65 protein-coding genes (1 of these 65 cut by a window edge) are annotated in these 53,126 nt (G+C 62.3%); 30 read left to right on the top strand and 35 right to left on the bottom strand.

Annotated elements, in window-relative coordinates:
* The 6 genes from hisB to ACZ5U1_RS03165 form a co-directional block, all read left to right on the top strand.
* Window positions 1-515, top strand: partial view of an imidazoleglycerol-phosphate dehydratase HisB gene (gene hisB, locus ACZ5U1_RS03190; protein ID WP_196225873.1) — the 3' portion only. Its footprint begins 73 nt before the window's first position; 515 of the gene's 588 nt are visible here — the last part of the coding sequence; its start codon lies beyond the left edge, outside the window; its stop codon occupies window positions 513-515.
* Entirely contained in the window at window positions 512-1,129 is a 618-nt protein-coding gene (gene hisH, locus ACZ5U1_RS03185) for an imidazole glycerol phosphate synthase subunit HisH (protein ID WP_464779338.1), read from the top strand. The genes hisB and hisH overlap by 4 nt, the downstream gene beginning before the upstream one ends.
* Window positions 1,130-1,150: 21 nt before the next feature.
* The gene (hisA, locus tag ACZ5U1_RS03180) at window positions 1,151-1,888 is read left to right on the top strand and encodes a 1-(5-phosphoribosyl)-5-[(5-phosphoribosylamino)methylideneamino]imidazole-4-carboxamide isomerase (RefSeq protein WP_464779337.1); all 738 of its coding nucleotides are present in this window, start codon (window positions 1,151-1,153) and stop codon (window positions 1,886-1,888) included.
* A gap of 97 nt (window positions 1,889-1,985) precedes the next feature.
* Window positions 1,986-2,750: an imidazole glycerol phosphate synthase subunit HisF gene (hisF, locus tag ACZ5U1_RS03175; RefSeq protein ID WP_449473180.1), complete on the top strand. Its 765-nt coding sequence runs from the start codon at window positions 1,986-1,988 to the stop codon at window positions 2,748-2,750.
* Window positions 2,751-2,796: 46 nt separating this feature from the next.
* Window positions 2,797-3,117, top strand: a complete 321-nt coding sequence (locus tag ACZ5U1_RS03170) for a phosphoribosyl-ATP diphosphatase (protein ID WP_464779336.1) — start codon at window positions 2,797-2,799, stop codon at window positions 3,115-3,117.
* Window positions 3,118-3,189: 72 nt separating this feature from the next.
* Window positions 3,190-3,762: a hypothetical protein gene (locus tag ACZ5U1_RS03165; protein WP_464779335.1), complete on the top strand. Its 573-nt coding sequence runs from the start codon at window positions 3,190-3,192 to the stop codon at window positions 3,760-3,762.
* Here the strand turns inward: ACZ5U1_RS03165 and ACZ5U1_RS03160 are convergent.
* On the bottom strand, window positions 3,746-4,663 hold the full coding sequence (locus ACZ5U1_RS03160) for a histone deacetylase family protein (RefSeq protein WP_464779950.1): 918 nt from the start codon (window positions 4,661-4,663) through the stop codon (window positions 3,746-3,748). The two genes, ACZ5U1_RS03165 and ACZ5U1_RS03160, sit on opposite strands and share 17 nt — an antisense overlap.
* 59 nt (window positions 4,664-4,722) lie before the next feature.
* Between ACZ5U1_RS03160 and ACZ5U1_RS03155 the strand changes: the two genes are divergently transcribed.
* The 3 genes from ACZ5U1_RS03155 (at window position 4,723) to ACZ5U1_RS03145 (ending at window position 7,242) form a co-directional block, all read left to right on the top strand.
* On the top strand, window positions 4,723-6,177 hold the full coding sequence (locus tag ACZ5U1_RS03155) for a L,D-transpeptidase family protein (protein WP_464779334.1): 1,455 nt from the start codon (window positions 4,723-4,725) through the stop codon (window positions 6,175-6,177).
* Window positions 6,178-6,183: 6 nt separating this feature from the next.
* Window positions 6,184-6,471, top strand: a complete 288-nt coding sequence (locus ACZ5U1_RS03150) for a hypothetical protein (RefSeq protein ID WP_464779333.1) — start codon at window positions 6,184-6,186, stop codon at window positions 6,469-6,471.
* Between the two features lie 90 nt (window positions 6,472-6,561).
* The gene (locus tag ACZ5U1_RS03145; protein WP_464779332.1) at window positions 6,562-7,242 is read left to right on the top strand and encodes a murein L,D-transpeptidase catalytic domain-containing protein; all 681 of its coding nucleotides are present in this window, start codon (window positions 6,562-6,564) and stop codon (window positions 7,240-7,242) included.
* 153 nt (window positions 7,243-7,395) lie between these two features.
* Here ACZ5U1_RS03145 and ACZ5U1_RS03140 read toward each other — a convergent pair whose 3' ends face one another.
* Genes ACZ5U1_RS03140 through ACZ5U1_RS03115 form a run of 6 tightly spaced genes read right to left on the bottom strand, consistent with a single transcriptional unit; the run spans window position 7,396 to window position 11,489 of the window.
* Complete coding sequence (locus ACZ5U1_RS03140; protein ID WP_464779331.1) at window positions 7,396-8,091, bottom strand: ATP12 family chaperone protein; 696 nt, start codon at window positions 8,089-8,091, stop codon at window positions 7,396-7,398.
* Window positions 8,088-8,342 (bottom strand): hypothetical protein, encoded by a 255-nt coding sequence (locus tag ACZ5U1_RS03135; RefSeq protein WP_464779330.1) that lies wholly within the window; start codon window positions 8,340-8,342, stop codon window positions 8,088-8,090. The genes ACZ5U1_RS03140 and ACZ5U1_RS03135 overlap by 4 nt, the downstream gene beginning before the upstream one ends.
* Window positions 8,339-8,998, bottom strand: a complete 660-nt coding sequence (locus ACZ5U1_RS03130; RefSeq protein ID WP_464779329.1) for an HAD-IA family hydrolase — start codon at window positions 8,996-8,998, stop codon at window positions 8,339-8,341. Before ACZ5U1_RS03130 ends, ACZ5U1_RS03135 begins: the two co-directional genes overlap by 4 nt.
* Window positions 8,995-10,326, bottom strand: coding sequence for an RluA family pseudouridine synthase (locus ACZ5U1_RS03125; RefSeq protein WP_464779328.1), 1,332 nt, complete (start codon window positions 10,324-10,326; stop codon window positions 8,995-8,997). Before ACZ5U1_RS03125 ends, ACZ5U1_RS03130 begins: the two co-directional genes overlap by 4 nt.
* Window positions 10,323-10,706, bottom strand: a complete 384-nt coding sequence (gene crcB / locus ACZ5U1_RS03120) for a fluoride efflux transporter CrcB (protein WP_464779327.1) — start codon at window positions 10,704-10,706, stop codon at window positions 10,323-10,325. The genes ACZ5U1_RS03125 and crcB overlap by 4 nt, the downstream gene beginning before the upstream one ends.
* A gap of 60 nt (window positions 10,707-10,766) precedes the next feature.
* Entirely contained in the window at window positions 10,767-11,489 is a 723-nt protein-coding gene (locus ACZ5U1_RS03115) for a hypothetical protein (RefSeq protein WP_464779326.1), read from the bottom strand.
* 152 nt (window positions 11,490-11,641) lie between these two features.
* Here ACZ5U1_RS03115 and ACZ5U1_RS03110 point away from each other — a divergent pair, with 152 nt between their 5' ends.
* Window positions 11,642-11,863, top strand: coding sequence for a hypothetical protein (locus tag ACZ5U1_RS03110; protein WP_196225858.1), 222 nt, complete (start codon window positions 11,642-11,644; stop codon window positions 11,861-11,863).
* Window positions 11,864-11,904: 41 nt separating this feature from the next.
* A complete protein-coding gene (gene rarD, locus ACZ5U1_RS03105; RefSeq protein WP_464779325.1) occupies window positions 11,905-12,762 on the top strand; it encodes an EamA family transporter RarD in 858 nt (285 codons plus the stop codon).
* A 10-nt stretch (window positions 12,763-12,772) separates the two neighbouring features.
* Here rarD and ACZ5U1_RS03100 read toward each other — a convergent pair whose 3' ends face one another.
* Window positions 12,773-14,104, bottom strand: a complete 1,332-nt coding sequence (locus ACZ5U1_RS03100) for a dihydroorotase (RefSeq protein WP_464779324.1) — start codon at window positions 14,102-14,104, stop codon at window positions 12,773-12,775.
* A gap of 48 nt (window positions 14,105-14,152) precedes the next feature.
* On the opposite strand from ACZ5U1_RS03100, the gene ygfZ reads away from it, so the two are divergent.
* Both ygfZ and ACZ5U1_RS03090 read left to right on the top strand, forming a co-directional pair.
* Complete coding sequence (gene ygfZ, locus ACZ5U1_RS03095) at window positions 14,153-14,890, top strand: CAF17-like 4Fe-4S cluster assembly/insertion protein YgfZ (protein ID WP_464779323.1); 738 nt, start codon at window positions 14,153-14,155, stop codon at window positions 14,888-14,890.
* Complete coding sequence (locus ACZ5U1_RS03090) at window positions 14,887-15,636, top strand: glutaminyl-peptide cyclotransferase (protein ID WP_464779322.1); 750 nt, start codon at window positions 14,887-14,889, stop codon at window positions 15,634-15,636. Before ygfZ ends, ACZ5U1_RS03090 begins: the two co-directional genes overlap by 4 nt.
* Window positions 15,637-15,645: 9 nt before the next feature.
* On the opposite strand, the gene ACZ5U1_RS03085 is transcribed toward ACZ5U1_RS03090, so the two are convergent.
* On the bottom strand, window positions 15,646-15,948 hold the full coding sequence (locus tag ACZ5U1_RS03085; protein ID WP_464779321.1) for a plasmid stabilization protein: 303 nt from the start codon (window positions 15,946-15,948) through the stop codon (window positions 15,646-15,648).
* A 124-nt stretch (window positions 15,949-16,072) separates the two neighbouring features.
* Between ACZ5U1_RS03085 and ACZ5U1_RS03080 the strand changes: the two genes are divergently transcribed.
* The 5 genes from ACZ5U1_RS03080 to ACZ5U1_RS03060 all read left to right on the top strand — a co-directional run bounded on the left by ACZ5U1_RS03080 (window position 16,073) and on the right by ACZ5U1_RS03060 (window position 19,506).
* Complete coding sequence (locus ACZ5U1_RS03080) at window positions 16,073-16,405, top strand: hypothetical protein (protein WP_464779949.1); 333 nt, start codon at window positions 16,073-16,075, stop codon at window positions 16,403-16,405.
* The gene (locus ACZ5U1_RS03075; protein WP_464779320.1) at window positions 16,402-16,647 is read left to right on the top strand and encodes a hypothetical protein; all 246 of its coding nucleotides are present in this window, start codon (window positions 16,402-16,404) and stop codon (window positions 16,645-16,647) included. Before ACZ5U1_RS03080 ends, ACZ5U1_RS03075 begins: the two co-directional genes overlap by 4 nt.
* Window positions 16,648-16,752: 105 nt before the next feature.
* Window positions 16,753-17,682 carry a DUF808 domain-containing protein gene (locus ACZ5U1_RS03070; RefSeq protein WP_464779319.1) on the top strand — a complete coding sequence of 310 codons (930 nt, stop codon included), beginning with the start codon at window positions 16,753-16,755 and terminating at the stop codon, window positions 17,680-17,682.
* Between the two features lie 28 nt (window positions 17,683-17,710).
* Window positions 17,711-19,102 (top strand): MATE family efflux transporter, encoded by a 1,392-nt coding sequence (locus ACZ5U1_RS03065; protein WP_464779318.1) that lies wholly within the window; start codon window positions 17,711-17,713, stop codon window positions 19,100-19,102.
* 83 nt (window positions 19,103-19,185) lie between these two features.
* Window positions 19,186-19,506 (top strand): hypothetical protein, encoded by a 321-nt coding sequence (locus ACZ5U1_RS03060; RefSeq protein WP_196225850.1) that lies wholly within the window; start codon window positions 19,186-19,188, stop codon window positions 19,504-19,506.
* Between the two features lie 34 nt (window positions 19,507-19,540).
* Here ACZ5U1_RS03060 and ACZ5U1_RS03055 read toward each other — a convergent pair whose 3' ends face one another.
* From ACZ5U1_RS03055 to ACZ5U1_RS03045, 3 genes are all read right to left on the bottom strand, one after another.
* The gene (locus ACZ5U1_RS03055) at window positions 19,541-20,311 is read right to left on the bottom strand and encodes an ABC transporter permease (protein ID WP_464779317.1); all 771 of its coding nucleotides are present in this window, start codon (window positions 20,309-20,311) and stop codon (window positions 19,541-19,543) included.
* Window positions 20,308-21,240 (bottom strand): ABC transporter ATP-binding protein, encoded by a 933-nt coding sequence (locus tag ACZ5U1_RS03050; RefSeq protein WP_464779316.1) that lies wholly within the window; start codon window positions 21,238-21,240, stop codon window positions 20,308-20,310. The genes ACZ5U1_RS03055 and ACZ5U1_RS03050 overlap by 4 nt, the downstream gene beginning before the upstream one ends.
* 64 nt (window positions 21,241-21,304) lie before the next feature.
* Window positions 21,305-21,934 carry a class I SAM-dependent methyltransferase gene (locus ACZ5U1_RS03045; RefSeq protein WP_464779315.1) on the bottom strand — a complete coding sequence of 210 codons (630 nt, stop codon included), beginning with the start codon at window positions 21,932-21,934 and terminating at the stop codon, window positions 21,305-21,307.
* Window positions 21,935-22,257: 323 nt separating this feature from the next.
* Here ACZ5U1_RS03045 and ACZ5U1_RS03040 point away from each other — a divergent pair, with 323 nt between their 5' ends.
* Complete coding sequence (locus tag ACZ5U1_RS03040; protein WP_464779314.1) at window positions 22,258-22,560, top strand: glycine zipper 2TM domain-containing protein; 303 nt, start codon at window positions 22,258-22,260, stop codon at window positions 22,558-22,560.
* Window positions 22,561-22,628: 68 nt separating this feature from the next.
* Here ACZ5U1_RS03040 and ACZ5U1_RS03035 read toward each other — a convergent pair whose 3' ends face one another.
* Window positions 22,629-22,913, bottom strand: a complete 285-nt coding sequence (locus tag ACZ5U1_RS03035) for a hypothetical protein (RefSeq protein ID WP_464779313.1) — start codon at window positions 22,911-22,913, stop codon at window positions 22,629-22,631.
* A 134-nt stretch (window positions 22,914-23,047) separates the two neighbouring features.
* On the bottom strand, window positions 23,048-23,455 hold the full coding sequence (locus ACZ5U1_RS03030) for an EVE domain-containing protein (RefSeq protein WP_464779312.1): 408 nt from the start codon (window positions 23,453-23,455) through the stop codon (window positions 23,048-23,050).
* A 123-nt stretch (window positions 23,456-23,578) separates the two neighbouring features.
* Here ACZ5U1_RS03030 and ACZ5U1_RS03025 point away from each other — a divergent pair, with 123 nt between their 5' ends.
* On the top strand, window positions 23,579-24,475 hold the full coding sequence (locus ACZ5U1_RS03025) for an isopenicillin N synthase family dioxygenase (RefSeq protein WP_464779948.1): 897 nt from the start codon (window positions 23,579-23,581) through the stop codon (window positions 24,473-24,475).
* Between the two features lie 12 nt (window positions 24,476-24,487).
* Here the strand turns inward: ACZ5U1_RS03025 and ACZ5U1_RS03020 are convergent, their stop codons facing one another.
* Window positions 24,488-24,871, bottom strand: a complete 384-nt coding sequence (locus ACZ5U1_RS03020; protein WP_196225842.1) for a dihydroneopterin aldolase — start codon at window positions 24,869-24,871, stop codon at window positions 24,488-24,490.
* Window positions 24,872-24,981: 110 nt separating this feature from the next.
* Here ACZ5U1_RS03020 and ACZ5U1_RS03015 point away from each other — a divergent pair, with 110 nt between their 5' ends.
* Genes ACZ5U1_RS03015 through ACZ5U1_RS03000 form a run of 4 tightly spaced genes read left to right on the top strand, consistent with a single transcriptional unit; the run spans window position 24,982 to window position 27,910 of the window.
* Window positions 24,982-25,500 carry a GNAT family N-acetyltransferase gene (locus tag ACZ5U1_RS03015; protein ID WP_464779311.1) on the top strand — a complete coding sequence of 173 codons (519 nt, stop codon included), beginning with the start codon at window positions 24,982-24,984 and terminating at the stop codon, window positions 25,498-25,500.
* A gap of 43 nt (window positions 25,501-25,543) precedes the next feature.
* A complete protein-coding gene (locus tag ACZ5U1_RS03010; RefSeq protein ID WP_464779947.1) occupies window positions 25,544-26,110 on the top strand; it encodes a DUF1285 domain-containing protein in 567 nt (188 codons plus the stop codon).
* Window positions 26,107-26,718 (top strand): CoA pyrophosphatase, encoded by a 612-nt coding sequence (locus ACZ5U1_RS03005; protein WP_464779310.1) that lies wholly within the window; start codon window positions 26,107-26,109, stop codon window positions 26,716-26,718. The genes ACZ5U1_RS03010 and ACZ5U1_RS03005 overlap by 4 nt, the downstream gene beginning before the upstream one ends.
* Window positions 26,699-27,910: a CCA tRNA nucleotidyltransferase gene (locus ACZ5U1_RS03000; RefSeq protein ID WP_464779309.1), complete on the top strand. Its 1,212-nt coding sequence runs from the start codon at window positions 26,699-26,701 to the stop codon at window positions 27,908-27,910. The genes ACZ5U1_RS03005 and ACZ5U1_RS03000 overlap by 20 nt, the downstream gene beginning before the upstream one ends.
* Here ACZ5U1_RS03000 and ACZ5U1_RS02995 read toward each other — a convergent pair.
* A complete protein-coding gene (locus ACZ5U1_RS02995; RefSeq protein ID WP_464779308.1) occupies window positions 27,874-29,625 on the bottom strand; it encodes a putative bifunctional diguanylate cyclase/phosphodiesterase in 1,752 nt (583 codons plus the stop codon). The genes ACZ5U1_RS03000 and ACZ5U1_RS02995 overlap by 37 nt on opposite strands.
* A gap of 84 nt (window positions 29,626-29,709) precedes the next feature.
* Entirely contained in the window at window positions 29,710-31,998 is a 2,289-nt protein-coding gene (gene parC / locus ACZ5U1_RS02990) for a DNA topoisomerase IV subunit A (RefSeq protein WP_464779307.1), read from the bottom strand.
* 115 nt (window positions 31,999-32,113) lie between these two features.
* Here parC and otsB point away from each other — a divergent pair, with 115 nt between their 5' ends.
* The 4 genes from otsB to purC all read left to right on the top strand — a co-directional run bounded on the left by otsB (window position 32,114) and on the right by purC (window position 37,117).
* Window positions 32,114-32,878 (top strand): trehalose-phosphatase, encoded by a 765-nt coding sequence (gene otsB / locus ACZ5U1_RS02985; protein WP_464779306.1) that lies wholly within the window; start codon window positions 32,114-32,116, stop codon window positions 32,876-32,878.
* Window positions 32,879-33,031: 153 nt separating this feature from the next.
* Window positions 33,032-34,756 carry a glycoside hydrolase family 15 protein gene (locus ACZ5U1_RS02980; RefSeq protein WP_464779305.1) on the top strand — a complete coding sequence of 575 codons (1,725 nt, stop codon included), beginning with the start codon at window positions 33,032-33,034 and terminating at the stop codon, window positions 34,754-34,756.
* Window positions 34,753-36,159 carry an alpha,alpha-trehalose-phosphate synthase (UDP-forming) gene (otsA, locus tag ACZ5U1_RS02975; RefSeq protein ID WP_464779304.1) on the top strand — a complete coding sequence of 469 codons (1,407 nt, stop codon included), beginning with the start codon at window positions 34,753-34,755 and terminating at the stop codon, window positions 36,157-36,159. The genes ACZ5U1_RS02980 and otsA overlap by 4 nt, the downstream gene beginning before the upstream one ends.
* A gap of 175 nt (window positions 36,160-36,334) precedes the next feature.
* A complete protein-coding gene (gene purC, locus ACZ5U1_RS02970) occupies window positions 36,335-37,117 on the top strand; it encodes a phosphoribosylaminoimidazolesuccinocarboxamide synthase (protein WP_449473245.1) in 783 nt (260 codons plus the stop codon).
* A gap of 79 nt (window positions 37,118-37,196) precedes the next feature.
* Here purC and ACZ5U1_RS02965 read toward each other — a convergent pair whose 3' ends face one another.
* A complete protein-coding gene (locus ACZ5U1_RS02965; protein ID WP_464779303.1) occupies window positions 37,197-37,949 on the bottom strand; it encodes a sulfite exporter TauE/SafE family protein in 753 nt (250 codons plus the stop codon).
* A gap of 53 nt (window positions 37,950-38,002) precedes the next feature.
* Window positions 38,003-38,152: a hypothetical protein gene (locus ACZ5U1_RS02960; protein WP_176502204.1), complete on the bottom strand. Its 150-nt coding sequence runs from the start codon at window positions 38,150-38,152 to the stop codon at window positions 38,003-38,005.
* 126 nt (window positions 38,153-38,278) lie between these two features.
* Between ACZ5U1_RS02960 and purS the strand changes: the two genes are divergently transcribed.
* A complete protein-coding gene (gene purS / locus ACZ5U1_RS02955) occupies window positions 38,279-38,512 on the top strand; it encodes a phosphoribosylformylglycinamidine synthase subunit PurS (RefSeq protein WP_022683267.1) in 234 nt (77 codons plus the stop codon).
* Between the two features lie 3 nt (window positions 38,513-38,515).
* Complete coding sequence (purQ, locus tag ACZ5U1_RS02950) at window positions 38,516-39,190, top strand: phosphoribosylformylglycinamidine synthase subunit PurQ (RefSeq protein WP_464779302.1); 675 nt, start codon at window positions 38,516-38,518, stop codon at window positions 39,188-39,190.
* A gap of 569 nt (window positions 39,191-39,759) precedes the next feature.
* On the opposite strand, the gene ACZ5U1_RS02945 is transcribed toward purQ, so the two are convergent.
* The 16 genes from ACZ5U1_RS02945 to ACZ5U1_RS02870 all read right to left on the bottom strand — a co-directional run bounded on the left by ACZ5U1_RS02945 (window position 39,760) and on the right by ACZ5U1_RS02870 (window position 53,106).
* Complete coding sequence (locus ACZ5U1_RS02945) at window positions 39,760-39,975, bottom strand: hypothetical protein (protein ID WP_464779301.1); 216 nt, start codon at window positions 39,973-39,975, stop codon at window positions 39,760-39,762.
* 290 nt (window positions 39,976-40,265) lie between these two features.
* On the bottom strand, window positions 40,266-40,787 hold the full coding sequence (locus ACZ5U1_RS02940) for an A24 family peptidase (protein ID WP_464779300.1): 522 nt from the start codon (window positions 40,785-40,787) through the stop codon (window positions 40,266-40,268).
* A complete protein-coding gene (locus ACZ5U1_RS02935; protein ID WP_464779299.1) occupies window positions 40,784-41,611 on the bottom strand; it encodes a tetratricopeptide repeat protein in 828 nt (275 codons plus the stop codon). Before ACZ5U1_RS02935 ends, ACZ5U1_RS02940 begins: the two co-directional genes overlap by 4 nt.
* Window positions 41,608-42,435 carry a tetratricopeptide repeat protein gene (locus ACZ5U1_RS02930; RefSeq protein ID WP_464779298.1) on the bottom strand — a complete coding sequence of 276 codons (828 nt, stop codon included), beginning with the start codon at window positions 42,433-42,435 and terminating at the stop codon, window positions 41,608-41,610. Before ACZ5U1_RS02930 ends, ACZ5U1_RS02935 begins: the two co-directional genes overlap by 4 nt.
* A gap of 25 nt (window positions 42,436-42,460) precedes the next feature.
* Window positions 42,461-43,432, bottom strand: coding sequence for a type II secretion system F family protein (locus ACZ5U1_RS02925; protein ID WP_464779297.1), 972 nt, complete (start codon window positions 43,430-43,432; stop codon window positions 42,461-42,463).
* Window positions 43,433-43,436: 4 nt separating this feature from the next.
* Entirely contained in the window at window positions 43,437-44,441 is a 1,005-nt protein-coding gene (locus ACZ5U1_RS02920) for a type II secretion system F family protein (RefSeq protein WP_464779296.1), read from the bottom strand.
* On the bottom strand, window positions 44,438-45,799 hold the full coding sequence (locus ACZ5U1_RS02915; RefSeq protein WP_464779295.1) for a CpaF family protein: 1,362 nt from the start codon (window positions 45,797-45,799) through the stop codon (window positions 44,438-44,440). The genes ACZ5U1_RS02920 and ACZ5U1_RS02915 overlap by 4 nt, the downstream gene beginning before the upstream one ends.
* A complete protein-coding gene (locus tag ACZ5U1_RS02910; RefSeq protein WP_464779294.1) occupies window positions 45,799-47,010 on the bottom strand; it encodes an AAA family ATPase in 1,212 nt (403 codons plus the stop codon). The genes ACZ5U1_RS02915 and ACZ5U1_RS02910 overlap by 1 nt, the downstream gene beginning before the upstream one ends.
* A 20-nt stretch (window positions 47,011-47,030) precedes the next feature.
* Window positions 47,031-47,663 (bottom strand): TadE/TadG family type IV pilus assembly protein, encoded by a 633-nt coding sequence (locus ACZ5U1_RS02905; RefSeq protein ID WP_464779293.1) that lies wholly within the window; start codon window positions 47,661-47,663, stop codon window positions 47,031-47,033.
* The gene (locus tag ACZ5U1_RS02900; RefSeq protein ID WP_464779292.1) at window positions 47,660-48,163 is read right to left on the bottom strand and encodes a TadE family protein; all 504 of its coding nucleotides are present in this window, start codon (window positions 48,161-48,163) and stop codon (window positions 47,660-47,662) included. Before ACZ5U1_RS02900 ends, ACZ5U1_RS02905 begins: the two co-directional genes overlap by 4 nt.
* A 6-nt stretch (window positions 48,164-48,169) precedes the next feature.
* A complete protein-coding gene (locus ACZ5U1_RS02895; protein WP_464779291.1) occupies window positions 48,170-49,816 on the bottom strand; it encodes a pilus assembly protein TadG-related protein in 1,647 nt (548 codons plus the stop codon).
* Window positions 49,817-49,835: 19 nt separating this feature from the next.
* Window positions 49,836-50,123 carry a hypothetical protein gene (locus ACZ5U1_RS02890; protein WP_464779290.1) on the bottom strand — a complete coding sequence of 96 codons (288 nt, stop codon included), beginning with the start codon at window positions 50,121-50,123 and terminating at the stop codon, window positions 49,836-49,838.
* A gap of 14 nt (window positions 50,124-50,137) precedes the next feature.
* A complete protein-coding gene (locus ACZ5U1_RS02885) occupies window positions 50,138-51,652 on the bottom strand; it encodes a type II and III secretion system protein family protein (RefSeq protein WP_464779289.1) in 1,515 nt (504 codons plus the stop codon).
* The gene (gene cpaB / locus ACZ5U1_RS02880; protein ID WP_464779288.1) at window positions 51,639-52,526 is read right to left on the bottom strand and encodes a Flp pilus assembly protein CpaB; all 888 of its coding nucleotides are present in this window, start codon (window positions 52,524-52,526) and stop codon (window positions 51,639-51,641) included. The genes ACZ5U1_RS02885 and cpaB overlap by 14 nt, the downstream gene beginning before the upstream one ends.
* A gap of 112 nt (window positions 52,527-52,638) precedes the next feature.
* On the bottom strand, window positions 52,639-52,821 hold the full coding sequence (locus ACZ5U1_RS02875; RefSeq protein ID WP_464779287.1) for a Flp family type IVb pilin: 183 nt from the start codon (window positions 52,819-52,821) through the stop codon (window positions 52,639-52,641).
* A gap of 96 nt (window positions 52,822-52,917) precedes the next feature.
* Window positions 52,918-53,106, bottom strand: a complete 189-nt coding sequence (locus tag ACZ5U1_RS02870) for a Flp family type IVb pilin (protein ID WP_464779286.1) — start codon at window positions 53,104-53,106, stop codon at window positions 52,918-52,920.
* Between the last annotated feature and the right edge of the window lie 20 nt (window positions 53,107-53,126).

The following is a 53,126-nucleotide window of genomic DNA, read 5'->3' as shown; positions in this document are numbered from 1 at the left end:
GCATCTATACCGTCTCCACCGGCATAGGCTTTCTCGATCACATGATCGAGCAGCTGTCGCGCCATTCGCTGATCGACATGACGGTCAGCACGGTAGGCGACCTGCATGTCGACCAGCACCACACGACCGAGGATACGGCAATCGCCATCGGCGAGGCCGTGGCAAAGGCCTTGGGCGACAAGCGCGGCATCACCCGTTATGGCAGCGTCTATTCGCCGATGGACGAGACGCTTTCGCGCGTGTCGCTCGACATTTCGGGCCGTCCCTGGCTGGTGTTCAACGCACCCTTTACGGTGCAGCGCCTCGGCGAATGGGACACCGAAATGATCGAACACTGGTTCCACAGCTTCGCGCAGGCTGCCGGGATCACGCTGCACGTCGAAAATCTCTATGGCAGCAACAATCACCACATCGTGGAAAGCTGCTTCAAGGGCCTCGCCCGCGCGCTCCGGCAGGCGGTTGAGATCGACCCGCGCAAGGCGGACGCCATCCCGTCCACTAAGGGGATGTTGTGACTGCGCTAGCCCTCATCGATTACGGCGCAGGCAACCTTCATTCGGTCCATAATGCCCTGCGCAAGGCGGGGGCGGAGGATGCCCTCATCACCGCCAACCCTGAGGTGGTGGCGAAGGCTGACCGCATCGTCCTGCCGGGCGTAGGCGCCTTCCGCGCGTGCATGGATGCACTGTCAGCCATTCCCGGCATGATCGGCGCGATGAACGAGGCGGTGGGCCAGCGCGGTACGCCGTTCCTTGGCGTGTGCGTGGGCATGCAATTGCTCGCTGATGCAGGCGAAGAGTTCGGACGGCATGAAGGATTGGGCTGGGTTCCCGGCACGGTTCGGCGGATCGAGCCGACCGATCCCGCGATCAAGGTGCCGCACATGGGCTGGAACAAGGTCGTGCTGAACGACGCTCCGCCCCTGCTGGAGCCGGGCGAGGCCTATTTCCTGCACAGCTATCATTTCGAAGCTGCCGACCCTGCGCATGTCGCCGCAATCACCGATCATGGCGGCCCGCTGGTCGCTGCCGTCGCCCGCGACACGATCATTGGTTGCCAATTCCATCCGGAAAAGAGCCAGACCTATGGCCTTTCCTTCCTCTCCCGCTTTCTCGAGTGGCGTCCCTGACCCGCTTCAACGGATGTTGATATGTCTTTGATCGTCTTTCCCGCAATCGACCTCAAGGGCGGACAGGTCGTCCGCCTGGCCGAGGGCGACATGAACCGCGCCACCGTCTATGGCGACGATCCCGCCGCGCAGGCGCTTATCTTCGCGGAGGCAGGGGCCGAGCATCTGCATGTCGTCGATCTCGATGGCAGCTTCGCAGGCCATGCGGTCAATGCCGAAGCAGTGGAGCGCATCGTCGAAGCCTTCCCCGGCCATGTGCAACTCGGCGGCGGCATCCGCAATCGCGAGGCGGTGGAGCGGTGGTTCGACCTTGGCGTGTCGCGCATAGTCATCGGCACGGCCGCATTAAAGGACCCAGCTTTCGTCAAGGCGGCGGCGCGCGACTTTCCGGGTGGGATCGTGATTGCCGTCGATGCACGGGACGGTTTCGTCGCGACCGATGGCTGGGCCGAAAAGTCCGACATGCCCGTCGCGGACCTCGCCCGCCGGTTCGAGGATGCGGGCGTCGCCAGCCTGCTCTTCACAGACGTGGGCCGCGACGGCTTGCTCAAGGGCTGCAATATCGACGCGACCGTCGAGTTGGCGCGCGGCACGGACATTCCCGTGATCGCGAGCGGCGGCGTGGCGGGGATCGCGGACATTCGCGTACTCAGCTTGCATGCGGATGAAGGCATCGAAGGCGTCATCACCGGCCGCGCGCTTTATGATGGACGGCTGGACCTGAAAGCCGCGCTGGCGATCGCGAAGGCTGCGGCATGATAGTATCAGCATCCGTTCGTATCGAGCGAAGTCGAGATACGGGTGCAATCGTGGTTCTCGACTGCGCTCGAACCGAACGGCGGGGGGTGCGCCGCTCATGACCGTCTGCACCCGCGTCATCCCGTGTCTAGACGTCGCCAATGGCCGCGTGGTCAAGGGCGTGAACTTTGTCGACCTGCGCGACGCGGGTGACCCAGTGGAACAGGCGCGGGTCTATGACGCGGCGGGCGCGGACGAGCTTTGCTTCCTCGACATCACCGCCACCCATGAAGCGCGTGGCACTATATTGGATGTGGTGCGCCGCACCGCCGAAGTCTGCTTCATGCCCGTCACCGTCGGCGGCGGCGTGCGCAGCCCGGAAGATGCGCGAGCCCTGTTGCTCGCGGGCGCTGACAAGGTCGCGGTGAATAGCGCCGCAGTGGCGCGACCCGAAGTGGTGGCCGACATCGCCGACCGCTTTGGCAGCCAATGCATCGTAGGATCGGTCGACGCCCGGCGCGTCGGCGACAATCGCTGGGAAATCTTCACCCATGGCGGCCGCAAGCCGACCGGCATCGACGCGGTCGAACATGCGGTAAGGCTGGCGCAACTTGGCGCAGGCGAGCTGCTCGTCACATCCATGGACGGCGACGGCACGAAACAGGGCTATGACCTCGCCCTCACCCGCACCATCGCCGATGCGGTTTCCGTTCCCGTTATCGCCAGCGGCGGTGTCGGCACACTCCAGCATCTGGTCGAAGGCGTGATCGAAGGTCATGCCAGCGCGGTGCTAGCGGCCTCCATCTTCCACTTCGGCCAGCATACCGTAGCCGAGGCGCATCAAGCGCTTGCCGCCGCGGGCGTGCCCGTCCGTTCGCGATGAACAACTTTTCATTGACGGACTGGGCGGTGAAGGCTTGATGGACGGCATGCGCTCAACACTCTTCGATCTTGAAAAGACCATCCGGCAACGGCGTGCCGCTGACCCGTCCCAATCCTATGTGGCGAAACTGACCGCACGAGGCCGGGGCAAGATCGCGCAGAAAGTGGGCGAAGAAGCGGTGGAGACGGTCATCGCCGCCATGGCATCCGATCGCGAAGGCGTGATCGGCGAAAGCGCGGATTTGCTGTTCCACCTGATGGTTCTGCTGGCGGACCTCGACATTCCGCTGGACGCCGTGTTCGACGAACTGGACCGCCGAGAAGGCGTATCCGGGATCGCGGAAAAGGCTGCGCGCCCGCGAGATTGATACACAGCCGGAAAGAAATCCTCCCATCGGCGTTTCCTGATCTGCCTCAAGGCAAACAGGGAGGACGACGGCATGGTAAGGACGATCGCGGGCGGCATATTGGGCGGCTTCGCTCTTTTCGTGATCCGCTTCCTTTTCTGGCAGACGCCGCTCAGTGCCTTGGCGTTTCATCGCACGGGTGAAGCTCCCGGCGCGAACCTTCAGGCCGCACTGGCGCAATCTCTGACGCAGACCGGAACCGGGGTCTATATCGTCCCCGATCCGGCGACCGCGCAGGGCACCATCCTGTATGGCAAGGGACCGATCGCGACCATCTTCTACAACAATAGCGGCTTTCCGGTGACGGATAGTGCCGCGCTGATCGGCGGGCTCATCCTCGCCTTGATCACCGGGGTACTCATCGCCCTGGCGCTGAGATTCGCGGCGGCTGACTTCGGCAACCGCGCGCGCATTGCCCTGTTGTCCGCGCTCGCGGCCGTGCTGTGGTTGGACATAGGCCAAGTCGTCTTCAACCACGCGCACTGGGGATATAGTCTCTACCTCGCCTTCAGCGACTTCATCGCGCTGGCCGCCGCCGGACTTATCGCGGCTCGGCTGATCGTGACGGCTCCCGCCGCATCGGTTAACACTACGACGATGCACTAAGCCTCGTTTCCGCCTCTTCCGCCAGCCGGATCATGCAGGCGGCGTGACGTTCCGCCACCGCCATTCTGTCCTCGCCATAACCCCCACCCATGGCGCTGGCGAGCGGGATGCCCCGGCGACGCGCTTCCCGCATGACGGCGCGGTCCCGCGCTTCCAGCCCCGCATCGCTCAGCGCCAATCGCCCCAGCCTATCGTCGGCATGCGGATCAACACCGGCCTGGTACAAAATCAGGTCAGGGCCAAAGCTATCAAGCGTCTGGGGCAGCACTTCCATCAACGCCGCAAGATAATCGGCGTCACCCACCCCGTCGGGAAGCGCCACGTCCAACGACGATCGCATCTTGCGCACGGGGAAATTCTTTTCCGCATGGACGGACAGCGTGAAGACGTCGTCCCGCCCCTCCATCAACTGCGCGGTGCCATCGCCCTGATGCACGTCGAGGTCGAGAATCAACACCCGCCGCGCATCCCCTTCCCCGATCAGGCGATTCGCCGCGATGGCCAGGTCATTGAACACGCAATAGCCCGCCCCGCTGTCGTAAAGCGCATGATGACTGCCCCCGGCCGCGTTGGCGGCATATCCATGAACCATCGCCAGCTTTGCCGCGGCCCAGGTTCCACCGGGAGACAGCATGGACCGCCGCATCACCCGTTCATTCACCGCAAAACCGATCCGCCGCTCCTTTTCGGGCGGCACATTCAGACTGGTAACCTCCTCGACATAGGCCGTGTCATGGACTGCTTCGATCCAGTGGCGTGGCATGATCGCGGGTTCATGGACGGTAAAGGCGGCGCCACTTACCCTAAGTGCTTCCATAACCAGCCCATATTTATCAAAACGAAAGCGGCTGCCGCCTGTGGCAGGGGAAACATAGGCAGGATGGTGAACGACATGGAGCATCATCTTTTTTCCGCGATCATAAGTTTGAACGATGAGGGCTTTGCGCTATCTGGTCCAGCATGAACCGTCCCAATTTGATCCGTTTCAGCCTCAGCTCCCTCATGGGCATTGCCGCAGCACCAGTGCTCGCGCAGCCGCCTGCAGTTGTGCCGACGCTGCCCGCGTCGGCTCCGCCGGTCATCGCGCCGCCCGCCGTGGTGACGCCGCCGCCGGTGCCAATTCCGGCTCCATCGGCCGCGCAACAGGCTTGGCTCAACAATTGGTTGAAGGGCGGCGCTGAACAGGGACTGATGGCCCGCAGCAAGGCGACCGGCGCCCTGAGTGGCGACGCGTTGGTCACCGCCGTTCTGGACAGGGCCAAGGCGCTCAGCACCGGCAGGGTCGATACCGCCGACTTCCTCAATATCTGGGCTTTGCGCCCGGCAGCGGTCGATCCGCGCCCCGGCCTTGCCCGCGCCATTGCCGAAGACCGCCTGCCGCAATGGGCGGCCAGCCTGACGCCGCCCTATTCCGGTTATGACGGCCTGCGCCGGGGTCTTGCCAATTATGAGCAAATCCGTGACGCCGGGGGCTGGCCTGTTCTCGGCGCGAAATCCGCGCCCGACGCGGTGCGCAAACGCCTCGCCATCGAGGACAAGAGCGTTCAGCCCGGCGAGAAGCTGTCCGACGCGCTTCAGCGGGCGCAGCGCCGCTATGGGTTGAATCCCACCGGCCTGCTGGACGCCCGCACGCTCAAGGAACTCAATGTTCCGGTGGAGGACCGCATCGCCGCCATCATGGCGAATATGGAACGCTGGCGCTGGATGCCGCGCCAGTTGCCGGTCAACCGCGTACAGGTGAATATCGCCGCCGCCGTGCTCACCCTCTTCGAAGGCGACCAGCCTGTCACCTCGATGCGGGCGGTCACCGGATCGCCCGACAATGCGACGCCGATGCTGACATCCAGCATCCATTCGATCGTCGTCAATCCGCCATGGAATGTCCCCGCCTCCATCGCGAAGAAGGAATTGTGGCCAAAGGGTCGCGCGGCTCTGCTGCGGCAGGGCTACAAGATCGTCGGCACGCCAGAAACCGGCGAGCGGATCGTCCAGCCAGCGGGTCCCGGCAGCGCGCTCGGACGGTTGAAGTTTGACTTCAACAATCCCTTCGCCGTCTATCTGCACGACACGCCTGCCCGCGCGAAATTCTCAAGCTATGACCGGCTCGCCAGCCATGGCTGCATCCGGCTTGAAAAGCCCGTTCCGCTCGCGGAATTGATGCTGCAAAGCGATCCCAACCTTGCTGGGAAGGTGCAATCACTGATCGACACTGGTAAGACCCAGCGCGTGCAATTGCCCAAGGAAGTCGCCGTCTACCTGCTCTACTGGACCGCCTTTGCCAGCAGCAACGGCACGATGAACTTCCGGTCTGACCCCTATGGCTGGGACAAGCTGCTCGCCCAGAAGATCGAGGCATCCAGCCGTCGGCTCGATCCCACTGCCGCCCCGGCGCCCACCATCGCATCGAAGGACTAAGACCCCATGCGCAAGATTGCCCTCGCCGCCCTCGTTGGCGCGCTCGCCCTCTCCGCCTGCGGGAAGAAGGAAGACGAAACACCCGCAACCAACAATCTGGTCGAGCCGCCGGTGGAAAATGTGATCATCGAGGAACCGGAAGCTCCGCTGCCGCCAGCCAATAATGCCGCCGCGCCGGAACCTGCACCGCCGCCAAGCATTTCCGAGCAGCAGCAGATCCAGGACGACGCCGAAGCTACCGGCATGACCGCACGGCTGGACCAGTCGGCCGAGGGAAGCAATTCGACCAATTGAGCCGAAGGCTGGCCGCCTTCCGACGAACGGCGGCCGCCCATTTGCGCCCTGCTCTTTAAGCGGGCGCAGAGCTTTGCTATATTGCGATTCATGGATCGCCGCAGTTTTACGAAGGCCGCTTTAAGCGGAATCGCCCTTTCATTCCTAGCAGACGGCGCCGGACGCGCCGCCCTGATGGCCACCCCACAGCCTTCCGCGCCGGTGCCGCCGCCCGTAACCCCGCATCCGGTTACGCCCTTGGCGCAGCAACCCTATGCGCGACTGCTGGACCGGGCAAAGGCGGCGCTGGACGAGCATGCGCATATGTTCGAACTGCGTGACCGGATCGCGCTGGCCGATTTCAACGCTCCTTCGCGTGAGTTGCGCTTCCACATCGTCGATCTCGTCGGCGGTCATTCCAGCTCCTATCTGGTGGCTCATGGCCGGGGGTCCGATCCGGGACATTCCGGTTGGCTCCAGACTTTCTCCAACGAGCCAAATTCGCTCGCCAGTTCGGCGGGCGCGTACAAGACCGGACAAATTTACGAAGGGCAGCACGGCCGCGCCATGCGACTGGCAGGCCTCGATTCGCAGAACAACAATGCCGAGATGCGCGCCATCGTGATCCACGGCGCCGACTATGTGAGCGAAGATCATATCGCGTCATGGGGTAAGATCGGCCGCAGCGAAGGCTGCTTCGCCGTCGCCCGCCACATGTTGCCGCAGCTGCTGGGGCTGCTTGGCCCGGGCCGCATGGTTTATGCGAACAAGCTCACGGCGATGGGGGCTTGAAGAGGGGCGCACGCGCTCTAATTAATCAGCTTTTCCTCACCCGTTCGCCCTGAGCCTGTCGAAGGGCTTTATTTCTTTTAAGAAAGTGGAGGGCTTCGACAAGCTCAGCCCGAACGGGATTAAAAGGTGGTGCCGGTTAAATCCAACTCTGGTCTACCGCGCCACCAACTCGCAAAAGCGTCGGGCCATGGCGAACTCTTCCCGCCGTCTGGCTGATCGGGCGGCGGCTTCGGCATCCTCGCCCCACTGTTCGACTTCCCAGGCCTCATCTATTTCCGACGCGGTCCAGATCGCATCTGCATCATGCCCGCCCTCGACGATCGCCAGGCCGCAGACCAGCGAACCCGACAGGGTCACGAGCGTGGACAATCCCGCTAGCGTGAAAGGATCATAGGCTTTCACCGCCGCATCCAGCCGCTCCAAAGTCTCTGGCGGCTGATCGACCGGAATGATGCCTTGGGTCACGCGAAAGGTGACGTCATAACGCCGCCGCGCCCAGTCCAGCAGCGGGTCCCACGCCGCCGCCTCCCGCGACACCAGTTCCGCAGGCCCTTCGGCGCGGTAGCAGAGCAGGTCGCTGGTCCCATAATTAGCGATGCCCGAAGCGAAGCTCTCGCGATTGGGCGCGATCTGGTCGATGGCCCCGTTGGCAAGGCCGGTGAAAGGCATCGAGCGCGGATCGATCATATCACCCTGCCCGCGCCATTCCTCGGCCACAGCCTCCGCCAACCCCACGGTCGACAGGGCCAGCGCCGCGCGCGCGGGCGTTCGCACGGGACGCCCGTCCAGCTGGATTTCATGCCCAGCCTCGCCGGAAATCACCCCGACATCCTTGTAGAAGCGCCTCATTGCGGCGGCCTCCGAAACAGGGCCAGCAGCAGACGCGGCACGATGATGAACTGGAACAGGCCTACAACCACGAAGATCATGCCCATCGCCTTAGCCTTGCTGCCCTGCACCCAGTTGAAGCGCTCCATCAGGATGAGAAAGCCGAACATCACGAGCAGGGCACCCGAAAGGCGGAACATGCCAAGCGCGAAGTGACGCTGGCGCGCGACCTTTTCAGGATCGACGGGAGGGGGAGGAGGAAAGTCGGTCATGCTACGCGGATATGGTTCCTGAGTTCATCGCTGTCCATCGCCACGGCATGCGCGCCAGCCGCAATGAGATCGGCGGGCAGGTGATAGCCCCAGCCGACCCCCAACGCCCTCGTTCCGGCGCTCAGCGCCATGTCGATGTCATAGCTGGTGTCGCCGATCATCACCGTCGTCTCCGGACTCGCGCCCGCTTCCGCCATGGCGGTCAGCAGCATGGACGGATGCGGCTTGGACGGATGCCGGTCGGCAGTCTGAAGCGTCACGAAATGCGCATCGATGCCATGATGCGCCAGGCAGAGGTTCAGCCCCCGATCCGACTTGCCCGTCGCCACGCCCAGCAGCCATCCGTCGGCATCCAGTTCCCGGATCAACTCGGCTATCCCCGGATAGAGCGGATCCGACACCGCATTGTCGCGGCGCATCTGCTGGAAAGCGCGCTTGTAGCTTTCCGACAGATGGTCGTGGAAATCCGCCTCCGCTTCCGGCAGCAGTCGCGCGATCGCCAACGGCAGCGACAGGCCGACCACGGACAGGATCGTAGTCCGGTCAGGCGCAGCCAGCTTCTCGCCTTCAAACGCCAGCGTCATGGCGGCGCAGATGCTGTGCTGGCTATCGACCAGAGTGCCGTCGCAATCGAAAACGGCAAGGCGGTTGCTCATTTCTTGCGGGGACTCCCGCTACCGCCCGATCCGCGCGACCGCCGTTCACCACGACGCTCCTTGCGCACTTGCTTGGCATGGGCGCGCGCCGCCTTCTTCTCATCCTCGCGGGTTGGCGCGCGAGCGATCTCCTCGTCCAGCGGCAGGTCACCCGCGTTGATGTCGAAGCCCAGTGAGATCAGGCTCGCCGCGAAATGCTCGGGCAGGTCGGCGCGCACATCGACGCGGCCACCATCGGGATGATCGACACGGATGCGGCGGGCGTGCAGGTGCATCTTCCGACTGATCGAGCCGGACAGGAACGCTTCCTTGCCGCCATATTTGCCGTCGCCGACAATCGGATGCCCGATAGCCGCCATATGCACGCGCAACTGGTGCGTGCGGCCCGTATGCGGTTGCAGCTCGACCCAGGCAGCGCGGTTTCCCGCGCGTTCGATCACGCGATAGCGCGAACGAGCGGGCAGGCCCTCTTCCTCATCGACATGCATCTTCTCGCCGCCGGTGCCGGGCTGCTTGGCGATGGGCAGTTCGATCATGCCGTCATTGATCGAAGGCACGCCCATGACGATCGCCCAATAGACCTTGCGCGCGGTGCGGCTGGAAAAAGCCTTGGCGAAATAGGCTGCCGACCGCGCCGTGCGGGCGACCAGCAACGCGCCGGAGGTGTCCTTGTCCAACCGATGGACCAGCTTGGGCCGCTGATCCAGCTCATATTCCAAGGCGTCGAGCAGGCCGTCGACATGCTCGTCAGTCTTGGTGCCGCCCTGCGTCGCCAAGCCCGGCGGCTTGTTGATAACGATCGCCTGCGCGTCGCGATGGATCACCATATTCTGTGCGAAACTGATCTGATCTTCGCTCAATTCCGGCCGGACGCGGCGCGGCTTGGCGGTCTCGACAGCTTTCGGTTCGGCGGGAGGAACGCGGATCAGCTGGCCCTCGGCCACGCGATCGCCCGGTGCGGCGCGCGCGCCATCGACCCGCAACTGGCCCGTGCGAGACCAGCGCGACACGCTGTTGAACCCGATGTCGGGCAAATGCCGTTGGAACCAGCGATCCAGCCGGATGCCATCATCATCCGCACCCACGCGGAACTGACGCACGTCCAGCGAAACGCCTTTTCCCGCAGCAGCAGCCTTCGGCGCAGCAGCCTTCGGCGTTGCGGCCTTGGCCGGAGCAGGCTTGGCGGCAGTTTTCGCCGGTGACTTGTGCGCATCAGGCTTGCGCGCCCGCGCAGCCTTTGCGCCACCACGGGCGCGGCCGGGCGCGCCACCGCCGGGCTTGCCCCCGCGCGAGGGACCGGAAGGCTTGCCGGGAGGACGCCCCTTCATGCCACGCTCCGCATCATGCCAAGGCCAAGGACCAGCGCGCCAACAGCGGCGATCACTGACAGGGCGGCATAGCTCATCGCCATGCCCAGCTGCCCGCGCTCGATCATCAGCACGGTCTCCAGACTGAAGGAAGAAAAGGTTGTGAAGCCGCCTAGGAGCCCAACCGCCAGCAACAGGCGCAGGGCTTCACCCGACGCACTGCCGAACCGCGCCAGCCAACCCGCAAGCAGACCCATGGCAAAACCGCCCAGCACGTTCGCGGCAAAGGTGCCCCAGGGCCATTGCAAACCCGGCAGCATGTGACCGGCAAAGCGGCCCAGCTGGTAGCGCGCCAGCGCGCCAACCGCGCCGCCGCCCATGACAAGGAGGATATTGTTCATCCCGCCCGCCCTAGAGGCAAATCGCAGTAAAGAAAATGGCGGCGCGCGCCTTTCTGGCGCTTACCGTCCCTTGTCGGCGATTATATCGACATTCGTCCGCCCGCCCGACGCATCGGTGAAGACGAGCAGGAAAGCGGCGCCGTCGTCCGCGCGCGTGCCGCCGAGCACATGATCCCCGCCCATCACCTTGTATTCGGCGTCAAATCCGGAACGCCGCGCCTGCGTATAATAATAATCCATGACGTTCTGGCGGGGCACCGGCGTCACAAAAGTGGCCGCACGCAGCGTGCAACCATTTTTGTCCGCGCCCGCCGCCTCCGTCAGTTCAGCGCCCGGGTAAACGCCGAAGGGATCGGGCAGTCGGCTGGCCCACTGCATGCCATAGGCCAGCTGCTTGCGGCAGAAGACATTGCCGCCGGGCTTGTCCTGATCCTGCGCGGCGGCGGCCAGCGCAGCCGCCGGTTCCTTACCCTCACCTGCTGTTGGAGCAGGGGTCGCGAGCAGCTTGCCGCCCGCCAGCTTCACCGATTCGGCCAGTGCCTTGGCCGCGTCGCCACTAAGCTTCGGCAGACCCGCGATGGCAGAGCGTCCGGATTGACCCGTCAATTTGGGATCGACCGTGATCTTCCCTCCCAATGCTTCCTGCAAAGCCGGGTCCACCGCATTGTTGGTCAGCTGGGCGTCGAGGGCGTTGAGATCAGCCTCCTTGTCCCCCTTCCCGCAACTCGCCAACGGCATCGCGAGCAGCACGGCAAGGGCATAGACAGAACGGAAAGGCGGCATGGCTTAACTCCTTTGTAAACAAGAGGTGAATGTCAGGAGTTAATTTTTCGTTAGTGATTTTGGTAAATCGCTAAATTTTCCGATGCCATTAAGATGCGAATGGCATCCGCGCCCATCTTGTCTCCGGGCGGAACAAGGCCCATTTCATCACGATGCTAAACGTCCTCTCGGTCCTGATCGGCCTTTTCGCCCTCCTGCTGATGATCCCGGCTTTCCTGCCGCTTCTGGGGATCGCCAATTGGCTGCTGGTGCCGATCGCACTGTTTGGCGCCGTGATCGGGATATTATCTACCCGTAACAGCGGCCGCAACCTGTGCCTCATCGTCGCGGCGATCGGTGCGTTCCGCCTGTTCCTGGGCGGAGGCATTTTCTGAACCCGCATGATCAGCAGCTAAGGACGGGCCTGATCGCTGCGGTGGCGGCCTATGGCCTCTGGGGCCTGCTGCCCATCTTTTTCAAGCTGCTCCACGCCGTGACCCCGGTAGAGGTCGTGGCGCAGCGGGTCATATGGTCGCTCGTCCTGATCGTCGGCGTACTCGCGGCACGGCGGAATCTGGGCGCGCTTGGGGCAGCATTGCGCGACAGGCGGATCGTCCTGCCCCTCACCGCATCCGCGCTGTTCATCGGCTTCAACTGGCTGGTCTATGTATGGTCGGTCAATAACGGCCACGTCATCGCCGCCAGCCTTGGCTATTTCCTCAATCCACTGGTCAATGTCGCGCTCGGCGTCCTGGTGCTGAAGGAAAGACTGCGGCGTGGGCAGGCCATCGCCATCACGATCGCTGCGGTGGGTGTCGCCATCATGGCAGCGACGGCCTTGACCACCCTGTGGATCAGCGTCGGTCTGGCGGTCAGCTTTGCCCTGTACGGCCTTGTCCGCAAATTGACCCCGGTTGCGCCGATGGTCGGGTTGGGCGCGGAAACGCTGCTGCTCGCACCGCTCGCTCTTGCATATCTGCTATGGCTGTGGGGCCATGGTGGCATCAGCCTTGGGCAGGACAGCTATACCAGCAGCCTTCTGATCTTCTCGGGCGCCTTGACGACGGTGCCGCTGATCCTGTTCGCCATGGCTGCGCAGCGCCTGCCGCTTACGACGCTCGGCCTCATCCAGTATCTCGCGCCCACGCTGCAATTCCTGTGCGGCGTGCTACTCTATGGCGAGAAACTGACGCAGGGCCAGTTGATCAGCTTCGCGCTGATCTGGCTGGGCCTCATCCTGTTCGCAACCGACAGCCTCGCCGCCGCCCGCAAGAACAGGCTGGCGGCGGCGTAGGCCGGGGCGTTCAGGCGAACTCGGTCGCCTCGAAGCGCACGGCTTCGCCCACCGCTTCATTCGCCAGCGTATCTTCCCACATGACCCGGTTTCCGCGCACGATCGTCCCCACGGCCTTGCCGGTGAGGTCCATGCCTTCAAAGGGCGACCAGTTGCAGCGCGAGGATAGCCAATCGCTGCCCACCGTCCACCGCTTCTTGAGGTCCACCACTGTAAAGTCGGCATCATAGCCAAGCGCAATCCGCCCCTTGCCGACAAGCCCGAACACCCGCTGCGGCCCAGAAGAGGTCAGTTCGATAAACCGCCGCAGCGATAAACGCCCCTCCGCCACATGGTTGAGCAGCAACGGCACCAGCGTCTGGACGCCCGGCATGCCGCTGGGCGATCCGGGATAGGCTTTCGCTTTCTCCTCGATCGTATGCGGCGCATGGTCGCTGCCCAGCACATCGGGCACGCCCTGATTGAGCCAGTGCCACAGGCCATCCCGGTGTGAAGCCGAGCGGATCGGCGGGTTCATCTGCGCATAGGTGCCAAGCCGGGGGTAGGCATCCTCCGCCGCCAGCGTCAGATGCTGCGGCGTCACTTCGCAGGTGGCGATATCCTTATACCCGGCGATATATTCCAGCTCCGCTGGCGTCGTCACATGCAGGATATGGATGCGCCGACGCGCCTTGCGAGCAAGGCCGATAATCCGCTTCGTCGCGATCATGGCGCTTTCATCATCGCGCCACACAGGATGGGAGGACGGATCGCCATCGACCCGCAAATCCTTGCGCGCATTCATCCGCGCCTCATCCTCGGCATGGATGGCAACACGCCGCGTGCCGCTCGCCAACACACGCGACAGCGCCGCGTCATCATCCACCAGCAGGCTGCCGGTCGATGCGCCCATGAAGATCTTCACGCCCGCCGTGCCGGGAATACGCTCCAATTCCTTCAGCGCTTCGGCATTGTCCGCCGTCGCCCCGACATAAAAGGCATGGTCGCACCACATGCGATGGTGAGCGCGGGCCAGTTTGTCATGCACGCGCTCAGCGCTGTCCGTATTGGGGTTGGTGTTCGGCATCTCGAACACGGAAGTGATCCCGCCCAGCACGGCAGAGCGGCTGCCTGATTCGAGGTCCTCCTTATGCTCAAGGCCCGGTTCACGGAAATGCACCTGGCTGTCGATGCAGCCGGGCAGCACGTCCAGCCCCGTGCAATCGATCACCTCGCCCGCATCGCCCAGCGACGACCCGATCGCCACGACCTTGCCGCCGCGCACGCCGACATCGGTCTGCGCCGCCCCGCCGGGCGTGTGGACGGTGCCGTTTTTCAGGATCAGGTCGAAATTCTGGGACATGATTGCTCGCCGCTTGGATATGGTCGGCGTCTGTCCTACCTAAAGCCGATGACCGGCACCACCCTAACCGACCGCGCGCTACTCAGAATTTCAGGCGAAGAGGCGCGGCCATTCCTGCAAGGCCTGCTCACCCGCGACGTCCTGACGCTCAAGACGGACGAACCACGCTGGACCGGGCTCCTGACACCGCAGGGCAAGGCACTGTACGACTTCATTCTATGGGCCGATGGCGAAGATGTGTTGATCGATTGCGAGGCGGCGCAGGCCGACGCGCTGGCCAAGCGGCTCACCCTCTACCGCCTGCGCCGCAAGGTGACGATTGCCCGGGAGGAAGCACTCGCGGTCCACTGGTCGCTCGCAGCCACTGACAAGCCCGCCGACCCGCGCCTCGCTGAACTCGGCCATCGCTGGCTCGCTCCGCCCGCATCGGGCGACTCCTCCGCCCCCTTCCGCGCGCACCGCCTGTCGCTCGGCGTGTTCGAGGGCGCGGGCGAACTTGGTCAGGACCAAACGCTATGGCTGGAAACCAATGCGGGAGAACTGCGTGGCGTGGACTTCGACAAGGGCTGCTATGTCGGTCAGGAAAACACCGCCCGCATGCATTATCGCAGCAAGGTGAACCGCCGCCTCGTCGCCGTGCCCTTGGCCAAAGCCGACGAGAAGCGCCAACGTACCGCCCTGCCCGACCTCAACCTGTCTATCGAACTGCGCCGCGTCGAAGACATCGATCCCGCGACCCTGCCCCCATGGCTCGCCGCCGTGATCGCGGAGCAAGCCGCCGGATGAAGCGCCTCTTGCTTGCCCTGATCGGGGCTCTCAGCATTGCAGTGCCCGCATGGGCCGATACGCCCTGGACGCTGGTGAAAGCCTATCCTCACGACCCCAAAGCCTTTACCGAGGGCCTCTTCTTCCACGACGGCGCCCTCTACGAAAGCACCGGCCTTGAAGGCCAATCGGAAATCCGCAAAGTCTCGCTTGAGGACGGCAAAGTCCTCGAAAGCCGTACCCTCGCCCCCCAATATTTCGGCGAAGGCATCGTCAACTGGAAAGACCGGCTGATCAGCCTGACCTGGCGCCATCGCCAAGGCTTCGTCTGGAAACTCAACGGCTTCTCGCCCATTTCCCAGTTTCGCTATGAAGGCGAAGGCTGGGGGCTGACCCAGGACGGCCACAACCTGATCATGAGCGACGGCACATCGCAGCTTCGCTTCCTCGACCCCGAAACGCTTGGCGAGACGCGGCGCATCACCGTCACGTTCAACGGCCGTCCGATCGAGCGCCTGAACGAATTGGAATATGTGAAAGGCGAGCTATGGGCGAACATCTGGTACGACACGCGCATAGCCCGGATCGATCCCGCGACCGGCAATGTCATCGACTGGATCGACATAGCACCGCTCATCCGGGAAAGCGGCGTCGCCGATAGCGAAGCTGTGCCCAACGGCATCGCCTATGACCAAAAGCACGACCGCATCTTTGTTACGGGCAAATATTGGCCAAAGCTGTTCGAGATACGCCTGAAAGCCAAGTAACGACGAGCGCTAACTAGCCTTCTTGCGCCGCGTCTCCCAACCCTTCTTCGCCGCCGCAGATCGATCCGCTGCCGACCGCCCAGCCGAAGCGGCGCCACCCTTTCGCCCGCCCTTGCGCGAGGAAACATGCGTATCAGGCTTCCCCCGCCCCGACCCGGACTTGTTTCCGCCACCTGATTCCTTGTTCACCGTGGCCCAGGCCCGCCGCTCCGCCTCCTTGCGGGAAACGCCGCGATCCTCATAGCCTTCCTCGATATGTTCGGCCTTACGCTTTTGCTTGTCGGTATAACTGCCCTTGTCGCCACGCGGCATGATCGGTCTCCTGTCAGCAGCCCCTCACCGCCATCCAACGATCAGTCGGCAATCGCGTTCACAACGCTGCGCTTGCGTCACGAAACTGGCGGAACGGAAGCTGATGGGCGGGCGTTCCCCGGCTATGGAACAGCGCACCCTTATCGAACGGCTGGCCCGCCATCTCGCCGCGCACGAACCCGATCAGTGGCAGGCGCACGTAGCCGACGCGGCCAGCATCCTCGCCATCATGAAAGACCCCGACCCCGCCATGCGCGAGGCAGGTGACGAAGCCCAATGGCGCGCGATGATCAACGCCGCGCTTCGGGAACGGTGGGCCGTCACCACTCACCCGGGGGGCGATCATGCCGAACCCGGCACCGACGAAGAAGGCGAATTTTCCCTTCACCCCCAGGGCGTCACCCAGGACCGTGCCGACTGGGTCCATGTTCATGACAGGCAGGAGAAATCATCATGAAGGGGTTGTTGAAGCTGGCATTTCTCGGCGGGCTGGGCGCTGTGGCATGGCGTAGCTGGAAGGACCGGAAGGCCCCAGCCGAACGTGATGATCGCGCGCCGGTCGGATCGTCGGGAATCATCCGGGATGCCGGCCCCGCAGAACAGCATATCGCGCCCAGCGACTGGGACATGATCGATGAGCAGGTGGACGAATCCTTCCCGGCAAGCGACCCGCCCGGCAACTATCGCGGCGTCGCCTGACCTGCTCTGACCGCCGCAGTTGCCCCTGCCCCGCCCCGCCTCTATGAGACGGGGCCATAAAAGGCCGCGCGTCGGCATCGACCTACAAAAGGGGAAATTCAGCAAATGCCTTCGGGTCTCATCGCGCTGCTCGACGACGTAGCGGGAATAGCCAAGCTCACAGCCACGTCTCTGGACGATGTCGCCGCAGCCGCGGGTAAGGCCGGGTCGAAGGCGGCCGGGGTCGTCATTGACGATGCGGCGGTGACGCCCCGCTACGTCATGGGCCTGACGCCCGATCGTGAGCTTCCGATTATCTGGAAGATCGCGCGCGGGTCGCTGCGTAACAAGCTGCTCTTCCTGCTGCCCGCCGCGCTGCTGCTGAGCGCCTTTGCCCCTTGGCTTCTCCCACCATTGCTGATGCTCGGCGGCGCATTCCTCTGCTTTGAGGCCGTCGAAAAGCTGCTGGAGGCAATTCAGGGCGGGCATGACGTCGCGCAGGAAGCGCTTGCCACCCACAGTTCGCAGGAGTTGGAGGATCAGAAGGTTTCGGGCGCCATCCGCACCGACTTCATCCTTTCGGGTGAGATCATGGCGATCGCGCTCGGCACCGTGGCGGCAGAACCGCTTTGGGAACAGGCGCTGATTCTGGTCGTCGTCGCCATCCTCATCACAGCAGGCGTCTATGGCGTCGTCGGTTTCATCGTGAAGATGGACGACATCGGCCTGCATCTGACCGAACGCCCATCACCAACAGCGCGCAGCGTAGGACGCGGGCTGGTCCATGCCATGCCCATCCTGATGAAGATCCTGTCCGTGGTCGGTACAGCCGCCATGTTGTGGGTCGGCGGCGGCCTGATCGTTCACGGCTTGCACGAGTTTCACTGGGACCTGATCCCCGGCGCCATCCACCATGTTGCGCAAAGCGTTGCGGCCACCGCCCCAGCCATCGGACCTTTCCTGGATTGGACCGTGACCGCGATCGGCGGGGCCATCGTCGGGCTGGTGATCGGCGGGATCATCGTTGCGGTGCTGCACCTGTTCAAAAAGCACTGAAGCACGCGGCACGCCGGACATTCGGCCAATGCAGAACTTAAGAACGCCCCAAACCCATTCCCCCTGGCGTGTAGAGGCCGTCGCCCTGCTCGCCCTTGCGCTGCCGATGATCGCGGGCAACGTCGCCTGGGCAGGGATAGCCGCGACCGACCTATTGCTGATCGGCCGTCTGGGCGCGCAGAGTGTGGCGGCGGGCGCGCTCGCCATCAACCTGTTCCAGGCCCTGCTCATATTCGGCATGGGCCTTGTCACAGCCGCCGCACCACTGATCGCCAATGAGCGTGGCCGCCGCCGCCATTCCGTCCGCGACGTTCGCCGCACGGTCCAACAGACGCTGCGCGCCGCCTTTTTCTTCGTACTGCCCGCCTGGGCACTGCTCTGGCATAGCGAAGCCATTCTCCTCGCCATGGGGCAGCAGCCCGACCTTGCCCGTCAGGCCGGAGTCATGATGCGCGGGCTCCAATGGGCGCTGCTTCCTTTCCTCGCCTTCTCGACACTGCGCAATTTCATGTCGGCTCTGGAGCGGCCGGTCTGGACCGTGGTTATCATGCTGCTTGCCATACCCTTCAACCTCTTCGCGGGCTGGGTTCTGATCTTTGGCAAGCTGGGCATGCCAGCCCTTGGCCTTTTGGGCGCGGGGCTGGCCAGCACTCTCTCCTCCTGTTTCCTTTTCCTCAGCCTTCTGGCGGTGATCCTCATCGACCGGCGCTTCCGCCGCTATCGGGTGATGGGCCGCTTCTGGACCGGCGACAGGGACCGGCATCGCGCCGTCTGGGCGCTGGGCTTGCCCATCGCGATCACTGTGGGTTTTGAAACAACCGTCTTCAACGCCTCGGCCATCCTCATGGGCCTCATCGGCAGCGATTCCCTCGCTGCGCATGCCGTCGCGATTCAAATCGCCGCGCTTCTCTTCATGGTGCCCATGGGAATAGGTCAGGCCGCCACGGTACGAGTCGGCCTCGCTCAGGGACGTGGCGATGCTGCCGAAATCGGACGCGCTGGCTGGCTCGCGCTCCTGCTGGGCTTCGGATTCGCATTCGCCGCCGCCATCCTGCTTATCACCGTGCCCCGCCTGCTGATCGGCGCATTCCTCGACCTCAACGATCCCGCAAACACTCGAACGGCGGCGCTGGCCGTCAGCTTCCTCGCCGTGGCCGCGCTGTTTCAACTGGTGGATGCCACCCAGGCGGTCGCCGCCGGTGTCCTGCGCGGTCTGCACGATACGAAGGTGCCGATGATCTTCGCGCTGATCGGCTACTGGGTCATCGGCGTGGGCGTGGGAACGGTCCTCGCTTTCCCGCTTGGAATGAAGGGCCTGGGCATATGGCTGGGCCTCGCCAGCGGCCTTGGTGCGGCTGCGGTGTTGCTGCTCATACGCTGGACGATGCGGGAACGGCTGGGCCTCGTCAGCTCATCCTGAAAAGCGCCCGGATGCACTTTGCGTCGATATTGCGGCGCACAAAGCAATTGAAGACAGCCTGCGAATCGGTAATGACGAAAATCATGACTGCCCCGACGACCATTTTCGAAGCCATCGCGCTTCAGAAATGCCTGAAGGCGACCTACAATAAATTGGTCGTCAAGCTGGCGCCCCACATCCTTTACACGCGCCATGATGAGATGTTCATCGATGCCGTGACGGTGGAACGCGAAGGCGGTCCGCCGCGCGAACTGAAGCTTGGCACATTCAAGCTGGCGGGCCTCAACGACGTCACCGTGCTCGATGAGACGTTCGAGGCGATGTACGGCCTCTATAATGAGACCGACGACAAATATAAGGGCGTAACCCTCTTCGCCGTCGCGCCTGAGAGCGCAGTCGCCTGAGAACCGAGGGAGCGGTCCCGGCGGGCCGCTCCTTTCATTTCTTCAGCCGATAGCCGGTACGGAATACCCATCCGATGACGGCCAGGCACACCGCCAGCATCGCGGCGATGAACAGCAGGCTGTACTCGATCCCCACATCGCCCCGGCCGAAAAAGGTCCAGCGGAATCCCGACACCAGATAGACGATCGGGTTGAACAGCGTCACCGTGCGCCACGGCTCGGGCAGCATATGCACCGAATAGAAAGCGCCACCCAGAAACGTCATCGGCATGATCAGCAGCAGCGGGATCACCTGCAACTGCTCAAAACTCTGTGCCCAGATGCCCAGAATGAATCCGAACAGGCAGAAGCTGACCGCGATCAGCACCATGAACGCCACCATGGCAACCGGATGCTCGACATGGACATCGACGAACAGATGCGCCGTCACGAATATGATCGTGCCCACGCTCAACGCCTTGGTCGCCGCCGCGCCGACATAGGCGATCACCGTTTCCGTCGCCGATACGGGGGCGGAAAGCAGCTCGTAAATGGTGCCCGCGAATTTGGGCATGTAGATGCCGAAACTCGCGTTGAAGATGCTTTCAGTGAACATCGACATCATGATGAGGCCGGGCACGATGAACGCCGCATAATCGATGCCGTCAATCTGCGTCATCCGCGACCCGATCGCGCCGCCGAACACCACGAAATATAGCGATGTCGTGATCACCGGCACCAGCAACCCGGTCAGCAACGTGCGGCTGAACCGGTGCAGCTCGAATTTGTAGATCGACCAGATCGCCCGATAATTAAAGCCGCTCATGCCGCCTTCTCCTGATGGACCAGGCTGACGAAAATATCCTCCAGGCTGCTCTGCTGCGTGTTGAGGTCCTTATAGCCGATGCCCAGGTCGCCCAGCGTCCGCAGTAATGACGACACGCCGGTGCGTTCGGCGCGCGTATCGAAAATATACTCGATCTCATGGCCATCGGACTTGAGCGACAAATCCCATTGATTGAGTTCCGCCGGAAGCTGATGCAGCGGCTGATTGAGCGCCACGGTCAGGCTCTTCTTGCCGAGCTTTTTCATCAGCGCCGTCTTTTCCTCAACCAGGATCAGCTCTCCATTGTTGATCACGCCCACCCGGTCAGCCATTTCCTCGGCTTCCTCGATATAATGGGTGGTCAGAATGATGGTCACCCCGGTCTGCCGCAGCTCGCCGATCAGCTTCCACATGTCCCGCCGCAGCTCGACGTCCACGCCAGCGGTCGGCTCGTCCAGAAACAGCACACGCGGCTCATGGCTCAGCGCTTTAGCGATCATCACGCGCCGCTTCATGCCGCCGGACAGTTCAAGCATCTTGTTGTTGCGCTTGTCCCAAAGCGACAGGTCGCGCAGCACCTTTTCGATATGGGCATCGTCGCGCGGCTTGCCGAACAGCCCTCGGGAAAAGCGTACAGTGTCGATCACCCGCTCGAACGCGTCGGTATGCAGTTCCTGCGGCACCAGTCCGATCGCGGAGCGCGATCCGCGATAATCGCGCACGATGTCATGCCCCGCGACGGTCACTGTCCCACCGCTGGGCCGTACATTGCCGCAGATGATGGAGATCATCGTCGTCTTGCCCGCGCCATTAGGGCCTAGCAGGGCGAAAATCTCGCCCTCCTCAATCTCCAGATCGATGCCCTTAAGTGCCTGAAAACCCGATGCGTAGCTTTTCGTCAGCCCGGAAACGGTAATGATGGACGCCATGCGCGCAAAAGCCCCTTTTTATCTGCACGCCAAGATAGGGGCGCCGGGTCCAAGCGCAACCGGCCTATTCGCCTTGGCGATGAAAGCGGAACACTGTTGCGGGCGGAAAATTGCGCACCGTCTGTCCCACCCGCGCGACTTCCAGGTCCAGCGCATGCAGCACGTCGCGGCTAACCGGCGGCCGCGTTGAATAGGTGAACTGGATGAAGCTCCCGCCCGGCCGCAGCATGCGAAATGCTTCGGACAGAATGTCGGCATGCACATGGCGGTCCATCGCCAGCAGCGGCAGGCCGCTTATCACCGTCTGATATTGTCCCGGCTCACCAGCTGCCGCCGTCGATACGATCTGCGCTGGCGTTTCCAGCACCGACACATGCGGAAAGTGCCGCCGCAACCCGCGCGCAAAGGCGGGATTGATCTCCACCACCTCCAGCTTCTCGGGCGGCAGGCCAGTTTGAAGGATCGCGCGGGTGAACACGCCCGTCCCGCCGCCCAATTCCATCACCCGGCCATCCAGCGGGTCGATATGCACCACCATCAACCGCGCAAGATAGCGACTGCTCGGCACCACCGAAGCGGTTTGGCGCGGCTTCTTCACCCAGGCGGCCAGGAAATCCAGATATTCCGTCGCCCGCGCCCGGAATTCGCTCCGAGGCATGGCGACTGCCCGGCCACGTTTGGACTTGTCATGCATGAGCGAAAGGTGACCAGGAACATGTCATCGCGACTCCCCTTAGCGAGCCTGAAGCGCGCCGTCGATTGGGTTTAACATGTCTTTAGATGGCAAATTTTTCACTTGTGCGGCACTCGCCGCGATTCCGGCCGTAGCCGACCCAGATGCTCCCCAGAGCAGACATGCAAGATCATCCTGAAGGTGATCGGCTCAACATCCTGCCTCAGATTATAAATGTAAAAATAACCTTATATAATCAACCGTTTACCTTGTTGCCGCAGGTTCATGCAACCTCCTCCAATATTAGCGGGTTCAACAGCAAATCATTGTTTCGGAGGAGAATTATGCGGAAAGCCATTATCGCCCTGTCGGCCCTTTCGATGGCCATCCCCGTGTCCATGGCGGTCCCGACCGATGGGGCCAGCGCCCGGAAGCATCACCACTATCGCGAATGGCGTGGCCGCGACGGACGGACATATTGCCGCAAATCGGACGGAACGACCGGCCTTATCGTCGGCGGCGTAGGCGGTGCACTGCTCGGCCGCGCGATCGACACCCGCGGCGATCGCGCTACCGGCACGATCCTGGGCGCTGCTGGCGGCGCGCTGCTGGGTAAGGAAATCGACAGCAAACGCCGCTGCCGCTAATCTGCGACAAATAAAGGGGCGGCTCCCGACTGGAAGCCGCCCTCTGCACATCCTTAAAGTAACGCCACTTACTCTGAGGAGGCTCCGCGAGCCTCATCGACCTTAAACGCAACCGGTCGGCCGCCAGACACGCCGGACACCTTGCCGTTCTTGATCGCCAGGTTAAACGCAACGGCATCCGGATAGCGGCGGCCTGACACGAGCCGACCCGTCTTTGTATCCTTCACCTGATAGACATAGGTGTAGCCTTCGTGGGTGAAGCGCTGCTTGCCTTCTTCCGCATGGGCGGGGGCAAGGGCAGCGGCGACGGTGCCGACTGCACCGGTAAGAATGAATTTCGACAGCATTCGCATAGGTTTTCTCCTTGTGAATGCCGATCAAACACCTCTGCATTTCTGTTCTGTTGGTGTCGAACCTATGGGCCAGACACATGCGCGCAATCGCAAAAGGCGGATCACCAGTTGCGCCTTGCGCAACCGGCCACGCATCAAGCCTCCGACATCGCCACGATGTGACGGAACTGCGCCTCGGTCAGAGGGCACACCGACAGGCGCGATTGCCGCAGCATCACCATGTCGGCCAGCGCCGGGTCCGCCTTCATCGCCTTCAGCGTGACGGGCTTTTTCAGCTTTTCCTTGGGTGCGACATGCACCGCGATCCACTTGCCGCTTTCGTCGGTGCTGTCGGGCGCGGCTTCCTCGACAATCTCCATGATGCCCACTGCTTCAACGCCGATATTGCTGTGGTAAAAGAAGGACAGGTCGCCCTTGCGCATAGCCTTCATGTGAAGCTGGGCGGCATGGTTGCGAACACCATCCCACTCGGCCTTCCCTTTCCTGACCAGGTCGTCATAGGAAAAGGCATCGGGTTCCGATTTCATGAGCCAATAGTTCATGATCGCCTCCTTGCATCAGCCGCCGGGGCCGATCAAGGATCGGACGGCGCCAATTGACAGAAGGAAAGCCGAAACTTGCCGCACCCACCGCTGGAACAGGTTCCGCTGCTGTCCCTCACAGCCATGGCAAAGCAGGATTTTGCAAAGGCGCTCGGCGATTCATTCCGGCAGTTCGGCTTCGCGATGGTCAAGGACCACGGCATGGACGCCGCCCTGATCGATGATGGCTGGAGGCTCGCCCGCGCCTTCTTTGCCCTGCCAGAAGATGTGAAGCGCCACTACGACGCCAGCAGCAACGGTGGCCAGCGGGGCTATACAGCGTTCGGCCGCGAAATCGCCAAGGGCGCGAGCGAGAATGATCTGAAAGAATTCTGGCACGTCGGCCGCGACTTGCCTGCCGGGCATCCTCTGGGCGCCACCATGCCGCCAAACATATGGCCAGAAGAAATGCCGGGATTTCAATCCACTTTAAGCCGTCTTTATGCAGAGTTCGACCGCATAGGCGCCCAGCTTCTCGCCGCCATCGCCCTCTATCTCGACTTGCCCGAACATTGGTTCAACGACGCCACCGAAAACGGCAATTCGATCCTGCGCCTGCTCCACTACCCGCCTGTTTCGCCCGAGGCCCCCGGCATCCGCGCAGGCGCGCATGAGGACATCAACCTCATCACTCTGCTACTCGGCGCCGAGGAAGGCGGCCTGGAGATGAAGGACCGCCAGGGCAATTGGCTCCCCGTCATACCTCCACCCGGCGCGCTGGCAATCAATGTCGGCGACATGCTCCAGCGCCTGACCAACCACCGTCTGCGATCAACCAGCCACCGGGTGGTCAATCCTCCGCCGGAGCGGCGCGGCGTCGCGCGCTATTCCATGCCCTTCTTCCTGCACCTGCGGCCGGACTTCCTGATCGAATCGCTGCCGCAATGCGTGGATACGGACCACCCGCGCCGCGATCCGCCGATCACCGCGCACGACTACCTGATCGAGCGCCTGCGCGAGATCGGACTGGTGAAGGGCTGAACGCCCGTCAGCTCACTTACGCCACCGGCCCAGAGTAATGCCGATTTCCTCACCCTTCTCGCTCAACGCCAGCTTGATGATCTTCACCTCGACATGCAGCACCTTGTCATCCTGAAGGAAGATGGTGTCGATGATATGGTCCGCCACGGCCTCGATCAGCGTGAAATGCTGCCCTTCCGGCAAGGCGCTCGTGGCGGCATGCTTCAGGTCCATGTAATTTTTCGAACGGGATAACGGCGTATCCAGTTCATAATGATCGGCGACCTTCAACTGCGCGCGGATGGAAATGCGCAGCGGTTGCGGCAAATGGGTTTCTTCCGAATAGATGCCCGTCAGGACATCCACGTCCAGATGATTGACCTCCAGCGTCAGAAAATCGTCAAATCCGCGGTCCATGGCTTTCCTGCTGCTGGCGATGGCCAGAATAGACTTTAATTTTGCGGAACAGGCGTTAATCCCGCCGCTCCGGCGCGGTCCATGCGCCATTGACGGCGGATCGGCAAGACGTGTCTCATATTGTGCCCCTTAACATCGTGGCGGAAGAGGCGATTGAGCAACTGCTCGACGCCGCCTTCGGCCCCGACAGGCACGGCCGCACCGCTTATCTGATCCGCGAAGGCATGCCCTGGGTGCCTGAGCTGTCCTTCGGCATGATGGATGAACATGGGGAGCTGGCCGGTTCGCTCCAAAGCTGGCCGGTGGCGCTCACCCATGCGGACGGAACGCAGACGCCGCTCATCATGGTCGGTCCTGTCGCTGTGTCCCCCACCCTCCAACGCACCGGCCACGGCCGCGCGCTCATGGATGCGGTCGTCAATGCCGCTCGCGCCCACCATAGCGATCCGCTGATGATGATCGGCGATCCCGAATATTATGGCCGCTTCTGGGGCTTTTCCGCTGCATCCACGGGCGGCTGGACCTGCCCCGGCCCCTATGAGGCGCGGCGGCTGCTCGCCCTTTCGGTCGATGGAGCCGCGATCGGTGGCGAAGGAATGCTTGGGCCGCGAATCACCACTCCGATGTGATTTCCCTTTTGCCTTCGGCGCCGCGCGATCCTATCTCGACGGCATGCCGATGGACCCGACACCTGATCTTGCCAGCCTGTCCCTGGCCGACATAGCCCGTCTGGCCGAGGAAAAGCGGCTGCCGCCCGTCGAAAAGTGGAACCCCGACCATTGCGGCGACAGCGAAATGCGCATCGCCCGCGACGGCACATGGTTTCATCAGGGCTCGCCGATCGGTCGCGAGGCTATGGTGCGCCTCTTTTCGACGATCCTGCGGCGTGAAAAGGACGGCTCTTATGTCCTTGTAACACCAGTTGAAAAACTGTCGATCGAGGTGGACGACGCCCCCTTCCTCGCCGTCGAGCTAAAGAGCGAGGGCGAAGGCCGCGACCGCGCCCTCGCCTTTCGTCTCAACACAGGCGACTTGATCCCCGCAGGCCCCGAAAACCCGCTCGTGATCCGGGAAACGGCCGATGGCCCGCATCCCTATCTCCACGTACGTGGCGGGCTTGAGGCACTGGTCAACCGCAGCGTCTATTATGAATTGATGAACCTCGCGCTGGACGAAGCAAGCGACCCGGTCGGCCTCTGGAGCAATGGCGCCTTCTACCCATTGGACGGCTCCGCATGACCTTGGCAGACCGGATCCGCGCCGCGCTTGCCGAGGGACATGCGCGCGAAGTCGGGATCACGCCGTCGGACACACGCGATCCCCGCATCGACGGCGAACTCGTTCTTGCGCCCGCCGCCGTGCTCGTCGCCATCACTGACCGACCGGAACCCGGCCTCATCCTCACCGAACGTGCGGCTTCCCTGCGCAAGCATGCGGGGCAGATCGCTTTTCCGGGCGGTCGCGTCGATCGGGAAGACGCCAGCGAGATCGCCGGAGCGCTGCGGGAGGCGCACGAAGAAATCGGGCTGCCCCCTGACATCGTGGATGTCATCGGCACGACCGACCGCTACCACACCTTCACCGGCTTCGACATCGTGCCCGTGCTGGGCGTCATCCCGCCCGACCTGCCTCTTATGCCGCAAGCGAACGAGGTCGCCGATTGGTTTGAACTGCCCCTCTCTTTTGCGCTCGACCCCGCGAACCGGATCAAACATGCCGTGCAGTTTGAAGGAGTTGAGCGGCACTATTATGAAATAATGTGGAATAACCATCGTATCTGGGGCATCACCGCCGCGATACTCGCCAACCTGTCGCGGAGGCTTGATCTTGACCGCCTATTTGCCTGACGCCGACTGGCGCCACCGGCCCGGCCTTGACGGCCTGCTCGCCGCGCTGGGGGCGGAACAGGGTCTTGCCCGCTATGTCGGCGGCGCGGTGCGCGACGGCCTGCTGGGACTTCCCGTCAATGATCTGGACATCGCCACAGCGCTGGAGCCGCAAGACGTCGTCGAGCGCCTGAAAGCCGCGGGGATCAAGGCCGTGCCCACCGGCATAGACCATGGCACTATCACGGCGGTCATCGCGGGCTGGCCGGTCGAAATCACCACCCTGCGCCGCGACGTCAGCACGGACGGCCGCCGCGCGACCATCGCCTACACCACTGATTGGCGGGAAGATGCTGCCCGTCGCGATTTCACCATCAATGCGCTGTACGCCGATCCCTATACCCATGAAGTGACGGACTTTTTCGGCGGCGTTGATGACCTGGCAGCAGGCCGCGTCCGCTTCATCGGCAGCGCGGCCGAGCGGATCGCGGAGGATCATCTACGAATCCTGCGCTATTTCCGCTTCCTCGCCCGTTTCGGTCGCGACACACCGGATGAGCAAGCTTATGCCGCCTGCCGCACTGCCGCCAACAGCCTGATGGCTCTGTCGCGCGAGCGTATCGCTGATGAGCTAATGAAGCTGCTCGCTCTCCCCGATCCTTTCGCCTCGCTCCAATTGATGATCGAAGGCGGCATCCTCGCTCCCGTTCTTCCGGAGATCGACAAGGACGGACTTGCTCGATTGGGGCAGTTGATCGCGCGTGAAGCCGACGCTGGCATTCCGTACGCAGCACTGCGCCGCCTGGCAGCCCTGCTCCCCCCTGACGCGCGCACCGCTGATGCCGTGGGTGCCCGTCTCAAACTGTCCAACAAGGCACGAAAACGCCTCGTCCTCGCGCTGGAGCCCCATAAGGCTGCCCCATCGCTCAAGGCGCTCGCCTTCACCATCGGCGTCGAAGGTGCAATCGATCGCATCCTGCTCGATCCCATGGCACCCCTCGACAGCATCGCCTCGCTCGAAGGCTGGACCCCGCCGCAACTCCCGATCGGCGGAGGCGCCTTGATCGCGCGCGGCCTTCCGCCCGGCCCCGAAGTCGCCAAGGCTCTGGGCGAGGTGCAGCGTATCTGGGTAGAAGAAGGTTTCCCGGAAGCGAGCCGGGTTGACCAGATCGCGGATCAGACCGTTTCGAAATTCCAGCGCGCGCGCCAATAATCGAACGCGTCATTTTCGGGCATGGGGCGCGCGAAGTAAAAGCCCTGCCCGTGGCTGCACCCCATGGATTGTAGCGCATGAGCCAGTTCCTGCGTCTCAACCCCTTCGGCGGTGACATGCAGGTTCAACGATTCGGCGAGCGACAGGATGGTGCGGACGATCGCCTGCTTGTCCTTGTCGTCCAGCATGTTGGTCACAAAGCTGCGATCGATCTTCAAAATGTCGATCGGCAGGCTGTGCAAGCTGGCAAGGTTGGAATAGCCCGTGCCGAAATCGTCCATGGCGATCGGCATTTGCAGGTCCTTCAACGCGACCAGCAGTTTCCGCGCCTTGTCCGGATCGGCGATGATCGCGCTTTCCGTCAGTTCGACGGTCAGCCGCTTGCCCGACACGCCTGAATAGCGCAACGCTTCCTCGAACATCGACGCCACATCATCCCGCGCCATCTGGATCGGCGACAGGTTCACATTGACCCCGACCGGCATTGCCTGTCCGAATTTCGCGTCCCACCGGCTCAGCGCCTGCGCCGCCTCATAGGCCGCCCAACGGCCGAGAGGCGTGATGAGGCCGCTTTCCTCGGCCACGGCAATGAATTCGCACGGGGAAACATGGCCCAGTTCGGGGTCATTCCACCGGGCGAGCGCTTCAAATCCGGTAATCTCCCCCGTCTGCAACTGGATGAGCGGCTGATATGCCAATGTAAGCTCACCCTGTGTCAACGCGGTGCGCAGGCGGCTCTCAATGGAAAAACGCCGCTGCGCTTCCTTCAGCACGCCGTTGCGGTAGATTTCCACCTTGCCGCTACGCTTGGCGATCTTCACCGCCGCCTGCGCCTTGCGGACCACATCGTCGGGGTCATCGTCCAGGCTGGTCGACAGAGCACATCCGATCGCGCAATCCACACGGATCTGTAGATCACTGAGGCGGATCGGCGAGCTGAGCGCGTCCCTGACCCTCTGAACGATCTGAAGGCAGTCTGACAAACCCTTGTTAAGTCGTGCGAAGATCGCAAAGTCATTGCCGCCGATTCGCGCCAGAACATCGCCCTGCCGCAGGCTCGACTTCAAACGCTTGGCAACCGTGATCAGCAGTTCGTCGCCCGCCATCGGCCCCAGCGATTCGTTAACCCGGCTAAATCGGCTGAGATCGATCGCGATGATCCCGAACTGCGAATTGCTCGGCCATGGAGAATTGCGCAGCCGGTCATCGATCTCTTCGCCAAAACCCGTCCGGTTCGGCAGCGCGGTCAGCCCGTCGGACAACAGCTCGCGACGCAGATTCCGTTCGGTCACGCGATCGCTAGTGCGGTCCAGCGCTGTGAAGAGAATGAGGTGCGCCGCTTCGTCTGTCGAAGGGAGCAGTCCGGCGGTGCAGGAGAAATATTCCGGCCCCAAAGGACCATCACGCCGCAATTCAAACGTGGCGGAGACGCTTTCCGAAAGCGCAACCTCGATGATCCGTTCGCGCCAGTCCTTGCAATAGGGCAACTCGGCGCCGGTATCGCCCCTGTCCAGGAAGCTGTGATAAAAAGTCTTGTTAACAGCAACGATCGACAAGTCGTTGTCTTTAAAGCACAACATGGCTGCGGCGTGGGGCACCGCCTCCAACCAATGCTCCATCTCCGCCAGGCAGCGCAGATGCGTGCGCTCGAACCTCGCGAGGAGGTTGTCGTCCAGCCTTTGATCTGGCCGAATACGCGCTGGCACGGTTTTCATGCCACCGGATTAGATACCAGTGGTAAATTTTCAGGAAATGACCCGATGTAATTTCAAGTAGATATGCGGCTTGTTACGCGATCGTCAAAATCGGTTGTCTCGCGGGAAGCCGACCGGCGGCATCCGCCCGGCCGCCCCACGCGCCACGCGCCACGGCGTCATGTCAGCCTCGGTTCGGGTGCGCCCGCTTCCTCCGCCCATCGCCCAGCTCAGGCCCTCGCTCATACGGAACGTGACGGCATCCGAGAGGCCGCCATCGCGATAACGCTGCATCTGCACGCCCTGCCCGCGCGACATGCGCGGCATTTCGACCAGCGGGAACACCAGCAGCTTGCGATTCTCACCGACCACGGCGACGCTGTCAGCCTCTGCCCCAATGACGTGGACCACCGTCAGGCGAGAGCCCGGCCGCACATTGACCACCTGCTTGCCCTTGCGCGTCTCGGCAATGACATCCGCGACCGCCGCGACAAAGCCCCTGCCGTCCGACGCCGCCAACAACAATTCACTTCCTGTCTTCGCAGGAAACAGCGTCACGATGTCGCCCTGATCATCCATATCGACCAGCGACCGCACCGGATCGCCAAATCCGCGGCCGCCCGGCAACTTGTCCGCCCCCAGCGTAAATATGCGCCCGCTCGCCGTCGCCAGCAGCAGCTTGTCGGTCGTCTGCGCATGGAAAGCGATTTTCGGCCCGTCGCCTTCCTTGAACTTCAACGTGTCCGCCGAAGAAAGGTCGCGATGACCGCTCATCGCCCGTATCCAGCCGCGCTCCGACAGGATCACGGTGATCGGCTCGCGCTCGATCATCGCCTCCAAAGGAATTTCACGCGCGGGCGCCGCTTCCTCCACCAAAGTCCGCCGCCTGCCGATATCGCTCTCTGGCGAATAGCGCTTGCGTAGCTCAACCAGATCCTTCTTCAACCGGTTGCGCTGACGAGTGGGGCTCTCGACCAGCTTGGTCAGCTCATCCCGCTCCTTAAGCAGCTCCGCATGCTCGCGCCGCAGCTCCATCTCCTCCAGCTTGCGCAAGGAACGCAGCCGCATGTTGAGGATGGCTTCGGCCTGCCGGTCGTTCAGCCCAAACTCCTCCATCATCACTGCCTTGGGTTCATCCTCTGTCCGGATGATCTCGATCACCCGGTCGAGGTTCAGATAAGCGATGATATAGCCGTCGAGCAGTTCGACCCGCGCGGCGATCTTGTCCAGCCGATGCTGCGCGCGCCGCACCAGCACGTCAATCTGGTGCTTCAGCCACTCGATCAACACCGGCTTCAGCCCCAGAACGCGCGGCGTCCGGCTCGCGTCTAGCACGTTGAGGTTCAGCGGAAAGCGGTTCTCCAGGTCAGTCAGCCGGAACAGGCTGTCCATCAGCACATCGGAATCGACCGTCCGCGCACGCGGTTCCAGGACAATGCGGATCTCCGCGTCGCTCTCGTCCCGCACATCCGCCAATATCGGCAGCTTCTTGTCGTTGATCAGCGCCGCGATCTGCTCGATCAGCTTCGACTTCTGCACTTGGAAAGGGATTTGCGTGACCACCGCCACCCATGTCCCGCGCCCACCATCTTCCTTGTGCCAGCGCGCGCGCGTACGGAAAGACCCTCGCCCCGTCGCATAAGCCTCGGAAATGATAGCAGCATTGTCCACCAGCACGCCGCCCGTCGGAAAGTCCGGCCCGCGCACGATCTGCATCAGCTCCGCATGTTCAGCATCCGGATTCTCGATCAGCAGGCTCGCCGCATCGATCAACTCGGACACGTTATGCGGCGGAATGCTGGTCGCCATGCCGACCGCGATGCCGCTTGCGCCATTTGCCAGCAGGTTGGGGAAAAGGCCCGGAAAGACCTCCGGCTCTTCATCCTCGCCATTATAGGTAGGCCTGAACTCGACCGTTCCCTCGTCCAGCCCGGCCATCAGGTCGGCCGCCGCCTGCGTCAGCCGCGCCTCGGTATAGCGCATGGCCGCCGCGTTATCGCCGTCGATATTGCCGAAATTCCCCTGCCCATCGACCAGAGGCGTGCGCAGCGAGAAATCCTGCGCCAATCGCACCATGGCATCATAGACCGACGTATCGCCATGCGGGTGATATTTGCCGATCACGTCGCCCACGACGCGCGCACATTTCTTGTAGGACGTCGTGTTACGCGCCGGATTGGCGACCAGCACATCCGGCGACGCCCCGCCCGGCTCCATCTTCAGCAGCCGCATCGCCCACAGCAGACGCCGATGCACCGGCTTCAATCCATCGCGCAGGTCCGGCAGCGACCGCGCCGTGATCGTGGAAAGCGCATAGACGAGGTAGCGCTGGGACAGCGCTTCGTCGAACGGGTGATCCTTGATAGCGTCGAACGGGTCGCGAAAATCGGTCATCGGGATCGGAATAGCAGCGCAACGACAAAACGGAAACGGGGATTACAGCCCCGAAAAATTCACCTCCTTCGCCTCCGGGGCTTGCACATTCGCCGCCAGGCGCCAATTTGCGCCCGTGTCCGATTCCAACCCACCTCCTGTCATCACCCTCCCGCCGCCGCCTGCCTCGCTGCTGACCGGCGCGGCGCTGTTTCTCGACTTTGACGGCACCCTCGCGCCGATCGCCGCCACACCCGACGGCGTGGTCGTGGATGGCGATCTGATCGCCCTGCTCGGCGAACTGCGCGATGTGCTGCAAGGCCGTCTGGCAATCGTCAGCGGCCGGTCGATCGTCACCTTGCGCGATCTCGGCTTCGCCGACTTCCTGCTTGCCGGAACGCACGGACTGGAATTCGCTCAACCCGGCGAACAGGTCGAAGCCGCCCCTCGTCGCCCGGCGGTCGATGATGCCGAAGCGGCCTTCCACAGCTTTGCGGAGGGAAAGCCCGGCATATTGGTCGAACGCAAATCGATCAGCGTCGGCCTGCACTTCCGTGGCGCCCCTCAATGGGGCAAGCAGGCGGGCGAACTCGCCAGCGAGCTCGCCGCCAAACTTGACCTTGCCGTGCAACCGGGCAAGATGCTGTTCGAACTCCGCCCCGGCGGCGCGGACAAGGGCAGCGCGGTCCACACGCTAATGGCCCGCACTCCCATGGCAGGTGGCCGTCCGCTCTTCATCGGCGACGATATCACGGATGAGGAAGGCTTTGCCGCTGCCACCGAACTGGGCGGCGCGGGCATTCTGGTCGGCCCGCTCCGGACGACACTCGCCGCATTCTCTTTGGAACAGGTTGCCGCCGTCAGGCATTATCTTGCGCGGGGGGTCGTCAGGCCCGGCTAAGCCATGGCTTGCACCCCCTCCGTTCGAATGAGCCAGGGGGGCAGACCGATAGTCAGGACCAGTAAAACGCATTCCGCCGGAAACGAACGCACTCTCGATCTCTGGCCCATCGGCAATTGCCAGGCATCCGCGCTGATCGATCGCGCAGGGCGGATGATATGGGCATGCGTGCCCCGCGTGGACGGGGACCCCGTCTTTTCCGCTCTTCTCGACGACAAGAGCTGGGACGCGCCGGATGCGCGCGGTTTCTGGGCGATCGAGCTGGAAAACTGCGTCAGCGTCGAACAACATTATATCCGCAACACGCCCATCCTCGTGACCCGCCTGACCGACGATCATGGCAATGCCATAGAGCTGTACGACTTCTGCCCGCGCCACCGCCATATGGGTCGCATGTACCGCCCGGTCGCATTCGCCCGGATCGTCCGGCCTGTCGCAGGCAGCCCCCGCATCCGCGTGCGGCTTCGCCCGACCACGTCCTGGAATTCGGAAAGCGTGCCGATCAGCTATGGCTCAAACCATATCCGCCTCGTCCTTTCCTACATGGCAATGCGCATGTCGACCAACGCGCCCATCGGCCTCATTTCCCAGGAAAGCTGGTTCCGGCTCGAACATGACATGCACTTCTTCCTCGGGCCGGACGAAAGCTTTTCGGATGCACTTCGCCCCGAAGTTGAGCGGATGCTGGACGACACCATCCACGAATGGCAGGTCTGGGTGCGCGGCCTCGCCATTCCCGCCGAATGGCAGGAAGCGGTCATTCGCTCGGCCATCACGCTCAAGCTTTGCCAGCATGAGGAAACCGGCGCGATCGTCGCGGCGCTGACCACCAGCATCCCGGAACATGCCGACTCGGGGCGCAACTGGGACTATCGCTACTGCTGGATACGCGACGCTTATTATACCGTGGAGGCGCTGAACCGGCTCGGCGCGCTCGACGTGTTGGAAAGCTACCTCGTCTACCTCCGCAACATCGTCGATGGCGCAAAGGGCGGCCACATCCAGCCGCTCTACGACGTGCGCGGCAACGCCACTCTGGAGGAACGCGAGGCGCAGAACCTTCCCGGCTATCGCGGCATGGGGCCGGTTCGCGTGGGGAACGCCGCTTATTCCCAGATTCAGCATGATGCCTACGGCCAGATCGTCCTGTCCTCGGTCCAGGGTTTCATCGACCAGCGCCTGCTCCGCATGGCCGGCATGCCCGATTTCGAAGCGCTCGAAGCCGTCGGCGAACGCGCATGGTCGGTCTATGACCAGCCCGATGCTGGCCTGTGGGAATTGCGCACCCGCGCCCATGTGCACAGCTACAGCGCCGTCATGTGCTGGGCCGCCTGCGACCGCCTCGCCCATGCCGCCGCCGCGCTGGACCTGCCCGAGCGGGAGGTTTATTGGCGCGAACGGGCCGAGATCATGAAGGCCCGCATTCTGCAATCGGCCTGGCGCAGCGGCAGCAACGCCATCTCCGCTAATTTTGAGGATGACGCCCGCGACGCCTCGCTGCTTCAGCTTCTGGACCTGCGCTTCCTGACCGCCGACAATCCGATGTTCGTAGGTACGCTCAAGGCACTGGAAAAGGACCTGCGCCGGGGCAACGACATGCTCCGTTACAGCACGCCGGATGATTTCGGGGAGCCCGTCACCGCCTTCAACGTCTGCACCTTCTGGCTGATAGAGGCCCTGCACCGCACCGGCCGCACGGAAGAAGCACGGCTGCTGTTTGAAGAAATGCTGTCCCGCCGCACCGCTGCGGGACTTTTGTCGGAGGATATCGATCCCGCGACAGGGGAATTATGGGGCAATTATCCCCAGACCTACTCATTGGTCGGCATCATCAATTGCGCCGTTCTGCTGAGCAAGCCGTGGAGCGTGATGCGATGAGCCGCCTGATAGTCATTTCCAACCGAGTCAGCAGACCCAACAAATCCGGCAATCAGGGCGGCCTTGCCGTCGCCTTGTCGCAAGCGCTGCGGGAAAGCCGGGGCATCTGGGTAGGCTGGTCCGGCGAAATCACCGAAAATTTCACCGGCCATATCGGCTTTTCCGAAGATGAAGGCGTCAAGACGGCAACGATCGACCTCGAAGAGCAGGACGTCGACGAATATTATAACGGCTATGCCAACAAGACGCTTTGGCCGCTTTTCCATTTCCGCATCGATCTGGCCGAATATGCTCGCGATTTCGAAGGCGGCTATAACCGGGTAAACCACCGCTTCGCCGACACGACCAGCCCCCTGATCGAGCCCGAAGACATCATCTGGGTGCAGGATTATCACATGATCCCGCTCGGCCAGATGTTGCGGGACAAGGGGCATAACAACCGGATGGGCTTCTTCCTCCACATCCCATGGCCGCCCACCCGTCTGCTTGTGTCGCTGCCCCACCATACCAAGCTGGTGCAGACCCTGTTCGCCTATGACGTCATCGGTTTTCATACCGAAGAATGGCTCGAATCCTTCCGCCACTATGTGGAGCGGGAGATGAACGGGACGGTAAATGGCGACTTCGTCACGCTGGGTGACCGCACGATCCAGGCGATCGCCTGCCCCATCGGCATCAACGCGCAGGAATTTTCCCAGGCCGCCGTCAGCGAGCCCGCGAAAAAGATGTTCGAACAGGTCCGCCGATCGTTGCAGGATCGCTCCATGATCGTGGGCGTAGACCGGCTCGACTACAGCAAAGGGCTGGAGGAAAGATTCAGCGGCTATGCCCGCTTCCTCAAGGACCATCCCGAACATCATCGCAAGGTGGTCCTGACGCAGATCGCCCCGCCCTCGCGGGGGGAAGTGGAAAGCTATCAGCACATCCGATCTACGCTTGACGCCACCGCCGGGCGCATCAACGGCGAATATAGCGACGTGGACTGGACCCCGATTCGTTACGTGAACCAGGGCTATCCGCGCGACAAGCTGGCGGGCATCTACCGCGCCGCACGGATTGGCCTTGTCACCCCGCTGCGCGACGGCATGAACCTTGTCGCCAAGGAATATGTCGCCGCGCAGGACCCCAATGATCCCGGCGTCCTCATCCTCTCCCGCTTCGCTGGCGCCGCGACCCAGCTCAAGGACGCGCTCCTCATCAACCCCTACAGCCCGGAGGAGATGTCCGACGCGATCACCCGCGCCCTCGCCATGCCGCTCGATGAGCGCAAGCGCCGCTGGCGTTCGATGATGAACTGCGTGGAGGAACAGGACATCAGCTGGTGGCGCCGCTGCTTCACCGAACGGCTGACGGCGGTCCACCGCGACGATGAGCAAACAGCCGACGTCGAAATCGCACACTGAGCCGACCCCGCCGAACGAAGCCATTGGACCCACGACAGTTCGCCGCCAGATCAGCGCGCTAATTGCACCCCTGTCTGCTTTGGTCTATGGGCCAGCCAGCAGCCCCGGCACCCGCTGATCCTCTTCGATTCGCGTTGCCGGGGCACATTCTTTTCTTGGGAAGACAGGAACGCGCATGGCCCGTCGCCGCCAGATCTACGAAGGCAAGGCAAAGATCCTTTACGAAGGCCCTGAGCCCGGCACGATCATCCAATATTTCAAGGACGACGCGACTGCCTTCAACGCGCAGAAGAAGGGCACGATTTCCGGCAAGGGCGTGCTCAACAACCGCATCTCCGAGCATATCTTCACCCTGCTCGGTCAGATCGGCGTGCCGACCCACTTCATCCGCCGCCTCAACATGCGCGAACAGCTCGTCCGCCAGGTTGAAATCGTGCCGATCGAGGTCGTGGTCCGCAACGTCGCCGCCGGTTCTTTGAGCAAGAAACTGGGGATTGAGGAAGGCACGCAGCTGCCCCGCACCCTCATCGAATATTGCTACAAGGACGATGCGCTGGGCGACCCGCTCGTGTCCGAAGAGCATATCGCCTGCTTCGGCTGGGCCACGCAGGAAGAGATGCACGACATCGCCGACATGGCGATCCGCATCAACGACTTCATGTGCGGCCTATTCGCGGCCATCGGCATCCGCCTTGTCGACTTCAAGCTGGAGTTTGGCCGCCTGTGGGACGGCGATTTCAGCCGCGTCATCCTGGCCGACGAAATCAGCCCGGACGGCTGCCGCCTGTGGGACATGAACACCGGCGAAAAGCTGGACAAGGACCGCTTCCGCCGCGACCTCGGCGGTGAAGTCGAAGCCTATCAGGAAGTCGCCCGCCGCTTGGGCCTCCTGCCCGAAGGCGCGGACACGACTGTCCTAGACCTCGACACCCACCGCAAGAAGCGCAGCAAGGACTGACCGTCTCAAATCCTCCCCATCGATAGATGGGGAGGGGGACCGCTCGCAAAGCGAGTGGTGGCGGGGAATAGCGCGCCGCTCATCCCACCACCGCATCCACCATCAGCTTCACCCCCAACAGCACCATCAACACATAGATCAGCGTGTAGAACCGCGCCGGATCAACCTTCCGCGCCAGCACCACCCCCGCATAGGTCGCCCCAATGGCCACCGGCGCCAGCATCGCGGTCGCCATCAAATTGGCCCGCGTAAACTGCCCCAGCGCCGCATAAGCGGGCACCTTGATCCAGTTCATGATGGCAAAGGCAATCGCCGTGGTGCCGATCAGCATGTCGCGCGCCAGCCGCTTGGGCAGCACCCACATCTGAAATGGCGGTGCTCCCGCATGCGCGATCTGGCTGGTAAAGCCGCTCGCCACGCCCAGCAACGTCCCGACCCAATTCGGCGAACTGGACGGCAACACAACCTTCCCGCCCCGCTCAACCCACAGCCTCTGCACGCCAAAAAGCGTAGAAATGAAACCGAGCGCCCCCAACACAGCCGTCTCCGGCACCCGCGCGGCGAACAGGTAACCCAGCCCCACGCCGACAACCATACCCGGCATCATCACCTTCAATATGTGCCGATCCCAGCTATGCCGGAACGACCAGACGCTCACCGCATCCTGCAATATGAGGATAGGCAGCATGATCGCCGCCGCTCGTACCGGATCGATGCCCAGCGCCATGATCGGCATGGCCAGCGCCCCTGCCCCGGCAAAGCCACCCTTGGCGAGGCCAGAAAGGATCACCGCCACGATCGCGCATGTATAATAAAGGTAATCGCCGCTCATCGCCCCGCCCTAAAGCAGAGGAGCGCTGAAGCGAACAGCTTTTCCAGCTAAGCTCAGGCGCTAGCCCGGTATCCGATCAGAACACCGAAGGCAAAGGTAGCCAGCAGGGCCAGCTGCACACGGCCATGCGGATCGTCATAGCCGACGATCTGCTGCCCAAAGGCGAAAAGCCCCACAAACATCGCCAGTGCAAGACCAGCCATATTCAAAACCCTCTATCCCGTCCCGAAACCATAGCGCCGTCTCGCTAATAAAGGGATAATGCCTTGCCTGGCGCGGCGCAGGGGACTAGGGGGTGCGCCATAGCAATCCACGGAGTTTTTGGCCTCATGAAAGCCCGCATCTTCGTCACCCTCAAGGGCGGGGTTCTCGACCCGCAGGGCAAGGCGATCCACCACGCACTCGACGGTCTGGGCTTCTCGGGCGTCAACGACGTGCGCGCGGGCAAGCTCATTGAGCTGGACCTGGCCGACGGCACCAGCGACGAAGATATCGACGCCATGTGCCGCAAGCTGCTCGCCAACACGGTGATCGAAAACTACCGCATCGAAAAGGTGGCCTGAGCCATGAAGAGCGCCGTCATCGTCTTCCCCGGCAGCAATTGCGACCGCGACCTCGCCGTGGCTTTCGAGGCGGTGATCGGTGAAAAGCCGATCATGGTCTGGCATCGCGACACCGAATTGCCCGAAGGAATCGACCTGATCGGCGTGCCCGGCGGCTTCTCCTATGGCGACTATCTCCGCTCCGGCGCAATGGCGGCGCGATCGCCCGTCATGCAGGCCGTCGCGAAGGCGGCCGAGCGCGGCACCTATGTGCTCGGCATCTGCAACGGCTTCCAGGTACTGACCGAAAGCGGCCTGCTCCCCGGCGCCCTGCTGCGCAACGCAGGCGGCCATTTCGTCTGCCGCGATGTCGCGTTGACCGTCGAGAACGCCCAGAGCGCCTTTACCAGCCGCTATGCCGCTGGAGAGACAGTGACCTATCCCGTCGCCCATCATGACGGCAACTACTTCGCCGACGCCGCCACGCTCGACCGCCTCGAAGGCGAAGGCCGCGTTGCGTTACGCTATGCCGAAGCCGTCAACGGCTCCGCCCGCAACATCGCCGGCATCCTCAATGAAGCTGGCAATGTACTGGGCATGATGCCCCACCCCGAACGCGTAATCGAACCCGCCCACGGCAAAACAGACGGCCGCCGCCTGTTCGAAGGTCTGGTAGAGGGACTAATGGCCCGCGCCTGACCCGGCGCGCGCTACCCTCCTCCACGCCCAGGTCCCTGATCCAACCACCCAACACCCGTCATCCCAGCGCACGCTGGGATCTCAGGAGGCCGGGCAGAACGCCATCAACTTACGCTGGCAACGAGATTGGGACTGTCGCCTTACGACCAGTTCACGCCCTTCTGACGCGGCGACCGCCTGCTTCAAAGCGGTCACGTTTCAAGACCGCGATGATCTTCTCGTAAGCACGAGCGAGGGCATCATGTTGCTGCCGGTCCATCTCGCAGATTGCACCTGCCGCACTACATTCTGCCAGTTGTTGTCGGCGTTGTAAGTTTATGATTTGCTGCATTACCGTGACCTGTAGGATGCAGGAGGTTGGCGCGAGACGTGAGCGGCCGAGCGCTTAATCTCGCCGGTAAGAATCTTATTCTTTAACAACAGGCGAACTTGTTCGGCGTCCCTTCCGTCAAGCAAAACCACTCTCGAACCACCCGACGCCAAGGTTTCTATCGTTGAAATGCGAAAACTGTGCGTGGCGCAAATCTTCTCGATCTCAGCCACGCTCGCCGTCGTGTTGACAACCCGACTCATGAATGTTGTCCTTCGCCGCCAAACGGATATGGGGCAAAAGCTTTTCCACTATTCACCGGGCCTGATCTGTAAGGATAGTCATGGGCACGAATGCGCCGGGCATAGCTCCGGGCACGAAATCGATGAGCGGAACGCGCAAAAATACACGTTGCCTCCTGCTCTTTTAAAAGCTCGATTTGTTCATTTTCCAGTAGATTATTCAGGTCTTCCATGGGCACACCTCAGCAGGCAAGCGGGAGCGCGATGGTCTCTCTGTCAATACGAAGGCTTGCGGGCTGATTTCGCTCGATTACTCCTCCTAGCAGAATATTTTTACTTTGTCGCATCATTTGCGAAAGGCTATTCGATAGCATAATCCCTTACAGTCGATCCGCTCCATACAAGCCATCCCCCTCCCGCAAGCGTTCAAACGAGGCAAGTGACTTGTTTGAAGGGTTAGGGGTGGGCGCGAGCGCAGCGAGCTTCCGCGTCAGCCCCCCTCAACAATGCCGATGTTGCGCGACTACAGCCCCCGCACAAACGCGGGCAAATGCGCCACCCCGCTAGGATTAGGCCCCGCCATATACAGCGCCATAACAGTCCCCAGCGCAATCGCCACCCCATAAGGGATCGGCCCGCCCGGCGCGAAGATCGCCAGCGAAGACCCGTCCCGCACCGCTTTCGGCACCATCCGCCGCCCGGCCATGATCAGCAACGCCAGCACGCCCCCACCGACCGTCACATAAACAAACCAGGGCAGCGCCGCGCCCCAATCGAACCACAGCGCACAGGCCGCCAGCAGCTTGACGTCACCCCCGCCCATCCATCGCAGCGCGAACATCAGGCACCCGAGCGCGAACACGGCCAGAAACAGCGTGCCATTCTGCCAAATGTCATTTTCCCATCCGGCCAAGGCAACCCAGGGCACGAACAACCCCATGACCAGCAGCGGAAAGATGTTGGATATCCGCAACCGCGCAATATCCTCGATCGCCGCGCCCAATAAAACCAACGACAGCGCAATCAGGACAAGGTCCTTCGTCATGGCCTTGCCCCCATGCCAGCTAAAGCCGCAGTCGCCTCCGGCTGAAAACTCTCCGATTCCGTGACCGCGCGGCTCAGATAGGCCCGCGCCTTCCCCGTGTCCCCCATGCGCAACGCCACCTGCCCCGCATCGCTCAGCCGCCTGGCCCAGCTATTGGCGTCATCGGCGGCGCGCCTTTCTATATCGCGTCCGGCCATCACCTGCGCGGCATCGCTGTGCGCGATAAGGCGCGCGTCATCAGGCGCCATGTCCCGCGCCTTGTCGAATATGGCGATCGCCTTCTCCGCCTGTCCCTGCGCCATCAGCGAAAGCCCATAATTGTTCAGCACCTGCACCGGCCTGTCGGTCAACTGAAAGGCCCGCTCATAGGCGGCGGCACTCAGCGCCCAGGACTTTGCCTTGTCATAAGCGACGCCCAGCGCGTTCCACGCCCGCCAGCGCGACGCACACTGATCGATGGCGCGGCGCAGCGCTTCCGCCGCCTGCTCCGCCCGGCCCAGCCGCAGCCTTGCGATGCCCAGCCCTTCATCGATCCGGCAATCCGCCGTTCCCGCCTCGCCGATCGCGGAAAAGCGCGCCTCCGCCTCCGCATCCTGTCCCTTGGCCAGCGCCATTTGCGCCACCGCAATGTCGATGCCCCGCTTGTCCTGCGCCTGCGCATTGTCGCGCCATTGGCCCAGCATCAACTCGGCCTGTACGATCCGCCCGCCTTCGATCGCATCATCGATCAATCGGCCATAGTCCAGAGCCGCTGCGGGCGTCGTCTCGGCTGCTGTCGCGCCGGGGGATATGGCCGCAGCCGCCAGCAGCAGCAGGATGCTCATCCCCGGCCCCCGCTCCACGCCCATAGCTTCTGAAACAGGCTGTCGGGCTTATCCCCGCCCGCCATCGTCGCGCAAAAGCCGGTAGCATCGGAACCATCCTTAGACTCTCCGCATCCTGCCACCGTCACTTGCGTTGGCGCTGGCCGGGTCGTGATCGGCGCCGCCAACGACCGCGAAAGGGATATGGCTGGCGCCGCGCCAACCCCGTCCGCGATGGTCACGATCGCGGTATTCAGTTGCGCGATGGCCCGCCCCGGAAGCGCAGCCCGCATGTCGCCCGCCGACACGGTGCGCAACCGCACCTCGCCCATCGAAACCCGCTCCAGCTCCAGCCCGGCCGCCCGCACGGGTGCCGCCGGACGCTTGCCACCGTCCATCGCGATCTGCACCAGCGTCGGGCGGCGCGCACCACCAGCTTGCACACCCTGCCCGATCTCAGCCAGCAAGGCGTTCGCTTCTCCCTGCAAACCCTGTGCGTTCAGGCTCCGTGCGAAGTTGCGATGGATGCGCTCGTCCATGGGAGCCCGTGCCAGGGCCAGCTCGAAATAATCCCGCGCCAGATCATGCCGCCCCATCGCCCCATAGCTGATCGCAACACCGTTTAACGCGTTCACATCAGCCGGGTTCTGTCGCATCGCCCGCCGGTAAGCATCCAGCGCGAGCGCATATTCCCCGCGCGAAAACAGCAGCTGCCCCCGCGCGATGGCTTCTTTCCCCGTCGCCGCCGCCTCGGCATTTACGGGCCGGATCGCCACCTCCCGGTTGGCCGAACTGCATGCCGCGCTCGCCAGCATCAGCGATATCGCCACTGCCTGTCTCATCATGCCCCCGTCCCCCCTTTTGTTTCCGCTACCGGGTCAACACCGGCAGGATTTCCCTCACCACCCGCACCACGGCGGGCAGCATCAGCACCCCGATCATCACCGGCAGCATGCAGGCGACCAGCGGCACGGACAGCAGCACCGGCAGCCGGTGCGCCTTCTCCTCCGCCCGCATCCGCCGCTTCTCCCGCATTTCCGCCGCATAGACGCGCAGCGTCTGCCCGACGCTCGATCCCAGCTGGTCCGACTGGATCAGCAACGTCGCAAAAGACCGGATTTCGTCCACGTCCACATCATCCGCCATCCGCCGCAGAGCGTCCGCCCGGCTCATCCCCGCCCGCAGTTCCAGCACGACCTTGCCCAGCGCCTGCGACACCAGCGGGTGTGAGATGGCGAGCTCACGCCCCACCCGGTCCATCGCCGCTTCCAGCCCCAGCCCCGCTTCGACGCACACCAGCATCAGGTCCAGCGCATCGGGAAAGCCGTGGACGATCGCCTCCTGCCGCCGCGCCGCCTTGGCCGAAATGAACAGGTTCGGCAGATACAGCCCCAACACCGCAACGGCGGTCGCCATGAAATACAGCTTCACCGGACTCGGCGGCTCGGGCTTGTTGAGCGACATCAGCACCAGCACCGCAGGCAGCGCCAGCGTAAGCACCAGCCGAATGAAGGTAAATATCTTCGGCGCCTCGGGCGAAGGATAGCCCGCCGCGATCAGCCGCTTGCGCAGGCTGTCATTCTTCGTATCGGCCAGCGAAATGCCCAGCTTCTCGATCCGATCGACCAGCTTCTTCCATTCGCTATTGTTGCGCTCATTGCGCAGCGACTGCCCACCGCCCTGCACCGCGCCGCCCGCATCGCTGACGACATCCAGTCGGCTCCGCACCCTCGACGCACGCGCGACCGCCTCGGTCACCCCATAGACAATGGCCACGATCGCGACGAACAGCAGCACCAGCAACACCGGCCGAAGCTGTGAAATGAGGGCGAAGTCCAGCATCAGGTCACACTTTCAAATCAACCATGCGGCGTATCGTGACGAAGCCGATGATGTAGAGGATGATGAGCCCGGAAAAGCCAAAGATGAACATCGGGTCCTGCGCGATATCCAGGTAGAAGGCCGGGTTGAGCAGGAACAGCGCCACGAACGCCAGGATCGGCAGCGCCGTCAGCATGACCGCCGTCATCCGCCCTTCGGAACTCAGCGCCCGCACCTTCAGGAACAGGCTCGCCCGCTCGCGGATCACCAGCGACAGATTTTCGAGGATCTCGGCCAGGTTGCCGCCCGTCTCCGCCTGCACCGACAGCGACGTCACGAACATGTGCATCTCGTTCATGTCCCACCGCTCGGCCATGCGCTGCAAAGCATCACGCAGGTCGGAGCCATAGGTCACCTCGTCGACCACGATCCCAAACTCGCTGCCGATCGGGTCGCGCATCTCCTTGGTCAGCAGGTCCAGCGCCGCCGCGATCGGATGTCCCGCGCGCAAGCCCCGCACGAAGGTATCGAGCGCGACCGGAAACTGCTCCTCCATCTTCTTGCGCCGCCGCTGGCTCATGCGGTTAAGCACCATGACCGGCAGCAGCACGCCCAGCGACACGGCGAAAGCCCCCGCCATCACGATCATGCCCGCCGTCATGCCATATCCCGCCACCAGCGCACCGATCACCACGATCAGGAACAGCACCCCCGTCGCAATCGCCATGAACGTCAGCACGACGCGCGCAGGCACGCTCAACCCCGCGCCATGCAGCGACCGCACGACGCTCAAAGCCATCCGCCCAAAAACGCTGTCATGGTTGAAGTTCAAGCTGTCGTCATTGCGCCGCAGCTTGGACAGCACAGTGCTGCGCTCGAACCCCGCCGCGATCATCTTCAGCCGCTTGTTGACGACCCGCTCGGTCCCTGCGCGCGCCCGGAACCAGCTATGGAGTCCCTCGATCGTCAGGATCACCGCCGCGAACAGCAGGACCAGAACAAAGGCACGTATGTAAAGCGGATTGATCATTGCACCACCGCATCAGGACGGAAAAGATCAGCGGGCAGGTGAATGCCCCGATCGGCCAGGTCGGCCATGAACTTCGGACGAATGCCGGTCGCTTCGAAATGACCACGCACCATGTCATTCTCGTCCCGGCCCGTCATCTTGAAGCGGAAGATTTCCTGCATGGTGATGACCTCGCCCTCCATGCCGGTAATCTCCGAAATGCTGAGCAACCGCCGCCGCCCGTCGGACAGACGCCCCACCTGCACGATGACGTTCAGCGCCGAAGCAATCTGCGCCCGCGCCGATCGCGGCGAAATATCGACGCCGCTCATGCCGATCATCTGCTCGACACGGGACAAGGCATCGCGCGGCGTGTTGGCATGGACCGTGGTCATCGACCCGTCATGCCCCGTATTCATCGCCTGAAGCATGTCGAACGCCTCCCCGGCGCGCACTTCGCCCACGATGATGCGATCGGGCCGCATGCGCAGTGCATTCTTCACCAGATCGCGCTGCGTAACTTCGCCCCGACCCTCGATATTGGGCGGCCGCGTCTCCAGCCGCACGACATGGCGCTGCTGCAACTGAAGTTCCGCGGAGTCCTCAATGGTGACAATCCGCTCGGCCTCATCGATGCTCGCCGACATCGCGTTGAGCAGCGTCGTCTTGCCCGAACCCGTGCCCCCGGAAATCAGCACATTGCGCCGCGCCGCCACAACCGCCGCCAGCACCTGAGCCATCGGCGTGGGCACGCTGCCCAGCTCAGAAAGCCGCGCCATGCTGATCGGCACCTTCGCAAACTTACGAATGGACAGCAGCGATCCATCGACCGCCAACGGCGGCACCACCGCATTGACGCGCGACCCGTCCGCCAAGCGCGCATCGACAAAGGGCGAAGCCTCGTCCACCCGCCGCCCGACCGCCGACACGATCTTCTGGATGATGCGCAGCAGATGCTTCTCATCCTTGAAGCGCGTCGCCGTCTCCACCAGCCGCCCGCCGCGCTCGACGAACACGATCTTGTGCCCGTTCACCAAGATATCGGTGACGCTATGATCCTTCAGCAGCGGCTCCAACGGCCCCAGCCCCAGCAGCTCATCCAATATGTCGGACACCAGCCGCTTGCGCTCTTCCAGATTCAGCGCATGCTTCTGCAACGCCAGCTGCTCATGGACGATCTCGCCCACTTCAGCCTCGACCTGCGCCCGCGACATATTCTCCAGCGCTGACAGGTTGATCAGGTCGATCAGCTTCTGGTGCAGCGCGACCTTCAGCTCGGTATGCCGGTCCTCTTCCCAATGGACCAGCTCGGTATCGGTCGGCCCCACCTCATCGCGGGGATCACCAAAGCGGCTGTCGCCCTTCCGGATCTGCCACATCACCCTTTCTCCGCCTGACGCCGCGCTTCGACCGCCTGCACCGTGCAATCGACGATATCCTGCATGTCCTTGCAAATACGGCTGCGCGCCTTCAATTCCTGGATCAACACCCCCTGATCCAGCGCAGAGCTGACCAGCGGGAAGTCGTTCGCGATGCTAAGGTTCACCGGATGATCCAGCGCCGCCGCCGCATCCTCCAGCCCGATAGCGCGGAACAGCTTCTTCTCGACCCGATTAGCGATCACATGAATCCGCGCAGGATCAATATCCTGATCCCGCAGCAAAGCGATCTGCCGCCGCGCCTGCCGCAGGCTGGCAATCGTCAGCTCGCACACCAGAAAGATAACCTCCGACCGCGCGACCAGCGACATGGACCAGTTCGTCCAGTTGCCCGGCAGGTCCAGATAGATGGTATCATAATGGCGCTGCGCCAGTTCGATCACGCGGAACACCTGATCGGCATTCACCGCCTCCAGCGGCATGATGTCCGTCGGCGCCGTCACGACATGCAGCCCGGTCGGCGTCTCGACGGTGACAGAAGCCAGCAGCTCCCGGTCCACCCGATTACCACCCTGCAACAGGTCCGCCAGCGTCAGCGGCGACGTGATGCTCAGGAACGTCCCCGCATTGCCGAACTGCACATCGAAATCGAACAGGCAAACCCGCTCGCCCGTCTGTTTGGCGTTGCGCGCATGCAGGCTCGCCGCCTGCGTCGCGATAGTCGTCGCCCCCACGCCGCCGACGCTCTTGATGATCGACACAAGCGCGCCCGTCTTGACGTCACACCCACCCTTGGCCGCAATTTCCCCCCGCAGCTGGTCGATGATCGACGACAGCTCGCTCGCCTGCAAAGGCAGCGCCACCACATCGTTGATCCCACTCCGCAGCAAGGCCCGCACCAGCGGAATCTCCGCATTGCGAACAGCCGCAACCACCAGCAGCGACGGATGAGCCGCCCGCAAAGCCGCCAGCCGCCGCGTCGATGCATCATCGTCCGGCTGCACCTCCAATATGACGGCCTTCGCCTCCGCCACCAAAGACTGCGGCAATGCAGCCCCGGCAGGCAGCATGGACAAGGCCAAAGACTGCCCGCTCAGCTGATCCCCAAGAATATCGGAAGCCGCCACCTCCTGCTCCGAAAGGATCAGATGAATCCCCTCATCCCCCACATTGAGTGTCCAGCTCTCGGCCGCTTCCGCTGTGTTCGTCACGATGCCCAAGATCTTGTTCCTCAATTTGATACCGTGCCCTGGCCATCTTCCATGGTGAGGGCGGCGCTGAAGCTGGGGAGCGGAATGGTGCCGCCGAAAAGTTGCAACAAAGTCGGCTGAAAGGTTAGCCGAGATAGCTCGACAGTTACGATTGGCGATGCATCAGAGCCATTTGGATCACCAGCATATCCCAGCCCCGAAGATTTATATAAAATTTCGATATTCTTGCTCTTCAACGTCGGCATAAACAGACGCATCCTATCAAATATTCTTGTATAGGCTGTCGCGTCCGCAGTTTGCCCCCAAGGACAGGCAGGAGTGCAGGAGTCACATTTAATGTCAATCGACTGGCTAGAGGGATCATCATAGCATTTCATTGTGCCATATGCATCGGGTGGAATTGCGTCGCCTTGACCAAGACTTCCCGACCTCACAAAGCTATAACCCGCCATATCACTTGCCACCGGATCGGTGGCTACAGCGAAACGAACCCCCATTTGGGTCGCTTTTTCCGCCTGATTCCAAGTCCACATCAGCCGACCGACATCAAGAATGCCAAGTAAAAAGATGATGAGAAGCGGCAAGACGAGCGCGAACTCGGCCGCAGACGACGCGCGTGTGTCACGAGAAAGAAGTGAGAGCCAGCGCGTCATATCCCCTGCACCGTCGCTTGAGACTCCGACACCAGATTCAGCGTATTGCTGGTAAAGCCGAGATTGTTAAATAGAGATCGGTACGGGACGGTCGCCGACACCTTAACCTTAGGCAGGTCTGTAATGCCTTTGTATATGCCGGAATAATTTCCGCCGGTAATAGCGGTGCAACTGAGCGTTACAGTCACGGTGTTGGGATCAGTCCAATTGATGAGTCGCGCAGTTCCGCCCGTAATCTGCCCAGTGCGAGTCAGATTACGCGTTTTGGTAAGGACATCGTTGCCAACCAAGTTGGGACATGTGAAGTCCGTAAAAGAACGGCGAGCAGCATAACGCGCACCATCACGTACAGCCTTCGCCACGACATGCTCACTCAGAAAATAGTTCCCAAGTTCAAAAGAACCAAACATCAGAGTGATCAGCAGAGGAGTGACAATAGCCATCTCGGCAGCAGCAGCGGCTCGCGTTGATACCAGAATCTTGCAAAAGAAATCTCGCATCTCAAATCACTCGATCAAATAGGGAGATGATTTCTGAATATATTGAGGAGCACTCGCCCCATTTCCGCTAGATCCAGCAAGCCCAATAACTTCTACATAAAGATCGTTTGATTTCGTACGCTTTGGGTTAGCGTTCGGTCGAGCCAGTGTTGGCTCCACAAGGAAAACATCGATCCAGTCGAGAACTTTGAGGTCTTTCGACGAACCGTTCACCGGTCCGCCCTTATCCGCAGTCTTACAATTGATCACCGCGACGGAAAGTCTGCGGCGATCAGCGTTTGCCGTAGGCGGGACCGCGCTTCCGGGCTGACAAACTGGAGCCATGTAACTGGTTCGGTCGCCAGTCAAACTATGTGACGGCAATGCGTTGACCGCCGCCTCCCACCTATACACAGCATAGCGGGTCGGCTTGGTGGAAGTCGATGTCGTGTATCCCAATGCTTGCCCGGGCGTTTTGCCATTATAGACATTGGTGTCAGCATAGAGGTTCACACCACCATGATTAACTCGCCAATAGGCGTTGACGTCCCAATCGCCGTCTCCCACCCTGCCTCCTGAGCAAATGCCTTCATCTTCGAAGTTTTTCGGTCCTGCTACGGCATGACATTTGTCTCGCGGCATACCCATCGCCTTAGGCGTCGTCGTGATATCCGTAGTGGTCGAAGGTAAATAGGCCTCAGAGTCATCTACCAGAGCCCAGCCTTCACCGCCTCCGTTGGCGATGGCAGCGGATGGACAAGCAGCTGTAGAATTCTTTTTACCTTGCATGACCACGTCTTTGCCTACATTTACCGAAGGCGGGCAAAGGCTACCGTTCCCACAGGTGCTGAGACCATTTGAATAAATGTCGAAGCGTGTATTTAGCGCGTCAAAAACAGAGTTAGGGATGCCTGGTTCTGTTGTGACGCCATCTCCCTTTGTGCAATCAAAATTTGTGCTTAAAAGCCCCATGGCATCACGCAATGCGTCTTTTCCTGACATTCCGTTAGTTTGGAGAAAACCAAAGTTACCGGGGCCATAATCATTACCTTTGACATCACTGTCATTTGCAACCAACCTGAGACCCTTACCAATCAGGGCGCTTACGTCGAAGGTTGTATTTGTACTGGTCTCGCTCGGGTTGCAGAGCATTAATGGCGGCACCTTGCATACAGCTTGCCCCACCCCCGCATAAGCGGTTGCAGATAGCGCGCCCGACGAAAATGCTGCAACGATAGGCGTTAATGCAAAAAATGCTGTGCGGGAATTAACAGTTACTTCAACGAAGTTGGCAGTAGCATCCGTCAACGCGCCCGTGTCGCTGCGATCTTTGTCTTTATAGAATTTGATGAATCCAACGCGGTCACAATCAGCTTCATTTGCGATTGTGACGGCAAGACCAGCTTGGTCATTAGCAAAACGAGTATCATTGCGGATCAGCGCACTTGCTGCATTGGCTGCACGACTGCATGCGCCCGTCTTCCCATCCAACTGCGTGGCCGCCGCCAGAGCCGCCTGATCCGCCGCACTCTGAAGCTCGGAGTCCAGCCCCGCCATCCGCGCATAATCAAACGCGATGCCACCCGCCGCGATCAACCCGAAAAGCGACAGGGCCACAGTCGGCGCCACCGCACCGCTGGTTGACCTTAGCAGGCTGTTCCGACGGGCAGACATGGATCGAAGCCCTCCCCGCTTACCGGCCGCCCGAGCCGCCACCGCCGCCGCCAGACCCGCCGCCAGTGCCGGAGGTCGTGCTGATCGTCGCGGGCTTCTTCACCTTGTCGGTGCGATAGCGTTCCACCGCCGCCGCGCTGCGCTTGCCCTCGCCCCCTTCGACGAGCGTGCCTTCATAGCGCGGCTCCGGGTTGATCACCTGCAGCGCATAGTTATTCCGCACCGCCCCGCCAAAGGTCGGGTCGTTCGCCGTGCATCCCGCCAGCGCCGGTACGGCAAGCATCGCGGCCAGGGACAGTCTGCGCATGGTCTCACTCCCGCTCATAGTTCATATCCGCTCTGGCTCGCGCCCGCCGGGGCCTGAGCCGGAGCCGGAGCAGCCGCCGCCGGAGCAGCAGGAGCAGGCACGGCCTGCCGCTTTTCCGGAGGCATCGCGTCAGGGTTAAGCGGATTGATCCCCACCGCCTTGTCCGTCCGCCCCATCAGGAACAGGTCCAGCTCGTTGGGATTGCCCACCCGGTCGGTCGGCAGGCTCACATCCTCCGCCCGCATCGGCTTCACGAGGCGCGGCGTCACGATCATGACCAGCTCGGTCTGCTGCTTCTGAAAGCCCGTCGAGCGGAACAGCGACCCGATGATCGGGATCGAACCCAATATCGGCAACTGCCGCACAGTATCCTGAAAGTCGTTGCGCAACAGCCCGGCAATCGCAAAGGACTGCCCATCGCGCAGCTCCACCACCGTCTTGGCCCGCCGCGTCAGCAGCCCCGGCACCACCAGCCCATTGATCGACACGGACGCCGAAGGGTCGATCGAACTCACCTCCGGCTCGACCACCAGGTTGATGATCCCGTCGCTCAGCACCGTAGGCGTAAAGCCCAGGCTGACACCAAACGGCTTGAACTCGACGGTAATGCCATTATTGCCATTGCCGCCCCCGCCGCCGCCATTCTGCACCACGGGAATCGGAAACTCACCCCCCGCCAGGAACGACGCCGTCTCACCGGACAGCGCCACCAGCGTCGGTTCCGCCAGCGTCTTGACCAGCCCCTTCCTCTCCAGCGCATCCAGCGCGGAAAACAGGTTCAGGCTGCCAATCTTGTAAGCCCACGTCCCCACGCCGAACGCATCAGACAAACCGTCCAGCTTGATGGTGGGAACACCGTCATTATTGGTCGGGATGATGGACTCCCCGGCCAGATTGCCGATGCTGCCCGCCGTCCGATTGCCCGTGAAGCTGTGGTTCAGCCCGATCTGCTTCGCCGCCTGCCGGTTCACCTCCGAAAAGCGCACTTCCAGCATCACCTGCTGCGAAGCCCCGACCGACAGCATGTTGACGACCTTCTCGTCACCGCCCGCATAAGTCCTGGCGACCTGCACCGCCCGGTCCACCGCCGAAGCGCTCGACACCGTGCCGGTAAGCACCACCGCATCATTGGAGATACGCGCGCCGATCTGCTCGCCGGGGATCAACTCCGCCAGCTGCCGCTTCAGCGTCACGACATCCGGCCCCACCGCCACATCGACCACGGCGATCAACATGTTGCGGCTGTCATAGAGGGTAAGGCTCGTCGTCCCCACCTTCTTGCCCAGTACATAGAGCGACCGGTTGGTCAGCGGCAATATGTCCGCGACGTCCTGATTACCCACCAGCGCCTTGGAAAAAGCGCGATCAACCGTCAGCACCTGGCTCTTGTTGAGCGGCACGTCCAGCTGCCCTGCATGATCCACATTGCTGGCGGTCAGCGAAGCGATCTGGGCCGGGGCAGATGTCGCCCCCCCTGCGGCCAGCGCCATCCCAAGCGCCAGCGCCGTCATCGACTTAGCGGGAACCATAGCGCTTCACCTCATAGCTGGTGCCGGTCGTGCCGCGCACGATTTCGACCGATGCGGTCGCGGGCAGGGCGGAAACATTTTTCGGAACGCTGCGCCGGGGCGCACGCATCCTGGGCATCGGGGCAGGCGCGAAGCCAGCCTCCGCGATCCGGGCGCGCGGGCCGGAAAAACCGCCGACATAGGCGCCGTCACGCAAATCCTCGATCCCCACCGTCTGCACGGCCGGGTTGGGCTGGTCCGTCACATTGCGCAGCACCAGCGTCAGCTGGCCGACCTGCTGGCCCAGGACCAGCTTCTGCGCATCGACCTGATTGACCTCCAGCGTCGCGGTCTTGCCGACCGCCGGGTCCTTTGAGCTGTCATTGGCATTCTGGTCGATGGCGATGATACGGGTGTTCTGCAGCAGCACGTCGGTGATCTGCTGGCTCGCGCCGCCCATGCCGTCCTGCGCCGTACGCGTGACGAAGACATCGACAGTATCACCCGGCAGCACGAAGCCGCCAGCCGCCGCCACGTCGCTCACGCGAACCGCGACCGCACGCATTTCGGGCCGCAGCACACCGGACATGGTGGCACGGCCCCCTTCTGCGGACAGCTTGGATGTCAGGATTGGCTCACCCGGCTCGATCTGGCGCAGCACGACGCGCTGCTTGCCAAGGGAGGTGAGCTGAACCGGATCGCGAAAAGCGCCCGGCGGCACCGAAGCCGAGGGCCAATCGACCACCCTGATTTTTTCCGGAGTGACCGCCGTGCCAAAGGCCAGAGGCATCGATGCGACGACGACCTTGACCATGCCCCCTTGCGGAGTGGCCTGCGCCTGCTCGGCCTTGCTCAAATAGCTGTTGGCGATGAACACCGCCGCCAGGCCCAGCAAGATCGCGAAGCCAAGGATTATTAGAGATCTGCGCTGCCCCACGACAACTCCCCCCGGAATTAACAAGTGGATGAAAGCCAGCCGAGTGCTCCGACCGACTTACATAATTAAACTAACAACCAGTCGCCTGAGCATTATTGATGCAGTTAGTCGCCGTGTTCATTGCATCCTTTATCGCTCCGCCTAGAGTGAAAGCAGCAAGCGCAATACCCGTGCCCACAATCGCCAAAATAAGTGCATATTCTGCCGCCGAAGCGCCACTTTCATCAGCTAGCAAGCTTTCAAAGAACTTCATGATAACCCTCCTAATTACCATCGACTTAGCTGCAAGACGATCCGATCTCATCACCCCTCAAATTAATAACTTAGGCATGATAAGATCGGAAGGCTATCAGCAGACGCCGTTATTAGAATTGGCGTTAGCAATGCAGTTCGTGGCTTTGTTCATAGCGCCTTTAATCGCGCCGCCGAGTTGAAAAGCCGCCAGCGCAATACCCGTGCCCACAATCGCCAAGATCAACGCATATTCCGCTGCCGAAGCACCGCTTTGATCATTCCAAAGGTTCTTGAAGAAAGTCATGTCTTTTACCCCTATTTGAC

This window comes from Sphingobium sp. TomTYG72, from assembly GCF_055394715.1.
The sequence above is the reverse complement of the archived record's forward strand: the minus strand, read 5'-3'. Positions and strand labels throughout refer to the sequence as shown.

Coding starts and splice junctions, on each gene's coding strand:
- hisA (WP_464779337.1), top strand. CDS start 1,151: ATGTCTTTGATCGTCTTTCCCGCAATCGACCTCAAGGGCGGACAGGTC.
- hisF (WP_449473180.1), top strand. CDS start 1,986: ATGACCGTCTGCACCCGCGTCATCCCGTGTCTAGACGTCGCCAATGGC.
- ACZ5U1_RS03170 (WP_464779336.1), top strand. CDS start 2,797: ATGCGCTCAACACTCTTCGATCTTGAAAAGACCATCCGGCAACGGCGT.
- ACZ5U1_RS03165 (WP_464779335.1), top strand. CDS start 3,190: ATGGTAAGGACGATCGCGGGCGGCATATTGGGCGGCTTCGCTCTTTTC.
- ACZ5U1_RS03160 (WP_464779950.1), bottom strand. CDS start 4,663: ATGCTCCATGTCGTTCACCATCCTGCCTATGTTTCCCCTGCCACAGGC.
- ACZ5U1_RS03155 (WP_464779334.1), top strand. CDS start 4,723: ATGAACCGTCCCAATTTGATCCGTTTCAGCCTCAGCTCCCTCATGGGC.
- ACZ5U1_RS03150 (WP_464779333.1), top strand. CDS start 6,184: ATGCGCAAGATTGCCCTCGCCGCCCTCGTTGGCGCGCTCGCCCTCTCC.
- ACZ5U1_RS03145 (WP_464779332.1), top strand. CDS start 6,562: ATGGATCGCCGCAGTTTTACGAAGGCCGCTTTAAGCGGAATCGCCCTT.
- ACZ5U1_RS03140 (WP_464779331.1), bottom strand. CDS start 8,091: ATGAGGCGCTTCTACAAGGATGTCGGGGTGATTTCCGGCGAGGCTGGG.
- ACZ5U1_RS03135 (WP_464779330.1), bottom strand. CDS start 8,342: ATGACCGACTTTCCTCCTCCCCCTCCCGTCGATCCTGAAAAGGTCGCG.
- ACZ5U1_RS03130 (WP_464779329.1), bottom strand. CDS start 8,998: ATGAGCAACCGCCTTGCCGTTTTCGATTGCGACGGCACTCTGGTCGAT.
- ACZ5U1_RS03125 (WP_464779328.1), bottom strand. CDS start 10,326: ATGAAGGGGCGTCCTCCCGGCAAGCCTTCCGGTCCCTCGCGCGGGGGC.
- crcB (WP_464779327.1), bottom strand. CDS start 10,706: ATGAACAATATCCTCCTTGTCATGGGCGGCGGCGCGGTTGGCGCGCTG.
- ACZ5U1_RS03115 (WP_464779326.1), bottom strand. CDS start 11,489: ATGCCGCCTTTCCGTTCTGTCTATGCCCTTGCCGTGCTGCTCGCGATG.
- ACZ5U1_RS03110 (WP_196225858.1), top strand. CDS start 11,642: ATGCTAAACGTCCTCTCGGTCCTGATCGGCCTTTTCGCCCTCCTGCTG.
- ACZ5U1_RS03100 (WP_464779324.1), bottom strand. CDS start 14,104: ATGTCCCAGAATTTCGACCTGATCCTGAAAAACGGCACCGTCCACACG.
- ygfZ (WP_464779323.1), top strand. CDS start 14,153: ATGACCGGCACCACCCTAACCGACCGCGCGCTACTCAGAATTTCAGGC.
- ACZ5U1_RS03090 (WP_464779322.1), top strand. CDS start 14,887: ATGAAGCGCCTCTTGCTTGCCCTGATCGGGGCTCTCAGCATTGCAGTG.
- ACZ5U1_RS03085 (WP_464779321.1), bottom strand. CDS start 15,948: ATGCCGCGTGGCGACAAGGGCAGTTATACCGACAAGCAAAAGCGTAAG.
- ACZ5U1_RS03080 (WP_464779949.1), top strand. CDS start 16,073: ATGGAACAGCGCACCCTTATCGAACGGCTGGCCCGCCATCTCGCCGCG.
- ACZ5U1_RS03075 (WP_464779320.1), top strand. CDS start 16,402: ATGAAGGGGTTGTTGAAGCTGGCATTTCTCGGCGGGCTGGGCGCTGTG.
- ACZ5U1_RS03070 (WP_464779319.1), top strand. CDS start 16,753: ATGCCTTCGGGTCTCATCGCGCTGCTCGACGACGTAGCGGGAATAGCC.
- ACZ5U1_RS03065 (WP_464779318.1), top strand. CDS start 17,711: ATGCAGAACTTAAGAACGCCCCAAACCCATTCCCCCTGGCGTGTAGAG.
- ACZ5U1_RS03060 (WP_196225850.1), top strand. CDS start 19,186: ATGACTGCCCCGACGACCATTTTCGAAGCCATCGCGCTTCAGAAATGC.
- ACZ5U1_RS03055 (WP_464779317.1), bottom strand. CDS start 20,311: ATGAGCGGCTTTAATTATCGGGCGATCTGGTCGATCTACAAATTCGAG.
- ACZ5U1_RS03050 (WP_464779316.1), bottom strand. CDS start 21,240: ATGGCGTCCATCATTACCGTTTCCGGGCTGACGAAAAGCTACGCATCG.
- ACZ5U1_RS03045 (WP_464779315.1), bottom strand. CDS start 21,934: ATGCATGACAAGTCCAAACGTGGCCGGGCAGTCGCCATGCCTCGGAGC.
- ACZ5U1_RS03040 (WP_464779314.1), top strand. CDS start 22,258: ATGCGGAAAGCCATTATCGCCCTGTCGGCCCTTTCGATGGCCATCCCC.
- ACZ5U1_RS03035 (WP_464779313.1), bottom strand. CDS start 22,913: ATGCGAATGCTGTCGAAATTCATTCTTACCGGTGCAGTCGGCACCGTC.
- ACZ5U1_RS03030 (WP_464779312.1), bottom strand. CDS start 23,455: ATGAACTATTGGCTCATGAAATCGGAACCCGATGCCTTTTCCTATGAC.
- ACZ5U1_RS03025 (WP_464779948.1), top strand. CDS start 23,579: ATGGCAAAGCAGGATTTTGCAAAGGCGCTCGGCGATTCATTCCGGCAG.
- ACZ5U1_RS03020 (WP_196225842.1), bottom strand. CDS start 24,871: ATGGACCGCGGATTTGACGATTTTCTGACGCTGGAGGTCAATCATCTG.
- ACZ5U1_RS03010 (WP_464779947.1), top strand. CDS start 25,544: ATGCCGATGGACCCGACACCTGATCTTGCCAGCCTGTCCCTGGCCGAC.
- ACZ5U1_RS03005 (WP_464779310.1), top strand. CDS start 26,107: ATGACCTTGGCAGACCGGATCCGCGCCGCGCTTGCCGAGGGACATGCG.
- ACZ5U1_RS02995 (WP_464779308.1), bottom strand. CDS start 29,625: ATGAAAACCGTGCCAGCGCGTATTCGGCCAGATCAAAGGCTGGACGAC.
- parC (WP_464779307.1), bottom strand. CDS start 31,998: ATGACCGATTTTCGCGACCCGTTCGACGCTATCAAGGATCACCCGTTC.
- ACZ5U1_RS02980 (WP_464779305.1), top strand. CDS start 33,032: ATGATATGGGCATGCGTGCCCCGCGTGGACGGGGACCCCGTCTTTTCC.
- otsA (WP_464779304.1), top strand. CDS start 34,753: ATGAGCCGCCTGATAGTCATTTCCAACCGAGTCAGCAGACCCAACAAA.
- purC (WP_449473245.1), top strand. CDS start 36,335: ATGGCCCGTCGCCGCCAGATCTACGAAGGCAAGGCAAAGATCCTTTAC.
- ACZ5U1_RS02965 (WP_464779303.1), bottom strand. CDS start 37,949: ATGAGCGGCGATTACCTTTATTATACATGCGCGATCGTGGCGGTGATC.
- ACZ5U1_RS02960 (WP_176502204.1), bottom strand. CDS start 38,152: ATGGCTGGTCTTGCACTGGCGATGTTTGTGGGGCTTTTCGCCTTTGGG.
- purS (WP_022683267.1), top strand. CDS start 38,279: ATGAAAGCCCGCATCTTCGTCACCCTCAAGGGCGGGGTTCTCGACCCG.
- purQ (WP_464779302.1), top strand. CDS start 38,516: ATGAAGAGCGCCGTCATCGTCTTCCCCGGCAGCAATTGCGACCGCGAC.
- ACZ5U1_RS02945 (WP_464779301.1), bottom strand. CDS start 39,975: ATGGAAGACCTGAATAATCTACTGGAAAATGAACAAATCGAGCTTTTA.
- ACZ5U1_RS02940 (WP_464779300.1), bottom strand. CDS start 40,787: ATGACGAAGGACCTTGTCCTGATTGCGCTGTCGTTGGTTTTATTGGGC.
- ACZ5U1_RS02935 (WP_464779299.1), bottom strand. CDS start 41,611: ATGAGCATCCTGCTGCTGCTGGCGGCTGCGGCCATATCCCCCGGCGCG.
- ACZ5U1_RS02930 (WP_464779298.1), bottom strand. CDS start 42,435: ATGATGAGACAGGCAGTGGCGATATCGCTGATGCTGGCGAGCGCGGCA.
- ACZ5U1_RS02925 (WP_464779297.1), bottom strand. CDS start 43,432: ATGCTGGACTTCGCCCTCATTTCACAGCTTCGGCCGGTGTTGCTGGTG.
- ACZ5U1_RS02920 (WP_464779296.1), bottom strand. CDS start 44,441: ATGATCAATCCGCTTTACATACGTGCCTTTGTTCTGGTCCTGCTGTTC.
- ACZ5U1_RS02915 (WP_464779295.1), bottom strand. CDS start 45,799: ATGTGGCAGATCCGGAAGGGCGACAGCCGCTTTGGTGATCCCCGCGAT.
- ACZ5U1_RS02905 (WP_464779293.1), bottom strand. CDS start 47,663: ATGACGCGCTGGCTCTCACTTCTTTCTCGTGACACACGCGCGTCGTCT.
- ACZ5U1_RS02900 (WP_464779292.1), bottom strand. CDS start 48,163: ATGCGAGATTTCTTTTGCAAGATTCTGGTATCAACGCGAGCCGCTGCT.
- ACZ5U1_RS02895 (WP_464779291.1), bottom strand. CDS start 49,816: ATGTCTGCCCGTCGGAACAGCCTGCTAAGGTCAACCAGCGGTGCGGTG.
- ACZ5U1_RS02890 (WP_464779290.1), bottom strand. CDS start 50,123: ATGCGCAGACTGTCCCTGGCCGCGATGCTTGCCGTACCGGCGCTGGCG.
- ACZ5U1_RS02885 (WP_464779289.1), bottom strand. CDS start 51,652: ATGGTTCCCGCTAAGTCGATGACGGCGCTGGCGCTTGGGATGGCGCTG.
- ACZ5U1_RS02875 (WP_464779287.1), bottom strand. CDS start 52,821: ATGAAGTTCTTTGAAAGCTTGCTAGCTGATGAAAGTGGCGCTTCGGCG.
- ACZ5U1_RS02870 (WP_464779286.1), bottom strand. CDS start 53,106: ATGACTTTCTTCAAGAACCTTTGGAATGATCAAAGCGGTGCTTCGGCA.